Source organism: Pontibacter toksunensis (assembly GCF_042686245.1).
GTDB lineage: Bacteria > Bacteroidota > Bacteroidia > Cytophagales > Hymenobacteraceae > Pontibacter > Pontibacter toksunensis.
In genome coordinates this window covers 297958-355628 of the sequence record NZ_JBHUOX010000003.1, presented here as the reverse complement: position 1 = coordinate 355628, position 57671 = coordinate 297958, and the positions used below count along the sequence as shown (strand labels likewise).

The window sequence follows — 57671 nt, the reverse complement described above, 5'->3', positions numbered from 1 at the left end:
TTCACATGGAAGCCGTAGTCACTTTCCCTCCGAGCTGGCAGTAAATTTCACAGAGCAGTTTGAACTGATGTATCTGTACTTAGCCCTTCTTTGAAGCATCAGCAGGAGCAGCAAAACAATCAGCAATCAATGCGTCAGGGCTGATTTTATCATGATGAACTCGTTGATGTTGTCTGTGTTGATGACACCGGCGAGGCGGCCGTCTTCCAGCACAGGATAGAGCGGAACGCGGGTCTTCTGAAGTTCTGTGTAAGCCTCCGAAAGCTTGTCGTGTACATCAAATGTTTTTACGTCCGCAGACATTATCTCAAGCACCGGGGTTTGCATCTGTTCTTCCTTTACGGCTTGTATTAACTGAGAGCGGGTGAGGGTGCCCACTACGGCTCCTTCTTTTTCAACAACAAACTCATGTTCAGAGCCCATCAGCAGCTTGTTTAATGCTTCCCGCACCGTTTCTGTTGGGGCCAGGGTTACAAAGTTCGTCATCATGCCTTCGCGCACGCTGTGGCCGCGCAGGTAATCGAGGTGCTGCACAAGTATGTTCTCTGAATAAGCTCCAAAGAACACGAAAGCACCTATCAGGATCAGGAAAGGGTTGGACATGAAACCAATAAAGACAAAAACGATGGCCAGCAACTGCCCTAAGTTAGCGGCAATCTGAGTGGCCCGCACCCGGCCCAGTTTAAAGGCCAGCAGCGCCCGGAGCACCCGGCCGCCATCCATCGGAAAGGCAGGAATGGCATTGAACACCACCAGCACCACGTTCACAAAAAGCAGCAGGTAAAAGAAGTTTGCTGGGGTGATGCGCAGAAAGAACTCCTCTGAAAAAGAACTGCCCAGCGAAGGCAGCACCAGCCAGAGAATGAAGGCTATCACCACATTTACGGCGGGTCCGGCTACTGCAATAAGCAATTCCTTTTTCGGGTCCTGGGGCATACTCTCTAGGCTGGCCACACCTCCTATAGGCAGTAGCGTAATCATCTTCGTTTTAATGCCGTAACGCTTTGCTGTGAGCGCATGCCCCAGCTCGTGCAGCACCACGCAGAAAAACACCGCAATGATAAACCCTATCGCCAGCAAGGTAGTTGGAAGGTCGCTGCCACGTTGTGATTCGGTAAAAGCAACCCAGCCCAGCAGCAACGCGAAAGTCCAGTGCACCAGTATTTTTATTCCGGCAATACGACCAAGGTTAAGCGACCATTTCATACTTTGATTTTTATTTACCTGCTGCCCGGGTTTTGGCTAACGCGCCAGTTGGGGCAGCACCTTCTCTCCAAAAACATCTATAAAGCGCTCCTGTTCCAGGTTTACGTTGTGCAGAATAAGCTGTGTAAAGCCGAGGTCAATGTATTGCTGGAACCACTCCTGGTACTGCCCCAAGTCTGTTGAAATCAGCACATGCTCTTTCATGACTTCTTTTTTGACCACCTGCGCTGCTTCCTGAAGTTGTTTGGCCGTGCGTAGTTCTGTTAACACACTGCTGCTAAAAATATTGGATCGCCATTGATCATAAGCGCCCTGAAGCGCCTTTTCCTCTGAGTCAGCAAACGATATCTCTACTTTCAGGTTCATTGGTTTTCCTTCTCCTCCACCCTTGTGGAAAGCATCTACCATCTTTTTCAGTTCCTCTGGAGGGCGCGCAGTAGTCAGAAGGGAGTCTGCCCAGCCTCCAACCCATTCGGCGGTCACTGGTGTGATAGCTGCCCCTAATATACTTGGTGGCGTGGCAGGCCGTGTAAAAAGGGTTGCATCCTCGACTGTAACAAGCCCATGGTGGGTCACGGTTTCACCAGCCCAAAGCGCCCGTATAATGTCAACACATTCTTTCAGGCGTGCATTCCGGTCTTGCTTTACAGGCCACACCGTGCCTGTAATGTGCTCGTTCAGGTACTGTCCTGTACCCAGCGCAATGTCAAACCGGTTGGGGAACATCTCGGCCAGTGTGGCTGCCGCCTGCGCGATAATGGCAGGGTGGTAGCGCTGGCCCGGGGCATTTACAACGCTGAAGGGAAGGTTTGTAGCCTGCAGCGCAGCGCCAAGCCACGACCATGCAAAGCCACTCTCGCCTTGTTCGTGGCTCCACGGGTGGAAATGGTCGGAGGAGTTGCAGCTCTGAAAGCCCGCTTCTTCAGCCCGTTGTACATATTTCAGCAAAGCGCTGGGTTTAAACTGCTCGTGCGATGCCTGGTATCCTATCTTTATCATAAAGTCTGTATTTCTTAGTTTGAGGTTGCAAAAGTGCGTATACAAAATATTTTTCAATGCTTACCTCCTACTACGGCCATCTCCAGCAAGATGATATAAAAACAAAGCCTGCCAGTCTTTTAGCAGCCGGTCCTTTATAGCATGGACTTTGATATGCTAGGCTGACTGTGCTGTACAACCTGTTCCGTGTGCCATGAGTAGAGGCAAGGGCCGACGTGTACGTATTGGCAGGGGGCTTTGGAAACTTGCCAGTCACTATCTTTACAAAATGTATCCGAATGAGGTAATTTCAGGTATCCATATATACTATGACAAATTTACAGGACAGGGATTTTGAAAGAGAGCTGCAGTTTCAGGCATCCAGAAGCGGGGGCGCCGGCGGACAGAACGTGAACAAGGTAGCCACTAAGGTAGAGCTGCGGTTTGATGTGCAGAACTCAGAAGTACTGACAGAGGAGGAGAAGGCACTCATTCAGGACAAGCTGGCCAACCGCATTAACAGTGAGGGTTACCTGCAGGTAGTCTCCCAGACAGAGCGCACTCAGCTCAGGAACAAGGAAACCAGCATCAGCCGGTTTTACGAGCTGCTGCGGCAGGCCCTCACGAAGCAGAAGAAGCGCAAGGCAACAAGGCCATCCCGGGCCAGTGTCAGAAAAAGGCTGGAGGGCAAGAAACGGCAGGCAGAGAAAAAATCGGCCCGCGGCTTCCGGAGCGACTACTAATATTCAAAGTACTTGGCTGGTATAAGCCTGTCCTGTTGCTGATCGTTCCAGACCATGGAGCAGACATACCACTTGTCTTTCACCTTCATAAACTGAATGCTGTTGATACCTACAGAAAAAGGCGCTGCCCCAAGGTCGTTCAGATAGGCCTCATAGGTGCTGAAGCGATGCGCAATTTTACCAAATACCTCTGTTCGCGAGGAAATCTCCTGCTCCCTGAATGCAACTAAACTCCCGGATTCAATTTGCTCCTCCACCACCTGGATAAACTGCTGCACCGTATACTCCTGTGGCTGGTCTTTATTGTTATTGATCAACCTGCCTCCTTCATAAAATAAGCTTCCAAGGCCAGGCAGGTCTGGTTGTTCCCCCTTCTCAAAGCTGATGCTTTGGTACAGTGCCTGCGTGAGTTCGTCCAGTTCTTGCATAAATCAACATTAAGTAAAGTTTATACAGCTATAGAAGAAGGGCAGCCTCTTATAGACAGGCCGCCCCGATCCAATTATTTTTTACTGCTGGCACTACCGCCTGCAGCCTTGGTGGTTCCTTTCAGGCACTTATCCAGGAAGGTCAGAATAGCGCTGTAGCCTTCTATCTGGTTCTCCTTTTTTACAAAGCCATGGCCCTCATCATCGAACACCACATACTCCACGGGCACGTTGTTGGCTTTCACCAAGGCTACGATCTCATCTGACTCTACTTTCAGTACCCGTGGGTCGTTGGCGCCCTGCAGCACTATCAGTGGCTTTTCAATCTGGTTTGCAAAGAACAGCGGCGACTTGTTGTAGAGCGCGGCAGAGTCGGTGGCTGGGTTCCCTAATTCCTTGTATAGCGACTCCCGCATAGCCTCCCAGTACGGCGGAATGCTTTGCAGCGTGCGCAGCCAGTTGGCTACGCCAAAAAGATCTACGCCTACAGCAAACTCATCCGGTGTAAAGGCCAGGGCTGCCAGCACCATATAGCCACCATAGCTGCCGCCCATTATTCCAATTTTATCTTCGGCCACATAGCCTGTACCGGCCAGGTACTTCTTTGCCTCAATACAGTCTTTAAGGTCTACATCGCCATGTTTCAGGTCGTCGGCGGCGTAAAAGGTTTTGCCGTAGCCGGAGCTGCCACGGTTGTTGACGGCCAGTATAGCATAGCCATGATTCACGAGGTACTGCATCAGGGCACTGTAGTTGAGGCGCGACTGGCCACCGGGACCGCCATGTATCCAAAGCAGCGCAGGCACCTTGTTGTCAGCACTGGCACTTTTCGGCTTCATCAGCAGGGCTGGTATCTCCATCCCGTCAAACGATTTGTAACGGATCACCTCCGCGTTCACCAGGTCGGCCTGATCAATCTCCGGGTTCATCGTGTCGGTCAGGCGGGTGGTTTTATCATTGCTGAAATCGTACACGTAGAGGTTGCTGGGCGACGTTGGGCTGTTCACATAAAACGTCATCAGCTCACTGTTATCCGACATGTTGACACCTGTTATATCCCCTGCCGGCACCTGCGGCAGTTGCACCGGTTGGTTGGTGGCTGTATCATATATTTTCACCTCAGTGCTGGCATCGTTGTTGATGCCGGTCACGCGATACCTGCCATCGCGGGAAAAATAAGAATACATAATATCCCAGTCGGCTTTCTCCACATTTTCTGTTCTTCCGCTGGCAAGGTCATAGCTTTTAAGCGCCATAAACTCTCCTTCCTCATCCGTCAGGAAGTACAGCTTGCTGTTATCAGGCGTAAAGGTTTGGGGGCTGTATTTTATATCTTTGGCATGATCCGTTAGCTTCTTCAGCTGCTTTGTCTCTGTGTTGTACAGGTACATGTCGCTGCTGTTGGTGTTGATGCCCTTTGTGAGCGCCACATGTTTTTTATCCCTGGAAATGGCGGCAACATCAAATCCCTGCTCATTCTGCATCACCAGCTTTGGCGTCAGGCTTTGCAGGTCCATCTCATACAAGTCGAAGTACTTTGGGTCACGCTTGTTGGAGCGGAAGAAAAAGCTGTTCTGGTCGTGGCTCCAGCCTGCAAACGATGCCTTTGCCTTCGCCTCCGGTGTCAGGTCCCTGGAGGTTCCATCCGGGTTGCGCACATACAGGTGCGTGATTTCGTCGCCGCCTTTGTCGCTGGAGTATAAAATGCGCTCGTCTTTGGGGAAGTATGATATCACAAACACCGAATTGTCCGTTGAGTTGGTGAGCTGGCGCGACTCACCTCCTGCTACAGGCACCTCAAAAGCGTTGTAAACGCCCGTTTGGTTGCTGGAGTAAAGTATTTTTGAGTTGTCAGGTGAAAAGTCGCTGCCACCGATGGAGGTGGTGTTCATGAACTGCTCAATGGTGTAGGTCCTGGCTACCGGCTCCGTTGTCTGGTTTTCGCTGGTGGTGCTTTTCTGGCAGCCGGCAAAAAGGGCAACAACTGCAAACGCGGCAGGCCCCCAACATATTTTTTTTCTCATGGTTTTGGTTTCTTAAGGCGCTGTATCGGAAAAGTAAACTACTGAATTTCAGAGACAAAACAAATAGCAAGATTTTACACTGCAGGAGCAGCTGCAAAACCCTCCTGAAATAAACCTGGTACTGGTTTTTCAGGTAAGGTATTTGCTGCCACTGCAAAGGAGAAGTTCACCCCTGGTGTATGTTTAGAAGATTATTTTTGATAGGATGCCTGCTCTGCGGGATAAGTTTTGCAAGTGAGGCACAGAAGTACAGAACGGCCGCCGGCGCACGCATAGAGAGCGACCGCTTTGGCCTGACCCTGCAACAGAAGCTACATGACCGGGGCACCATAGAAGCAATTGCAACCGTTGGTTCCCGTGACTACAGCCTGACAGGTTTGTACGAGCGGCACTTTCCGCTATTGGGCGAGCGCTTTAACTACTACCTGGGCGCGGGTGCGCATGTTGGCAACCTCAAAGACAGGGGCGTGTTTACAGGAGGCGACGTGATTCTGGGTGTTGAGTACAAGGTGAACGGCCTGCCTTTCCTGCTCTCCGCCGACGTAAAGCCTGCCTTCCACATCAACCACGACGACTGGATTCAGCTTTCTTCCGGCATCTCTATACGCTACGTCCTGATAAAAGAGAAGAAGGAGAAGAAGGGCCTGTGGCCTTTCGGCAAGCAGGACGACAAGAAAAAGAAGAAGCAGAACGGCAAGCCCGGCATTTTCGACATCTTCAAAGACAAAGGCGACAACTAGCCCTGCCTGCAACATAAAACACCAGTAGGAAGCCGTTGAAAAAAGAAAAAGCCCGGTGGGGTCCGGGCTTTTATTCAGAAGTTGAGCTTTGTCTGGCAGCAAGCCTTTTATGGCTCTTGATGCTGTTTAAGTATGTTTTCATAGAGCGCTGCAGCAGGGGAAGCCACAACCACTTCTAGCTTAACCAGGTATTAACCTGCCACCAAACATTGTTGAATTGGTTTTCAAATAAAGGAATATAGCTCTTTCCCTTCTGTTTATTTTCTAAAGCGGGTCCGCTCCTGCCTGTATCTTATTAACCAGCATACCTGCTGATTTGAATTAAGCTGAAAGAATCGTGTGTGTGTCAGCACTGCCCGTACGTCCGGTGTTTGCAACATCCAGGAGGCCTGCCGAAATTTTAGAACCGGCCTTAAGCTTTGCTCTGCATCAGCCTCCTATCATGCCTTTCAACTTTAAAAAGCTGGCACTGAAACAGTATCCGCGCGCACTCTCCGCTAAATCAATACAAAGTTAGAGAAGGCACTATTGAAAAAAAAGGTAATACAAGCATGCAATGCAACATAGGCTTACAAGGCGCAATAGCGCATGCAGAAACTCTCATTTATAAAGAAGCGCTTAAAGCACCTGATAATTATGCTGAAAAGCACAGCTTTTGTAACATAGCTTTTTTATTACTGTTTCTGGAGGGGAAGTGAGACGGCAGTGCTTTTGCAACCCCAGGCTAAATAACAGCAGTAGCCTGGGGATGTGTTGGAACTTCCTGCGTAGCAGCACTGGCCAGCAGTTGCTGGCGCTCTGCCAGGAGTTCTCGCTTGTCAAGGGTGTCTTTACAGGCAAAACAGAAAGCAACAAGCAAAGCGAATAAAAGAACAATGAATTTCATAGTTGTATTTTGACTAGTGGCGGTAACGGCAATCGTTTCAGGTAATTCCAATTTTAAAAATCAGGCTCGTGGAGCAGTAACTTCTACAACCGGCAGCATGTTGCCGTTATGCTTGTACTCGTTCAGCACTTTTCTGGTGCTGATTTCTTCCTTGTCTGAAGCTGATTTCACAAGGGTTGCTCCGAAGGCAAGTACAATGGCGAAAAGAAGAACGATAATTTTCATAGTTTTATTTTTTACAGCGTGTTTTAATATCTTAAATGGTCTGGCAATAAAGCAGAGGCTACTAGCTTTGAGCAATAACTTCTACTTCTGGCAGCAGGTTAGGGAGTTGCTGGTATCTTTTTAGCTCATTCTGGTTTAGTTTCATCTCATATCTTGAAGAGATGCTTTTCAAGTCATCTGCTGACTTTTTAACATTGGCACCGAAACCGAATGAGAAAGCGGAAAGAAGGATTATAATTTTCATGGCCGTACGTTTTAAAGGTTTTTATTTTATTTATCTTCTGCTCTAATAGATAGCGCCTTAGGTCAAAAGGTTGCTTCAGCGCTTTATAATTTTTTTTATTTATAATTGTTTGATTACATTTAACGTGCCAATTCAAATAACGTTCTGACTTTCAATTAATTATGAAATAAGGCATGGTTTATTTAATGGTCTGAACTGTCCGGTGCCGAACAGTTGATTGTTCGCTACCGAACATATTTCTTCTTTTTGTTTTCAGCTGCTCATGCTGCTCCTCTTAATTTATCTGCAGTTTTTGCCCGCAGCAGCAGGCAGAGCCGTAACATAGCCTTGGTTTTAGCGGTAGCTAAAGGAGATGAGAATCCTGTTCCCGAAGTTTGATAAAATAGGCATGCCGCTGCTAGGAGTGGCAGCGGCAGCGTTTTTTTTACTGGAGACAAAGCGGCAGTTGCGCAGCCGCACACGCCCCAGGCCTGAGCGACTCCTGGAGAATGGCAGTGTTGCTGCCACCGCTCTGCCTGCGCTGCGGTTGCTGCTGGTACCAGCTATGTTTGCCGCGGCACGCTTGGCTAACAAACATAGGTTTGGTCTATTGAAGCGGCTCGGGCTACCGCAATGGGTTCGCTATACCGCTGGTTTTCTGCTGCTAGATTATACCAATTACCTGTGGCACGTGCTGCTGCACAAGTCCGACATACTCTGGCGCTTCCATAACGTGCACCACATCGACCTAGACCTGGACCTTTCTACTGCCTGGCGCTTCCATGTTGGAGAGAACATTGCCTCTGTGCCTTACCGAAGTGTAGCTATAGCGCTGCTTGGCGTGCCTGCGCCGCTGGTGCTTTTTTATGAAGTCATTTTTGAGGGCTGCACTGCCTTTCACCATTCTAATTTGAGGCTACCCTACCAGGTAGAGCGGCAACTGTGCAAGGTAATGGTTACGCCACGCATGCACGGCATCCATCACTCCATTGTAGCCCGGGAAACCAACAGCAACTTCTCCGTCATCTTCTCGTGGTGGGACCGCCTGCACCAATCGCTGCGCCTGAATGTGCCGCAGGACGAAATTACTATCGGCGTGCCGGCCTACCGCGATCCGAAGGAACAATCTGTGAAGCACCTCTTCCTGATGCCTTTTGAGCGGCAGCGGCCTTGGCACTTACCTGACGGCACCGTACCGGAACGGGTAGCACATTCTCCACAGGAGGAGCTGCTGCCTTAACATACAAGTATAAAAGCGCATAAAATTCAGCAGAGCCTATTATTGCACCAACCTGACAGCACGATACATAGTATAAGATAAATCTTTGAGTATAGATGAACTATGGAACAAGTGAAAGGTAAGCTGATTGCGTTGGGGGGAGGAGATGACGAGGGGCTGATAAAGCTGATCCGATCTAATATATGTGAGCTGACTTCGCACATAGAAGTGATAGCCACAGCCACTCCACAAGCTTTGGATGCGATCGACTCTGGAAATGCCTATAAGGAGGCGTTCGAAGAACTAGGCTGCAGCAACGTCCGCTTTATGCATATAGATGAAGACCATCCTGCCGATACAGCCGACAATATACAGCGCATCAGCAAAGCGAACGTTATCTTTTTTACAGGCGGGGATCAGGTGCGGCTTGCCAACTTCTTGAATGGCACGGAACTACTCAACATCATGCGCTACCGCTACCGCACCGAAGACATCATCATATCGGGCACAAGCGCTGGTGCAGCTGTCATGTCTGACCGTATGATTTACAACGGCTATGGCCATTATTCCCTTATCAAGGGCGAGATGAAGACCACGAAGGGGTGCTCCTTTATTAAACATGTATACATTGACTCGCATTTTGCAGAGCGCGGCCGCTTTGGACGTTTGGCCCATGCCGTAGCCCACGATCCCGAATACGTAGGCATTGGGCTAAGTGAAGAAACAGGCATCATCATTAAGGAAGGAGACCAGGTAGAAGTGTTTGGTTCAGGTGTGGTGACTATTATAGATGCCAGCGAAATTCGTTTTTCCAATACCCGGGACGTTGAGGAGAACGAGCCCATAGCTGTGGAAAACCTGAAAATGCACCTGCTGGTGCACGGCTATCGCTATTGCCTGCGGGATCACTTGTTTCAGTCGGTACCGCAAAACGAAAGCGCTACTCCCCAGGCTTTACCAGAGAAGTAGCGCTTTCTGCTTAGCCTATACTGGCTTACCCCACTTTCTTCCTGTCTTCCTGCTGTAGTTCCATGTTGATGGCAATACCCGCTTTGGCACCCTCTGCGGCTGCCACAATAACCATCTGCACATCGCGGGCGGCATCTCCGGCCACGTAAAGACCTGGTATGTTAGACTTCTGCAGTCGGCGGGTCTTTATAACACCATCGCTGGTAAACTCGCAACCCAGCATCTCTCCCAGGTCTGATTGCTGCTCTGTACCTTCCGAAAAGAACATTGCCTGCTGCGCACGCTTCTCACCACCCTGCAATACAATATGCCGCAGGTTCCCATCCTCACCTTCCAGGCGTAGAATCTTCTCTTTCACAACCTGCACTTCATTCACCTTCAGCAGTTCCAGGTCATCGCGCTGCAGTTCGTCAGTGCCGTCAGTGAATAGCGTCACGTCATCGCTCCAGTTCTTCATGGCCAGTGCCTGCCCAATACCACTGCGGTCTTTGCCGTACACGGCAATAGCTTTGTCCCGGCTTTCCCAGCCGTCGCAGTAGGGGCAATGGTGTACACTTTTGCCGTAGAATGCCTCAAAGTTTTCCACCTCCGGCCATACATCTTTTAAGCCGGTAGCCAGCAACAGTTTACGGGAATGGTATACGGTGCCTTCTCTGTCATTCACTACAAACTGCCCTTTGCTATGCGTGGCAGAGGCTATTTCCACCTGCTTCAGTTCAACACCATATTTTACAAGTTCTGATCTGCCCTTTTGTATAAACTCTCCCGGCTTTGCACCGTCACTGCTCAGGAAGCCATTCATGTTCCTGGCCCAGCGGTTCCGGGGCTGACCACCGTCAAAAACAACCACTTTTCGCCTGGAGCGTCCCAGTAACATCGCCGCATTCAGTCCGGCCGGGCCGCCTCCTATTATAATAACATCGTACATAATCTTCTTCTCTTATTCCGAAGATTTCTAAACGTAGCGCAGCAGAATAAGATAGACGAAATGGCAGGATTAAATTATACTTTATCCTTAGCATTTAAGGCAACAGAATCTGACACTAGTTTTTACAGAGGCCTCATTCACAGCGTCATTGTCAGCCAAAAAGCCATTTAGGCAAGAAAATAACTCTAAAAAAGCCTATTCCTGGGTGCTAAAAATCAGTATTTTTTTGCACTGTTTCGGCCTACTCTCCTATTTTTCGACTCAAAATGAAAAATATTTGAAAAAGCTATTGCCAGTAGCAGCATTAGCGATATATTTGTTTAGACTAACCATCACAATACAACACATTTCGCGTTTATGAAAAGTAAAATTTTAGCCTTGTTAAGCGGTACATTACTCTCGGCATCAGCCATGGCCGGAGGATATCAGGTAAACCTGGCCAGCCAGCGCCAAATTGGCATGGGCCACACAGGTACTGGTATTCAAACAGGAACATCCAGCATCTTCTTTAACCCAGGCGCCATGAGTTACCTGCGGGAGAACGGAGTGACTATTGGTGCTTCTGGCATTATTTCCAAAATCGCGTATAGAGCTCCTGAGCCTAGCGGCGTGGAGGCCATGACAGACAACCCATTTGGAAATCCTTTCCAGGTGTATGGTGTATTTGGTATCAACGATAAACTGAAGGCAGGCCTGGGTGTTTACACGCCTTTTGGTTCTTCTGTAGTTTGGGGTGACCAGTGGAGTGGCCGTTTTGGCTTGAATGAACTTTCTTTAACGGCTGTATTCATTCAGCCTACACTAAGCTACCAGATCACAGACCAGATTGGTGTAGGTGTTGGTTTTGTATACGCAGTTGGCGGTGTAAACCTGCAGCGCAGCATTCCGGTGCAGAATCAGCAGGGCGAGTATGGCAGAGCTGAGTTGGACGGTAATGCAAGCGGAATGGGCTTTAATGCAGGTATCTTCTTCAAACCATCAGAGAAATTCTCTATAGGACTAAACTACCGCTCAAAGGTTGACATGGAAGTGGAAGGCGGCGATGCAACTTTCACTGTTGCCGAGTCTATTAGCTCGCGTTTTCCGGCAGGCACTGAGTTCGATGCGCAGCTTCCGTTGCCTTCTACACTTACGTTGGGTGTAGGCTTCAATCCGACCGAGGCATTAACAGTTGCCGTTGATGTGAGCCGCGTAGGCTGGAGCGCTTATGAGAGCCTTCGCTTCGATTACTCAGCAGAGGTGAACGGTGCTAACTTCTCTGAGAGCGCCCGTAATTACGAGGATGCCTACATCTACCGTATAGGCGCTGAATACAAACTCTCTGATGCAGTTGCTCTGCGTGGCGGCGCCTACTATGACAGCTCTCCTGTTCAGGAAGGCTACCTTACTCCGGAAACACCAGATGCTGACGCCTTAGGTCTTTCTGCCGGTGTTGGTTTCGCTGTCTCTGACAATCTCAGCATCGATGCCTCTTTCCTTTACATCAATAAGAAACAAAGAACTGACACGGGTGCAATGTCCGGTGGTATCTCCGGTACTTACAAAGCTGTAGCCTATATCCCGGGTGTTGGTCTGAATTTCAAATTTTAATTTCCCATAAGAATGAAAACATTTATATATAAATCCAGCTTACTTGCCCTTTCTGCTGGTTTGTTACTTACCAGCTGCGATCCAGAAATAGACGTCCCAGCCGCAAGTTCAGGTCAGGCTGACTTTTCAAAGTACCTGGCCGTTGGTAACTCGCTTACAGCCGGCTTTCAGGATAACGGACTATACCGTGAAGGTCAGCTTAACTCATACCCTGCTATACTTGCAGATCAGTTTGAAGAAGTAGGTGGAGGAGAGTTTGTTCAGCCTCTTTTCACAGAAGAGCAGCGAAACGGCTCCGGGTATCTTCGGCTTATAAGCCTTGCATCTGGTACTCCTGAAACAGAGATGGTTACCGAAAACCGTGCTATCAGAAGTGCAAGCCCAGTACTCTTCACAAAGTTTACTGACCCGGTTCAGAATTTAGGCGTGCCAGGTTTGAAAGTGGCAGACATTAAAAGACAAGGATACGGCAGCGCACAGGGCAACCCTTACTTCGAGCGCATCACACCGGAAAGCCAGGCGTTCCAGACGTACCTACAGCGTGTGCAGCAGTCTACAGACCACACGTTCTTTAGCTTATGGCTCGGAAACAACGATGTTCTTAGTTATGCTACATCAGGAGGCGCTTCTACCGCGACATCTAACACCATTACGCCGGTTAACACCTTCGATGAAAACTACTCTGAACTGGTGGGTGCTCTTACTGCCAACGGGCAGGAGGGTATACTGGTGACAATTCCTAATGTATCGGGTATACCATTCTTCACAACAGTTGGACCATCCATCAAAAACACCCTTACCACGAACAACATATCGAGAATGGTGGCGATTACTGGCGCTGGCAGGGAAAGAGTTGTGTTCAAGCCAGCTGAAATAAACGCACCTGAGGATGGGGTACTTTTTACCTTGACAGGTGCACCATATGCTCGTTTGCTGGGCCAGCCAACAGGTAAATACTGGAGAGATTTAGCAAGACAGGTGAGCCCTAGCCAGGACAATCCGGTTGTGAGAGGTACTTTAGCCCAGTTGCTCCTAACCTATGCCATTGATACAACTCAGATGTTTGGTTTTTCAGCAGGAAACCCATGGCCAAGCGCTCTGCTGCTGGATGCCAATGAGCAAAATGCGGTGAAGGCTGCTACCAACTCTTATAACGAAATTATAAGAGCAGTAGCTTCAAACAGAGGCCTTGCTTTATGGGATGCTAACAGCTACTTTAATACTGTTCAGGCTGGTTTTGGAAACAACAATGTTGTCTACTCGCCTGCATTCATTTCCGGTAATCTTTTCTCTCTGGATGGTGTGCACTTAACTCCGAGAGGCTATGCCATTGTTGCAAATGAAATGTTGAAGGCTATAAATGGGAAATACAAGGCCAATGTGCCAACAGTAGATGAGACACAGTATCGTGCGGTTCTTTTCCCGTAAAGATTTAAGTTTAAAGTAAATACTAAAAAGCACCCCAGGTTGGGGTGCTTTTTTTGTGGCTGAACTGCACAAATCAATCCAAACAAAAAGGAGCTACTGAAGAGGTAGCTCCTTTTTGTTTGGGTATAATATGCTGTGTCAGGAATTAATGTGCCTCCAGCCAATTCTCGCCTACGCCCAGGCCAACTTCCATTGGCACGCTCAGCGGCAAGGCGTTTGTCATCAGTTCTACAATCTTCGGCGTTACAACCTCTACTTCTTCTTTTGGGGCATCAAAAAGAAGTTCATCATGCACCTGCAGAATCATGCGCGTATGCAGCTTCTCCTGCTTCAGGTAATCCTGGATATTGATCATCGCTATTTTAATGATGTCGGCGGCAGTTCCCTGAATGGGAGCGTTAATAGCGTTACGCTCGGCAAAAGCCCGCACCGTCTGGTTGCGCGAGTTAATGTCGCGGAGGTAGCGGCGGCGGCCCAGCAGTGTCTCTGCATACTCCAGTTCGCGTGCTTTCTCGATGGTACTGTCCATATACTCCTTTATAGCAGGGAACTCCTGGAAATAAGCCTCGATAATGTCTGCTGCTTCCCGCCGCGGAATAATCAGGCGCTCGGCCAGGCCAAAAGCGGAGATGCCATAAATGATACCAAAATTCACCATTTTGGCCTTGCGGCGCATTTCGCTGTCTACCTGCCCCAGTGGCACGTGGAACACCTTGCTGGCAGTAGAGGCATGTACATCAATACCGTTCTTAAAGGCTTCTTTCATGGTAGGGTCACCACTGAAGTCAGCCATGATGCGCAGCTCAATCTGCGAATAGTCGGCAGAGATAATCAGGTGCTTGTTGTTGCGGGGCACAAAAGCCTTGCGTATCTCGCGGCCACGCTCCGTCCGGATAGGAATGTTCTGCAGGTTCGGATTGGTAGAGCTAAGGCGGCCGGTGGCGGTTACTGCCTGGTTAAAGGAAGTATGCACCCTTCCGTCTAACGAACACACCAGTTGCGGCAGCGCATCCACATAAGTAGATTTCAGCTTCGACAACTCGCGGTGCTCCAGTATAAGGCGCACAATTTTATGTTCACTGGCTATTTTAGAGAGTATCTCCTCACCGGTGGCATACTGGCCTGTCTTGGTTTTCTTGATCTTGCTTTTGCCGTGCAGCTCCAGCTTATCGAACAGTATCTCGCCCAGTTGCTTCGGAGAACCAATGTTAAACTGCTCCCCGGCAATCTCAAAAATCCGCTTTTCTATGCCTGCAATTTCAGACTCCAGCTGCAGCGATATATCAGCCAGTGCGTCAGAATCAATGCTGATGCCTTCTTTTTCAATATCAGCAATTACCTGCACCAGCGGCGTCTCAACATCCCGGAAAAGCTTCATCAGGCCCTGCTCCTGCAGCAGCGGCTCAAAGTAATACTTCAGCTGTAGCGTAACGTCAGCATCCTCACAGGCATAATCCTTCACTTCCTCCGGCTCCAGGTCGGCCATCGTTTTCTGGTTCTTTCCTTTTGGTCCAATTAGATCCGTGATAGGTACAGGCGTATAGTTCAGATAAGTTTCTGCCAGCACGTCCATGTTGTGGCGCATCTCGGGCTCCAGCAGGTAGTGCGCCAGCATGGTGTCAAAGATCGGCCCCTGAACCTCCACCTCATAATTCTTCATCACCAGGATGTCATACTTGATGTTCTGGCCTATCATGGCAATGTTTGGGTTCTCAAGCACCGGCTTAAACTCTGCCACGATGCGCTTCGCCTCCTCCTGGTCGTTGGCTGGCACAGGCACATAATAGGCCTCTCCAGCGCGGTAGCAAAATGACATACCTACAAGACGGGCTGTGATGGCGTCTACGCTGGTAGTCTCGGTGTCAAAGGAGACTTCGTCCTGCTTCAGCAGGTACTTTACAAGGCTCTGGCGCAGTTCAGGGGTATGGATGAGGTGATAATCGTGCCGCGTGGTGTTGATGCTTTGCAGTGCTGCCGGTGCCTGCTCTTCCACTGCCACAGCTGTGTCTTCTGTTGCAGTTGCCGCTCCGAACAGGGAAGTCTGGCTCTGATCTGAAGACTTACCTCTACGCGCTGGTTTGCTGGCGGGTGCCGTGATGGCCGAAGCCAGGCTTTGGCCCAATACGCGTTGCGCCAGCTGCCGGAACTCCAGCTCCGCAAACAGCTCTGTCACCTGCTCCTCGTTCGGGCCATTGTACAGGAGCGCCTCAGCGCTGAACTCCAGCGGCACATCACAATGTATGGTGGCAAGCTCCTTCGACATCATTCCCTGGTCCGCAAAATTAATCACGTTCTCCTTTTGCTTCCCTTTTAGTTGGTCGGCATTGGCAATCAGGTTTTCCACAGAGCCAAAGCGCTGAATCAGCGACTTGGCTGTTTTCTCACCGATGCCCGGTATACCCGGTATATTGTCTACGGCATCACCCTGCAGGCCCAGTATGTCGATTACCTGCTCTACACGCTCAATCTCCCATTTCTCCAGCACCTTCTTCACATCCAGTATATCGACGGCGTTACCCAGAAAAGCCGGCTTGTACAGGAAAACGTGCTCGGTCACGAGCTGGCAGTAATCCTTGTCAGGCGTCATCATGTACACATCAAAGCCCTCCTTTTCAGCCTTGCAAGCCATGGTGCCAATAATATCATCGGCCTCGTAGCCATCCAGTATCAGCACCGGAATATTAAAGGCTTCTATTATCTTCTTGCAATAAGGTATAGCAATGGAGATATCCTCCGGCATCGCCTGCCGGTTGGCTTTGTATTCTGCAAAATTGTCGTGACGGAAAGTCTTGGCGGCGGAGTCGAAGGCAACACCAATATGAGTCGGCTGCTCTTTCTGCAGCACCTCTACCAGTGTGTTTGTAAAGCCAAGGGCAGCGCCGGTGTTCATGCCTTTGGAGTTGATGCGCGGGTTCTTGCTGAAGGCAAAGTGCGCCCGGTATATCAGAGCCAGGGCATCTAACAGAAACAGTTTCTTACGTGGTTCGCTCATGCTATAAAGGTAAATAATTTTCAGCAACAGAAGTTAAACGGTGGCTACTGCAACTGCTTCCTTACTATAAGTGAAGAGGAGGTAAATTGTTTCTGTTTCTGCACTTACACCGTCATCCTGCCGCTCACTTTGTGGTGTTGTTGGATAATGTGTAGAAAGTTTCTACAACTTTAGCTGCTTCTCATAATACCAGAAATAGTTACTAAAATAATAGTACATTAAAGCACAGGATGTTACAACTTAGAATTTTATTCTGGCACAGTTATCCCATACAGGAATGCAGGAAGGGCATACTGCCCGTGGAAAAAACAAATCAAGATGAAAAAAGCAACCGTATTGGCAATTGCTATCGCAACATGCGGCATGTTCTCAATAGAAGCCCGGGCTCAGTCTGCTGAGGCTCCGTCTACACAGCTTCCTCAGGCAACAGAACAAGTGCAGCTGGAAACAGGGAAGCTGCAGATTACTGCCGAAGAACTGCCTGATGGTGTAAAAAAAGCCCTTAAAAGCAATGTGCTGAAAGAATGGCAGGTGAGTGAGATCTATAAAGTAACTCCGGTTGCAGCAGCGAGGCCAACCTATGAAGTACTGTTCACCAACGCTGAGCAGAAGCGCGCAATTGCCCGTTTTAACGAAGAAGGAATGTCAGTGGAAGGCGCCGGTCAGGAATAAGCAGGATTACCAAAAAACAGAAATAACAACTGTTGCCCGGCCTTCTGCCTGGAAGAATATTAAAGGTTTGTAAACAGCATAGCTGCTTCCTTCGCTTAGGAGTACTATAGTTAAGAACAACGTATAAGAAAGCTCAGTTTCCTTGGCTGAGAGCCTCTGCAAGTGCAGGGGCTTTTCTTTTTTAAATCCGTAATAACATTCAATAAATTACCATAATTCAATCGCATAATCCCCGACAACTTATTCACTTCCATTCCGGCGCCAGGCAATATCAAACAAGTGCAAGCAAGTATAGAACAATCAGTGTAACTTTGACGTTACTTATATGCTATATTGCTTTGCTACATAGATAGCTGCAATATTTTGTACATGTCTATGCCGAAAATATTAATAATTGATGATGATCCGGCGTTTTGCCTCATGCTAAAGTCTTTTCTGAAAAGGCAGCAGTACGATGTAGAAACTGCTTTTACTGCCAATGACGGACTGCGCCAACTCAGGGCAACGTCTTTCAACTTAGTGCTGACCGACTTCAGGCTTCCTGACAAGGATGGTTTAGAGCTGCTGCCCCAGATAAAGGTGCTTGCTGAAAATGTTCCCGTTATTCTGATGACGCACTATGCTGACATCCGTACGGCTGTCAGAGCCATTAAGATGGGAGCTTTTGAATATATCACAAAGCCTATAAACCCGGACGAAACACTTCTGGTTATACAGAATGCCTTGCATAAAAAAGCAGAGGCAAAAGATACAGCAGCGCCTGCTTCCGTGGCCGCCGGCACGCAGTTTGTGAAGGGTAAAAGTCCTGAAGCAGCCCAAATCGAAGAATTCATTACCCTGGTTGCCCCTACCTTCCTGTCTGTGATCATAGAAGGCGAGAGTGGTACTGGCAAGGAGTATGTAGCCCGCATGATTCATGAGCGCAGCAAACGCCGGCATATGCCCTTTATCGCCATCGACTGTGGTGCCCTGTCGAAAGAGTTAGCGGGAAGTGAGCTGTTCGGGTATGTGAAAGGAGCCTTTACAGGAGCCATGAAAGACACCCAGGGCCAGTTTGAGGCGGCCGAGGGCGGCACCATATTCCTTGATGAGATCGGAAACCTGCCTTACGAGATTCAGGTTAAGCTGCTGCGGGCCCTGCAGGAGCGGAAAGTACGTAAGATTGGCAGCACAACAGACCTGGATGTGGATGTGCGGGTGCTGGCAGCCACCAACGAAGACCTGCAACAATCTGTGGCAAACGGGCAGTTTCGGGAGGACCTGTACCATCGCCTGAATGAATTCAAAATCAATGTGCCGCCACTGCGCGACCGGGATGGGGATGTGCTCTTGTTTGCCAACTATTTTATGCAACAGGCAAACCAGGAGATGGAGAAAAACGTGGCTGGCCTTGATACAGCAACAGCAGATGCTTTCGAAGCCTACAACTGGCCTGGCAATCTGCGGGAGCTGAAAAACGTGGTGAAGCGGGGTGTGCTGCTGGCAAAAGGCAACATGATAACCCTGCAGGAGCTGCCTGCTGAAATCAGGAGCTACTCTCCTGCAGCAGCGACAGAAGTACAGAGAGATGAGGAACTTCCTGCAGCTGCCCCTGTAACCACTTCTGAAACCGACCTGAAGAGTATAAATGAGCGCAACGAAAAGGAGATGATCCTGCAGATGCTGGAGCGGGTGAAGTATAACAAGTCCAAAGCAGCCCGTTTACTGAACATCGACCGGAAGACTCTTTACAACAAGCTGAAACTTTATAATATTGATGCCTGATTAATAATTCTGTGGCAGAGGCTGCAGGGTCTCCACTGCAAGGCTTTCTACCTCCTGCTGCAGTGCTGCCAGTACCAGAGGCGTGTTATGCTTTATCCTGGCCACTGTTTCCTGTAAGCTATCGCTGCCTTTTCTGCCAGTATGTAAAACCTGCTCCAGTTTCAGCAGGTCCGGGGTTACAGTATGTGCTTTCAGATGCTTAAAGGCTGTCAGCATTTTATGCGCTACATTGGCTGCCTTCTCCCACTGCTTCTCTGCAGCGGCCGCGCTTAGGTCCTCCAGGCTCTGTTGCTGGTCGGCCAGCAATACCTCCAGTACAGCAACCAGCGTCTCGTTGTCAGTTCCGGTGAAAAGGCGCATCTCGCTCAGGTCATACAACTGCCCGGATGGCTGCAGCGGCACAACGGCTTCCGGCAACGCTGCTGGCTCCGGAGCTGCTGGCATTGGCGGCAGCACCTTTGTCAGCTTCTGATGCAGTTCCTGCTCCGTGAATGGCTTGAGAAGATGCCCGGTTATAGCTGTGTTATCATAGAAGCCTTCCTCGTTACTCAGGATGTTCGCTGTAAGTGCTAAAATGGGCACTTCCTTGTCATGCCTGCGGATATTACGTGCCACTGTTTTACCGCTGACGCCCGGCAACTGTATATCTGTCAGGACCACGTCAAACTGGTGCTGCTGCACCTGATCCATGGCCTCTTTCCCATCATTTGCCAGGTATACCTGCATGCCCCACCTGCTTAGTATAAGTTCGCACAACTTACGGCTATAGGCATCATCATCAATAACCAGGGCCTTAAGCCCCTGGAACGTGGTAGACTGGGCTGGCGCAATGTCAGGGGCCACAGGCAAGGCCTCTTTGCTTACCTGTAGCGGCAGCACAAACGTAAAGGTGGTGCCTTTGCCAACTACGCTGTGCAAAGAGAGGGTACCGCCCAGCATCTCCACCAATTTCCTGCTGATAGAAAGGCCAAGCCCGGTGCCGCCATACTTGCGCAGGATAGAACTGTCAGCCTGGTTAAACTCCCCAAACACATCCTGTATCCTATCTTCTGGTATACCTATTCCCGTGTCTGACACAGCGATGCTCAGCACCACACGGGTGCGGCGTATACTCTTGAGCCTGAGGCCCACAAGTACCTGCCCCTGGTGGGTAAATTTAATGGCGTTATCCACGAGGTTAAACAGCACCTGCTTCAGGCGCAGGGCATCACCCTGCAGCGTGTCCGGAATTGTCTCGTCGGCCCGGAAAAGGAAGTGCACTCTTTTGCTGGAGGCTTTCAAAGCAAATGCCTGCTCCACCTCCTTCAGCATTTGCTTCAGGCTGAAGGTTGTATGGTTAATGTGCAGCTTTCCGGCTTCTATTTTTGAGAGATCCAGTACATCATTCACAATGTGCAGCAGGTGCTCGCCGGCTCCGTTCACCGCCTGCAGGTGCTCCTCCTGCTGCGGCAGCAGTGGCGTGTGGCGCAGCTGCTGCGAAAAGCCCAGGATCACGTTGAGGGGCGTGCGCATCTCGTGGCTCATGTTCGCCACAAAAGCCTCTTTTGCCCGGGCCAGTTGTACTGCCTCTTTCTGCGCTTTTATCAGCTTTGTTTTGTAGTTGTTGCTGCGCGTGATGTCGCGGAGAATAAGTATGATAAAGGCAACACCGGCAACCAGCCCGAAAATGCCTATCAGCAACAGCACCATAGACGTCTCTTTGGCCACTGCTCTGGCGTTCCAGGAATTCTGCAGCATGCGCTCCTGCTCGTTATGCTCCATCTTGTACATCATATGACGCACCTGATCCATGATTTGCTTGTCCTGTTGCAGCAGCGCCAGTTCCTTTGCCTGCAGTTGCTCCTTTTTCCGGTCCGACTCCCGCTGTACGTTGTGCAGGATACGGCGCACCTTGGCAAGGGGAGCTGCCGGTGGGGCAGTAGCATTGGTGTCTATCTTTATCTCCTGGGTAACATTAAGCTGCGGCACAATCACCCTCGGTGGCGGCGCTGGCCTGGGCTCTTCTTTCTCTTTCTTTGAGAATATCTTGTTCAGGAATCCGCGTTTTTCCTCTTTGGGCGCTTCCTGCTCCGGCGCGACCGTGGGCGTATCCTGCGGCAAATTGGTCAGCCTGTCGGAGATGGTAGTGGTGGTGTGCTGCTTGATGGTGGTGGCCAGCGGCTGCTCCTCTACCGTGGAGGCTATCTGGCGCATTGCTTTGGCCGAGTAGTCTAGGCTTTGCTGTTCTTTCTTTAGCGCTACATATCTTTCCAGGCTTTCCTGCTTTGCCTTAAGCAAAGCGGCAATGGAGTCTACCTGCGCTACTTCCTGCGGATTGTACTGCACGAGTAAGTGCAGGGAGTCAATCTGGCTTTTAATCGTGTCGAGGTGGCTAAGGTAGGCCTTGAAGTGCTCTTCTTTGGTGGTGAGGGTATAGGCTCTGATGGAGCTCTCTGCAGTGGAGATAGTGGCCAGGGTAAACTGCATTTCCGCTAACTTCGTGTTAGGCCTGGAAAGCACGTCCACGGAGTTTAGCAGTTTTGTAAAGCTGGTGTAGGTAAGGTAGATGGCTGCAAGCACAATGCTCAGCGCCAGCCCGAAACCTACTATCACTTTCGTTTTGGTGCTATCCCTGAATAATCTCATAGATCTTTTCTTCTGCTTCTAAAGAAGCCTAAAGGCTACTAAGTTCCTATAACGGTAAAAAAGAAAAAAATTATTTTAAAACCCTACCATTGCCGGGATTAAATATGACAAAACCACCATGCATTCAAATCATTGAATATTGCGTTTAAACAGTAGTCAAGAATATTTATATCAAAATATTGTGGCAGCCGTAAGCAATGCAAAACAGCCAGAAGCCTGGCTGCCTAAAATTTTACCTGTGCTTCCCCATGCCATTATTATTAAAATCCATACTCCTGCTGCCCTTATACCTCCTTTCTACAGCGGTATGCGCCCAGGATATTATTCTGACGAAAAGCGGAAACGAAATTGTTGGCAAAGTAATGCGCATAGGAGCTGACTCGGTTACTTACCGTTACCTGAGCGATGTAGGTGGCCCTGCCTACACCTTGCCCCGCCAGGAGGTAGCGCATGTAAAGCGGATGTATGCCACCCAACCAGCAACTCCCCCTGAAATCAGCTATGAGCAGGAAGCGCTTGAACTACAGGAAAGGCAGGAACTCATTTTACAGGCAAAGCTGGATGCAAAGGCATACTATAAGGGGAAGGGTGTTTTCTGGACCACAATGAGTTCTACTATCCTTAGCCCCCTGGCTGGCTTTGCCACTGGCACCGTTGTCTCTGCCGTTAAACCCAACGTGGAGACCGATGATAACCCAAACCACCATCTACAGAAAGACCCTGTTTACCAGAAGGCATATAGAGAACAGGCCCACCGTCGCAAAATAGGCAAAGCGGCTGCAGGCTTTGGTGCAGGTGTTGCCATGGTAAGTATCTTGTCTATACTTGCAGCGAATATGGGCGGTATATAGCAGAAGAGGTGATAGCAGGAGACTTTGCTTCTCCTGCTATCACCTCTTCTGCTGTTTTTAGCGTTACTTCCTGCTTCCGGTTACCAACTGCTGCTGGCACCGCCGCCGCCAAACGAACCGCCGCCGAAGCCTCCAAAGCCACCACCGCCGCCGCCGAACATGCCGCCGCCCGTGCGGAAGGTACCGAAGCCCCCTGGTACAATTATAGGACCGCCAAAGGTGCGGGAGTATCCCCTGCGACCACGTCCTCCGCCCCCGCCGCCTCTCCGCGAGATGATAAACACGATCAGGATGACAATAATGATGATGAACATGATGGAAGGGCCTCCTTCTTCACCGCCGCTGTTAGTTGTAGGATCTCCCTGGTAAGCGCCGCTTGCAAGGCCAATGATGAGGCCGGTAGCTTCGTCCAGGCCTTTGTAGTAGGCGCCATTCTGAAAATTAGGCTTCAAGGTGCGTTCCGTAATGCGCTTGGCAATAGCGTCCGGCACATACTCCTCCATGCCGTAGCCCGTTTGTATGGCCACCTTGCGCTCATCTTTCGCCACCAGTATAACCAGGCCGTTGTCGTTATTGCCGGTGCCAACTCCCCAACGCTCGCCTAGCTCGGCCGCATACTGGTTTGCATCATAGCCCCCGATAGAGTTGAGGGTGACCACAGCAATTTGTGTGGAGGTGGTATCGTTGTAATTTACCAGCTTCTGCTCCAGCGCCTGCTCTTCTTCAGCGCTCAGCATATCTGCCATGTCGTTTACCAGGCGGGGCGGGTTAGGCCTTGGCGGGAAATCACTGTTCTGGGCAAGAGCAGTGAAGCTCAGGAGAGAGAAGTATAGGAATAAAATGTGCTTCATATGTATGGTTAGTCTCCGAACGAGACATCGTCGCTCAGTTCGTTGATGTCGCCCTTGGTGTCGTAAGGGAAGTGCGCTTTTAGTTGCTGCCCCGCCATGAGTATGCCTTTTGCCAGCCCCTCCGCGTATTTTTTCTGCTTAAAGTCTTTGATGACCTCCGCTGTGATGTCCTCCCAGAAATGGTCCGGCACAATAGCATTAATACCGGCATCTCCCAGCACCGCAAACTGGTGGTCTTCGAGAGCCACATAAAACAACACTCCGTTTCGCTGCTCGGTCTGGTGCATGTGCAGCTCAGCAAATACCTCTGTGGCGCGGTCTAGCACATCGCCCTCGCAATTGCTCTCCACATGCACCCGTATCTCACCCGAAGTATTACTTTCGGCTTCCTGTATGGCAGCGATTATTTTTTTCTCGTCGGCTGCGGTTATCGTGTCTCTTGGCATAGTTTGGTTGTTGATAGCTGGTTGCTACGCATCGTTCTCATACAAAAGTCAACAGGTAGCAACCAGCAACTTAGAACTGTACGGTTGGAGCTGTCTGAGCACCGGCCTCTGCCTCGAAATGGCCTTTTCTCTCAAAGCCAAACACGCCGGCCATCAGGTTATTCGGAAACGAGCGGACTGTTGTGTTGTAATCCTGCACAGCTTCGTTAAACTTTCGCCGTTCTACCGATATGCGGTTTTCGGTGCCCTCCAGCTGCGCCTGCAACTCCTGGAAGTTTGCGTTTGCCTTTAGCTCCGGATAAGCCTCCACGGTAGCCAGCAACCTCGATAAAGCTCCGGACAGTTGCCCCTGCGCCGCCTGGAACTGCTGAATGTTCTCTGGTGTCAGGTTATCCGCACTGATGTTCACGCTGGTAGCCTTGGCACGGGCTTCTATCACCTGTGTCAGGGTCTCCTGCTCAAAGTTGGCGGCTCCTTTCACCGTGTTTACCAAGTTGGGTATAAGGTCAGCGCGGCGCTGGTAAGAGTTCTGCACGTTTGCCCATTGGGCCTCTACCGTCTCATCTTTCTGCACCATGGTGTTGTAGCCGCAGGAGGACTGAGAGGCCAGTATTACAAATCCGATCAGGTAAAAAAACAGTTTCTTCATAATTGGGTGTTAGTAAGCTTTTATATACGTTACGTTTAGCCGTTGCAGGCGATATCAGTACGAATTTACGAAAGCTGCGTTAAGCAGGACAGTAAAACATGAAGAAAATAACATGTACTGCCTTATTTGATGAGAGCCTGTGAGCTTTAACAAAAATGGAAATTACAGGTTTGATGGAAGGCGATTCAGGCGGTTAAATTGTGGGGCTGGGCTTTTACTGTTCCATAGGGATCATTCGCCTGCTGCTTCCTTTGTTCTCCGGTTATGTGTGAACCTGATGTAGCAGCTTCCGTTGAATTGATAGGTATATTTTAATATATTGCAGGAAACGTATCATATATGAAAGCAATTATTCCGGTAGCAGGCGTAGGCTCAAGATTAAGACCACACACGCATACACAGCCAAAATCGCTGGTGCCTGTGGCGGATAATACTATTCTGGGTCATATCATTGAGAAACTGCTGGAGGCAGGTATACAGGATTTTGTTTTCGTGATTGGCTATTTAGGAGAGAAAGTAGAGCATTATGTGCGCCGCAAGTACCCGCAGATTAGTGTTGAGTTTGTGGTACAGGAGCCGCGGGAAGGGCTGGGCCATGCGCTGTGGGTTGCCCGCCATACCTATGCGCAGGAAGACAGCGTGCTGATTATGCTGGGCGATGCTATTGTGGACGTAGACCTGGCTGCCATCATTAAAGCACCCTATTCTGTTCTGGGTGTGAAGAAAGTGGCCAAGCCATCTTTGTTTGGTGTGACGGAAGTGGGTACAGATGAGTTTATCACCAAACTGGTAGAGAAACCGAAAATCCCGAAGTCCAACTTCGCTCTGGTTGGTCTTTATAAGATTGTACAGCCGCAAAAACTGGTGGAATCGCTGGAGTATATTATGGCCGAGGACATCCGGACACAGGGCGAATACCAGCTGACCGATGCGCTGATGCACATGGTGAAGAAAGGTGAGAAGATGGTGACGTGGAGTGTGGACCACTGGTTTGACTGTGGCCGCAAAGAAACGCTGCTGGAAGCAAATGCCACCCTGCTGAACCGGCAGAAGCACCGGAACCAGAACCTGGGCGAGCATTTCCCGGGCTGCATTATCATTCCGCCTGTCAGCATTGGAAGCGACTGCGCCATCTACAATTCTATTATCGGCCCTAACGTAGCGATTGGAGATAATGCCACCATCGAGAACTGCATCCTGAGCAACTCTATTATCGGCTCTTTTTCTGAGCTGCGTTTTGCCGTGATGCAAGACTCCATCATCGGCAGCGATGCCTCCTTCAAAGGCTTCAGCCACAGCCTCAACATCGGCGACAGCACAGAGATTAACTTTGGGCAGTAGCTTTAAGACCTCGCAGCGTGCGCAGCTCCTGCGAGGTCGTTTTCCTTTTCTACAAAAACGTCAGTTCCTTCAACTGGTCGAGCATCCAGCCGGTGAGGCTGTAGCGGTGGCGTGTGGCGGCTAATACCTCGTGCGGAATCAGGTCGGCGCGGAAACAGGCCAGGCGGCCGGCAATCGGCAGGATATCCACTTCTTCCTCTTCCCCGTTTTCCTTTGGCAGGTACAGGCGCAGGTTGCCTCCGTGCTCGGGCAGCCAGCCCTCGTTCAGGTAAAAGATAAAAGACAGCTTGCGGTGGTCGTTTGTCTTAAACTGATCGATATGGCGCTGGTACACGGAGCCCGGAGGATATACCGTAAAGTGAAATTCATAGTCTTTCAGGCCGAGGTAGCAGGTGCGGTTAATGTAGCGCATCACTTCATTCATGCGGTCCAGAAACACCTGTGTCGGGGATAGCGCGTTCTGCGGCTCAATCCAGCGGATGTAGTCTCCACGCACCTCCTTGTCTACCTGCAGTTGGTTTGAAGCCCCGATGCCCGCTTTCTTGAAGGTTCCCTGCTCCTGATGGTGCGTGAGCACATCCAGAAGGTTCCGCACTTCCTGCGCCTCCAGGAAATTGTCTACAATGGCATAGCCCTTCTCTGACAGCCGGTCAGCTATCTGTTCGAATTTGTGAAGCAGTTTTTCGTCTTCCAGCTCTTCAGTCATATACTTTTCGCTTCTTGTTTGCCCCTGTTATACTTGCCATTAGCAATTTTGGCTACTGTATAAACAAACAAAGCTGGTAAATGTAAAGCTAAAAGCAATGTCTGCACATGTATGGTGGCAGAAATTTTAGTCCTTAATCTCTTGTGTTTCAGCGGCAAGACGTCCTTCACAACAACAGCTGCACAGGCATCACCAAAGCTGTTTTGAGTAAAAATGCGTATATTGTTCGATTCTATTTCACTATACCTTAAACAAATTAACAGGCGTAGCCCTTATGAAGAAAACAACAGTATTGTTGCTGGCCGGCGGCTTAACGGCCGTCTCGGCATGTAAGTCAACACAAACCGATACAACCGCTACTGGCATGACCACAGAAAACACTACCACGGCCGCGGCCCCCATTGCTCCGGCTGAGACTGATTTAGATTACCCTGACACCAAAAAGATTGACCATACCGACGACTATTTCGGCACCTCAGTTGCAGACCCCTACCGCTGGCTGGAGACGCACAACGAGGAGGTAGAAGAGTGGATTGAGGAGCAGAATGAGGTAACGCAGGAGTACCTGAGCGACATAGATTTTCGTGACAAAATTAAGTCCCGCCTGACCGAGATATGGAATTACCCGAAGTATGGCGCCCCTTTCAAGGAAAACGGCAAGTACTACTTCTATAAGAATGATGGACTGCAGAACCAGAGCGTGCTCTATGTGCAGGAAACACTGGAGGCAGAGCCAAAAGTATTTTTCGACCCGAACAAGCTTTCTGAAGACGGAACAGTAGCGCTTACAGGACTGGCATTTTCTGAGGATGGCCGCTATGTGGCCTATGGCACCTCCAGCGGCGGCTCTGACTGGAACACCTACCATGTGATGGAGGCGGCTACCGGCAAAAAGCTGGACGACCAGCTGGAGTGGGTAAAGTTCTCTGGTCCGAGCTGGTACAAAGACGGCTTCTTCTATAGCCGCTACGATGCCCCTACAGAAGGCAACAAACTGGCGAATAAGAACGAATTCCACAAAGTGTACTACCACAAAGTGGGCACGCCACAGAGCCAGGACAAACTGGTGTATGAAGACAAGCAGCATGCGCTCCGCAACTTCTACGGCCAGACTACTGATGATGAGCGCTTCCTGATCCTGAATGTATCAGAGGGAGCCAGCGGTGCCAATGCCCTATACTACAAAGACCTGAAAGACCCGAAGTCAACCATAAAACCTATTGTGGAGAACTTTGAGTCTGAGTATGATGTGGTGGATAACATGGGCGATAAGCTGCTGGTGAAGACCAATAAGAACGCACCGCGCTACCGCCTTGTCCTCATCGACCCAAAGAAGCCGCAGGAGCAGAACTGGAAGACAATAGTGCCTGAAAACGAGAACGTGATTACGGGCGTGTCTACGGCAGGAGGCCGCATCATTGCAACTTACATGAAAGACGCCACCAGCCAGGTAGTAGTTTATGATAACAGCGGCAAAAAGCTAACTGACGTAGAACTGCCGGGCATTGGCTCTGTAGGCGGCTTTAACGGCGAGAAAGAGGATACCGAAGTGTTCTTCACGTTCACTTCCTTCACTTCTCCTCCAACCATCTACCGCTACGATGTACTGGCCAACAAGGTAGCGCTCTTCCGCAAAACAGAGGTAAACGTGAGTACCGATGCCTATGAGACAAAGCAGGTGTTCTACACTTCAAAAGACGGCACCAAAGTGCCTATGTTTATTGTGCACAAGAAAGGCTTGGAGCTGAACGGCCAGAACCCAACTTACCTGTATGCCTATGGCGGCTTTAACATCTCACTTACACCAAGCTTTAGCATTGCCAACATGCTGTGGCTGGAGAACGGCGGGGTGTATGCCATGCCAAACCTGCGCGGTGGCGGCGAGTACGGCGAGGACTGGCACAAAGCCGGCATGACGCCAAACAAACAGAATGTGTTCGATGACTTCATTGCTGCTGCAGAATACCTGATTGAGCAGGGCTATACTTCCTCCGAAAGACTGGCTGTGGCCGGTGGTTCTAATGGCGGTTTGCTGGTGGGTGCCTTTATGACACAGCGCCCTGAGCTGGCCAAAGTGGCGATACCGGCTGTGGGTGTAATGGACATGCTGCGCTTCCATAAGTTTACGATTGGATGGGCGTGGGTACCGGAGTATGGCTCCTCAGACGATGCTGCCCAGTTCAGGAACCTGTATGGCTTCTCTCCGCTGCACAACATCAAAGAAGGTGTGGTATACCCGGCAACGCTGGTAAAAACAGCTGACCACGATGACCGTGTGGTGCCGGCACACTCCTTTAAGTTTATCTCAGAGCTTCAGGCAAAAGGTGCTCCAGGCAACCCATACCTGATTCGGGTGGATGTGCGTGCCGGACACGGTGCCGGAAAGCCCACTTCCCTTGTTATTCAGGAGTATGCTGATACGTATGCCTTTATCTACAAAAATATGGGCCTGAACCCGTATCAGAATCAATAAGGGATTTTAATATATCCTTATAGTATAGCCGCGCTACCCGATAAGGTAGCGCGGTTTTTTTGTTTTCCTGAGGGGGGAAGAACCTCAGAAAGGAGCGGCATACCCGGCAACAGGCGTGCCGCTCCTTTTTAGATTCAGCAGAAGTGGCCGCGGCGGCTAATCTTGCGTAACTTAGCGGGCCACTAACCTTAAACTATGAAAGCAACAGGAAGCACCAGCAGCTTTGCCGTTCGCTCCAATGAGATAGATTACCGGGGGCAGGCCACCTTACCGTCCCTGGTCAGCTACATGCACGAAGCTGCCTGGGACAATACCTTTACCCTCGGCATATCTATGTATGACCTGCTGAAGCACGACATGACCTGGGTGCTGCAGCGCATGCGCGTGGAAATGTTCCGCTACCCGGAGCATAGCCAGAAAATAACCGTGGCGACATGGGCCTCCGGGCGGGAGCGTATCTTTATGCACCGAGACTTCCGGATTTACAGTACCAACCAGGAACTACTGGGGCAGGCGACAAGCGTGTGGCTGGTCATGGATATGGTGAAACGCCAGTTAGTATCCTTGCCTGATTTTATTACAGCGTTGGAAGTAGCACCGACGGAGGAACCTTTGCCCTTTGCGAAAGGTAAGCTGCCGCAACTGCAGGAGGCTGCGTATGAAGAGCAGATACCGGTTCGCTGGCACGATATTGACCTGAACCGACACGTCACAAACACCAGGTACATACAGTGGGCACTGGACACGTTCCCCACTGAGTTATTGGAGCAGAAGCAGCTCCGGGAAATAGACATAGTTTACCGGGCCGAGGCCGTTTTAGGAGATACTGTTGTTTCCGCTGTAGCGCCAGCCGATGAAGAAAACGTATACCTGCACAAACTCAGCAGCCAGGAAACAGGCAAAGAACTGGTGCAGGCCAAATCTGTGTGGAGGGAGTTAGAAATATAGAAAGTTAAGGAGTTGGGAAGTAAACCAACAAAGAGCATAAAGCAATTACAATGGAAGTAGTAATAAGAAAAGGCAATATCGACGATTTGCCACAAGTGCATGCCCTGATTGTGGAGTTGGCCGAGTTTGAGCGCGCACCACTGGAGGTGACCAACACGCTGGAAGACATGGAGCGGGACGGGTTTGGCGAAAACCCCATCTATAAGATTTTTGTAGCCGAATCGGCAGAAGGCATCATAGGAATCGCCTTGTACTACATCGCTTATTCTACCTGGAAAGGGAGAACGATCTATTTAGAAGACCTTGTAGTGACGGAGAGAATGCGCCGCACCGGCATAGGCAGGAAACTGTTTAAGGCGGTGGCGCATGATGCAAAGGAGTTGGGAGCAAAACGTTTCCGGTGGCAGGTGCTGGAGTGGAACAAACCCGCTATTGCTTTTTACAAAAGCATAGGTGCCGAACTCGATGCCGAGTGGATTAACTGCACCCTCACTGAACAACAGATTCAGGACTTTACGAGCTAAATAGATTACCTGAAGATAAGAAAGGCCGTAGCACAGCTTATATACGCTGGATATGGCCTTTCTTATAGGTTTAAAGCTGTTTACTGTTTTTGTACACGTTCCACGTCTGTGCCAACTACTTCGAGCATAGAACTAAAGATGACATACTTGCCTTCATAGCGTTCCATGTGCTTGCTATCCAGTGCCGGGGCATGGTCGCGCTGGTACTCTTCTAAGTCAGCCATGCTGCGGCAGTAGTACTGCACGGCATAGGTGGTACCGCCATTGTCTATCTCATTTATCAGCCGGGCAACCTGGTTGTTCAGGAAATAGCCTTTGCTCATCACCTCGGGTATGTGCACCTCCTTCATCCACTGCAGCCAGTTCGAAGCCACATCGTTTTCTATGTTTACTGTTATGTTGTATAAAATCATATACAAAATTACGCAGTTTACCTTTATGCAGGTGGTCATTGTGAGGTAATATCTTGGCCGCGTCTAAACTATGCTAAACAGTATGGTGCTGCAGATTGACCTGTAGCAGACCGGAAAGCATGCGGAAGCTGTATAAAAAGGGCTTTGTAAGGGTGATGAAGGATATACAGATGCTGGCAAGAAGCTGCCGGCGCTTCATTTAGAGGTAGCTAAAATGAGTACCTAGCTTACGTTAGCGCAGGTTTTAGCTAGACGTTGGCTTTACTGTGGGCAACTCCAGGTGCCTGCTATTTTCTTAGACATGATAATGGGTTCGTAGGCTAGCACAACAGGATCGGTGTTGGATGGGGAAAGCAACTCTAATTCCCCCTCTGTAAGCTGAAGATGAATGACACCGTTTCCCCTGCTCACGCCTTTCATAATTTGCTCCTCATCCTGCACAGCATAGTTGTTGTTGGTGCTCAATCCTACAGCTGTCAGCTCTGTTACCTGGTACTCCTTCACCGGGAAAATAGCTCCTGAGTTCGACAGCATTACCTTTCTTTTGCTTTCCAGTTTACCGCCCAGCCACACATCTTCCCCTAAGCAACCGGATGTTTTGGCAATAAAGTCGAAGTAAACCTCGTCAGAAGTATTGTTGAAAGCTGCTACCGTTACAGCAGCAGCCTCTTCTGCCGCTACAGCCTCTGTTGTTTTCTGATGCCCCTGTACTTCTTTCTCCACCCGTGCGGTGCAGGAAGAAAACAGTAGCAACAGGAAAAACAAAACAGCTAATAAAGTTAAATCTGATTTGTCGGAAGTAGAAATCTTATACATAGCTCATATAATTAAAATATTGGTTAAATCATATTTAATTATACCCTGCTCATACTAAATTGTTACTGGCAAGCTGAATTATTCTGTTTCAGCTTGCCAAAAGATGCTTTTGCCGATAAAATTTAAGGTAATGTTAATCAGCGTATTATAGCAACTGATGCGTAGCTACGTCACGGGCTCCAGGTAATCCAGGTCTTTAGAGTAGGTTTCTTCCAGTGTCAAGATAGAAGCCACTGCAATAGCAATGGTGATCGCGCCCAGTACCATTGCTGTGGGAATGAGGCCCCATCCGTCTTTCAGCGCTTCAAAGGACAAGGAAAGCGGTACCACGGCACCACGCACAAAGTTAGGCACAGTGGTGGTAACAGTAGCTCTTATGTTGGTGCCGAATTGCTCTGCGGCAATGGTGACAAACACAGCCCAGTAGCCGCTGGCAAGGCCAAGAGCGGCGCATAATAAGTAAAAGTAATTCAAAGACAGACTGTTGCTGAGTAAGTAGAGGGCTACAAGCCCAGCCGTTAGCAGCAAGAAGACTAGCACAATGGAACGCCTGCTCTTAAAGCGCTGGCTCAGATAGCCACTCAAAAAGTCGCCGACCACAAGACCGAGGTAGCAGGAGGAGACGGCCCTCGCTGCAGAAACGGTTTGTTCCATGCCCATCGCTATTCCGAACTCAGGCGAGAAGGTGATAAGGATACCTACCACATACCAGATAGGTACACCAATCAGGATGCACTTCAGATACTTCCAGAAGCGTTTGGCATTTGTAAACAGGCTGAGGAAATTTCCACGTGTAACATGGGCAGCGCTTTTTACATTCTTAAACATCCCGGACTCATACACCCCAATTCGAAGGAAAAGAAGCAGCAGGCCTAAGCCGCCGCCGATAAAGTAAGCGGTGCGCCAGCCAAAGTACTCCCCCACAAAACCAGCCAGTATGGCTCCTGAAATACCAATGGTAGCCACAATCATGGTGCCGTAGCCCCGCTTTTCTTTTGGCAGCACCTCGCTCACAAGTGTTATACCGGCCCCAAGTTCTCCTGCCAACCCTATTCCTGCCACAAACCGAAGCACCGCATACATTGGAATAGAAGTTACAAAGCCATTGAGGATGTTGGCGACGGAGTAAAGGAAGATAGAGCCAAACAGCACCGACAGCCTTCCGCGCTTATCACCTAAAGCACCCCAGGCCACACCGCCAATAAGCATGCCCACCATCTGCATGTTCAGCAGCATCACGCCATCCTCCAGCAGTGCCTCCTGGCTCGTAACACCCAAATCCCTTAAACTGGGAATCCGGACAATGCTGAACAGCACCAGGTCGTAGATGTCTACAAAGTATCCGAGTGCCGCCACAATGACAGAGGCATTAAACAGGATGTTGCTATTAGAGGATGTTTTTACGGCAGCCATGTATATAGTCGCTTTTCTATCTTGTAAGATAGCTTTTGTAGTGAAATTTGCAAAGAAGTGATAGCTAACAGGTATCAGAACTGAACAATTATACCATCCTAATTAAATATAGTATATTCGACAGTCCGGTTTCGTTTTTACAACACCCGTTGGTCGGCTAAACAGAATAACTACGGATGTAAGTCAGCACAGACACTGATTAAAAACGGAATAAAGAGAACAGCTAAGTAGGATCTTATCAATCAAAAACAATGAAAAAAAACTTATTTGTAATGCTGGTTTTGTGCTTCATAACGATTGGCAGTTTTGCACAAATAAATAAAGCTAAGATAATCGACAATGGTGGCAGCGGGTTTTATAAAGCTGTAGCAGTATCTGAAAAATCACTACCCGATTTTGTTGTATACCGCCCTGAGAACATTAGAAAAGCGGTAAAAAAAGAAGGTAAACTGCCTGTTATAGTTTTTGCCAATGGCGGATGTGCCAATTCCTCTATAAACCATGAAAGGGTATTGTCTGAGATTGCTTCGCAAGGATATGTTGTAATAGCTATTGGCGCTTTGCAAATGACCTTAGACGAACGGAAACATGAAAGTACAGATGCTAAAATGCTTCTAAAAGCTATCGATTGGATTACTGCACAGGCTGATAATAAAAAAGGGGACTATTATAAAAATGTGAACCTGGATAAAATAGCAGCAGGGGGACAGTCGTGTGGAGGAGCCCAAATTTTAGCTGTTGCGGGTGATAGCCGAATAAAAAACTTTATGATGTTCAACTCCGGTATGGGCGATATGACCATGGCAGGAGCCAGTTCAAAATCATTGGAAATGCTCGATGCTAAAATCATTTATATTGTTGGTGGACAATCAGACATTGCCACTAACAATGCTCTTCTGGATTACGAGAGAATTAACCATGTACCAGTTGCTTTTGCCAACCTGGTGGAGGGTGGCCATATGGGAACTTTTGGAGAGGAGTATGGCGGCTCTTTTGCAAAAATGGCTACTGACTGGCTTAACTGGTTGTTTAAAGGAAAGGACAGTTCTTCCGTATTTCTAAAAAGCGAGCTGTCAAAATATCCAGGTTGGACAATGAAATCGAAAAACTTCGAACTTTAAATTAATCATGAAGAAGCTCAATTTAGTATTTGTTTTGCTTGCAACCACTGCTTTTGGTTGCAGTGTTGTTTCGGTGCAAAAAGACGCTCTCCCCCAAAGTTTTAACCAGAATGCCCCATCAAAAGAGCTTGGTGTAAATACGGAAAAAATAGCAGCCGTCGACTCTTTGCTACAGTCCTTCGTGGAGGAAAAGAAATTGAACAGTGTTGCCGCTTTTGTTGCGAAAGGTGGGAATGTAGTTTATAAAAAGGCTTTTGGCCTAAAAGATGTCGAAAATCAAATTCCTGCTACTATTGATGACTACTATGTCCTGTTTTCGCAAACCAAAGCTGTAACTACGGTTGCATTTATGACGCTTGTAGAAAAGGGTTTGGTAGCGGTTGACGACCCTGTATCAAAATACTTTCCTGAAATTCCTGACCAGGTTGTAGCAAAAGTGAACGAAGATGGCACATACGAGACACGTCCGGTTGAAACGCCCATGACCTTTGCTCACCTGATGTCACACTCATCGGGGCTCAACGCCGGACTTGTAGGTGAAATTCGACGTGCCGAGGGTAAAAAAGATGGTGCCCCAGCGGGTTTTGGCGGCCAGGTACCCGATAAAAAGCCAAACGGCCAACGCAGTTTCGGGGGCAATGCCGATTCAAAACACTTGGAAGAAGAAATGTTAGCTTTGGTTAAATACCCGCTTGGTTTTGACCCGGGTTCAGAATGGAACTACCATATAAGCACCAATATGTTAGCCTATATGATTGAACGTATCTCTGGCAAACCCTTACGTGAATACGTGAAAGAGACCATTCTGGAACCGCTGGGAATGGACAATACAGATTGGTATTATCAGCCAGAAGCATTAAATCGTTTTGTAAAGCCTTATAGTGCTGTTGATGGCAAATTAGAGCCCGGTTCAACCATGTACGCCGAGGGTACAGTCAGCAGCGAACAAACATATAGTGAAGGAGCAATCGGCCTGAATGGTCCTATTGAAGATTACGCCAGATTTTGTCAGATGCTGTTGAACAAGGGTGAATTCAATGGATATCGTATCTTAAAGCCTGAAACAGTTGAGATGATGACCACGGTGAACCGTTTACCAGAACAAAACTCAGGAGGGAAAGGCTTTCAATTTGGTTTGGGTTTTGAGTTATATAACGAAGTAAAGAAACCCGCTCCCGCAGTTTCAAACACCGCCTATGCCTGGGGAGGGCTGTTAGGTACCGAGTATATCATTGATCCGCAAAACGATTTGATTGTCCTCTTTTACATGAATATGTTCAAACGCGATCCATTGTATCCGAAGTTTCTGGGTAAGGTATATGATATATTTAATTATCAACCAAAGACAGAGTAGTTTGAAATTTCAAGTATAATTGTCTCACATAAGTACTGGCTCTCAAAAAGTGGTATAGCTAATAAAAGCCCAGTAGTATGAGAAGGTTTGTAGCCCGCTTCAAATTCCTTGTACCTTTAGAGAATCGTCTGCAATCCCCTTACTGGCCAAGCCCTTTAGTGGAGAAGCATGGTAACAGCAAAAGCATTTTTTTACACATGTCTGAATTAGCCAAGAAACTACAGTTAAAGCCCAGCCACAATCTGTTGCTCCTGAACGCCCCGGAAGCCTTTGCCCAGGCTTTGTCGGCGGCAGGATATACCTTTACAAGAGCAGATGAGGCCCCTGCAGTGGACACCTATGATGCAGTACAACTGTTTGTGCAAAGCAAAGAAGAGCTGGAAAAACTCGGCCCGCAGGCTGTTGCCATGCTGAAGCCGGAAGGCATGCTGTGGATAGCTTACCCGAAGAAAGCCTCCGGAATAAAAGCAAACCTAAACCGCGACAAGGGCTGGGAGGCATTGTTCTCTCTGGGCTATAGCGGTGTAAGACAGGTGGCAATAAATGATACATGGTCAGCACTCCGGTTCAAACACAAGACGGAGCGGAAGGAAGCTTCTACGTTTGGAGTGGACATGCCCGGCATCGACAGGAAAACCAAGACAGTAACCGTCCCCGAAGACATGCAGCAGGCGCTGGAGGAGGCGGGGTTGCTGGATCAGTTCAGCCAACTGGCATTTACGCACCGTAAGGAGTATGTGGTGGCAGTGCTGGAGGCAAAAAGACCTGAGACCAGGGCCAAGCGCATCGGGAAGACTATAGAGCAATTGACACAGAGTCTTTGAACAAAAAACGGAGGGGCAGTATAACTGCCCCTCCGTTTTTTGCTTCTGTGAATTCTTTACTGTATCACCACCGGGAAAGTAACTTCTACATCCGTTTCACCTGTCTCGATACCACTGCTGGCGTTCTTCTCGCCGGGTTGGTGCTTTAGTGTAACGCGCAGGCCTCCGCTGCTGGTAGCCGCTGTTGTAAACTTAGCCTGTAAGCCCAAGGGCAAACCATTCACATCGTTGTTTCTTTCTGTTACAGAAAGATTATCCTGCAGGTTCTGACCAGTCACAGTATTCAGTACTTCGTAAAATACCTGGTGCTCCTCTCCCTCCTCCTCTATCTCTGGTGTTATGTCTTCTGATGTGGCATTGCTGTCGTCGTAAAATGAAACAGTGCCTGTATAAGTGGTATTTGGTGCCAGGTTCAATGCCTCTACAGTAGCATTCACGCCGCCTGGTCCGTCTGCGTCCCTGAAGGTTGCCGTTACGTTCTGCCCTTTTCCTTCAGGTACAAGATTTAAGGTAACGGTGGTAATCTGCTCTTTTTCCTCAACTACTGGTTTCGGTTCATCACCGTCGCAAGAGCTGGCAGCAAATACGATTGTTCCCATCATGAAAGCAGTAAGGTAAGGTCTCAATAGATTTTTCATAAGTAAAATATTATTGTGAAGGTTAGTTTAACGTGATACATCAGCACCATGCTGATGTAAAAAAAATAAATTTTTTAGGATTTGCTAAAATTCAACGGCACTCTGATACGGAACATTAGCAGGCGACCTGCCTCATCGGCAAAATAGCGGAAACGGTTCAGGTAATCGCGGTAAGAAGTGTCGAGCAGGTTGTTGCCCGTTATACCTATCTCTACCGGTTGTTTCCCGAACCTTACAGTAGTGCCTGCCTCTGCGTGCAGCAAGAAATAAGCATCTGGCGCCGGGGCAAAGTCTTCATCCGTCTTCTCCGGTGTACGCGTCTGCTCTGCCACATAAGTACCTCCCACGGAAACATAAGAATCTGAAAAGCGACTGCTACTGCCAGAGGGCTGATTAAACTCATAGCGCAGGCTGTTGTTATACCTGTCAGCCGGAATATTAATAAGATAGTCGTCTGCCATGATATTCGTAGCACGTACTATGGCTGTTTTAGAGTCAACAATCAGATTTGGCAGCAGGTTGTACTGCAGGCTCAGGTCTATTCCCTTGAAGGTAGCATCTGTCTGCCTGTACTGGAAAGCAGGAAAAGCCCCACGTACCGTCAGCACAGGGTTTGGCAGCGGCGACAGGTAGATGTACTCATTAATAAAATTGTAGTACAGGCTTAGCTGCCCGTTCAGCCTGACATTGCCAAAGTAGTTGACAGAAGCCTCAAAGTTGTACGCCTGCTCTGAATTCAGGCTTGGGTCACCTGTCTCGTAAGTAGCGGCACTGTGGTGCACGCCGTTGCTGAAAAGCTCATTCACACTCGGAGCCCTCCAGGCGGAGGTAGCACTCAGGCCGAAGGTAAAGTGATAGCCCACATCATACAGAGCCCCCAGCGTACCCGATACGTTGTTGAAATCATACTCAGGCTTTAACAACTCCCTGTCTGCCGTGAAACGCTTTACCTGCAGATACTTGTAGTCGTAGCGAAGACCTGCTTCCAATTGCAGCCTGTCCTTCCGCCACTTCTCAATCACAAAAGCACCGGCTGTAACGCCAGTATAATGAGGAAGAAAGTCGCTATACTTCCGGGTATTCTGCTGATAGATGGTACTCACTCCTACCGAACCGGTAAAGTTGCCCACAGGCTTATGCTCCCAAATAGCTTCAGTAGTATGCGTATCCAGGTTGAGGTAAAGCGCCGGTCTGTCGGCAGCAGAACCATGCACGTCATACTCCTCGCGCCTGTTTCGCTGCCATCCATACACAAACTCCAGCCTGCCCGCCTCTCCTGTTTGCAGGTATGCCTTTGCCTTTAGCAGGTCATGCTGCACGTTCTGGTATGGTCGGCCGATGTCGTAGGTGAAGTCTACTTCTTCGGCTCCGGCTGGCCTGCCACGTTCAATGGCATACTTCAGGTCTGTCAGGTTACCAATGTGGGAGGCTCTCAGGATGCCCAGCTTTGTGTTGAACTGGCTATAGAAAAGCTCTCCGCCAAACTTCTCCTTCCGGTAACCGAGCGCCGCAGAGAAGTTCTGCTCCTCAAAAGCTGTGTTTTCCAGGTAATAGTCAGGCGTACGGGTATTCCCTGCCTTTTTATAGGTACCCTGCAGGCGCCAGCTCAGCGGTGGAATACCGGCAAAGTTACCTTCTGCAGTAGCCGATGCCGCCAGCTGGCGGTTGTTCGTGCTGCCAAGCAGGTGCACTTCGCCGCCCACACCCGGTGTAGTTGGCAAAGCCTGTGGCTCCACAATCACAACACCTCCAATGGCATCGGCACCATAGCGTACACCAGCGGCTCCTTTTATCACCTTCATCTCTGTGGCCACAAAGGGGTCTATCTCCGGGGCATGTTCTGAGCCCCATTGCTGCCCCTCCTGCCGCACACCGTTGTTCAGCAGCAGCACACGGTTGCTGTGCATGCCATGTATTACGGGTTTGGAAATAGTAGGACCTGTCTGGATGGTGGTTACACCGGCAATGCCTCGCAGCGACTCTGCCAAAGATAGCCCCCGCGTCTCCGCCAGTTCCCGCCCCGACAGTGTCTGCGACGACTGTGCCTGCTCCTGCAGGTGGCGGCCAGTTACCTCTACTGTACCCAGTGTTCTGGCTGCCGTATGCAGCTGCAGGTCCCGGACAGAAGAATTTGCCAGCCTGACAGTAAAGGTCTCCGGCTCATACCCTACATAAGTAACCTGTAAAGTGTAAGTACCCTGGCACAGGTGGTGAAAATGATAATTGCCGTACTCGTCCGCAACAGAGCCTTTGTGCAAGCCTGGTATAGACACAGTGGCACCCACCAGCGTAGCGCGGGAGTCATGGTCCAGCACTTTGCCGGATAGGGTAAGGCCACAATCCTGCTCCGGACCAGTTTCCAGTTCAGGAGGAGGTAACAACTGCGCCAGCGCCGGCTGCACCTGAACAGCCAAGAAAAAGAGTATCAGCAGTATGCTATGCTGAACACATTTATGGATTAACACGGCTTAGATTTTAGCAATAGATAGCAAAAGCCACAAAAGCTTTTGCTAAACCCGGTTAGGCTATCTGTACAAAATAGTACAGGCAAGCCAGTGCGGGCTGTTTAATAAGACTTTATTGTACCCCTACCGGGCTGATGTGCATTGAATACAAACAGCATAGCCAGACACACGTGGGTGGGCAATGAGCTAAAACTAAGCCAAAGGTGGGCCGCGGAGAAAAGTAGCAGAATAGGTTTCACTGCGCCATGTGCTGGTATAAGAAGCAGTGTAGGCAGTGTAATGTACAAGTGGTTTGAATTCAAGAGAAGAAAAGCTGCCCTGGTAAGGCTTCCCAAATACATCCTCTACAGGGCAGTGCTTGTGCTTCAGGCCGACCTGTGCTTTATGGGTATCGGTATGGTCGGTATGTACGGTATGGGTATGCGGGTGCAACTCCAGCAAAAAGGCATCGGGTACCATGGCCCTGCAGAACAGCAGGAGCAAAAACAGGGCGATATATTTCAGGAAGAATTGCACCTCTTATATAGAAACCTGGGCAAAGGTACGATTAATTCCACAATGTTGCATTTGCAAGGCTATCGACTTACGCTTCAGACGCTTCTTCTACTGCATATACCGCCGGAATGTTCTTCAATATCTCCTTTTGAGGCATAATCTTGCCAATTCTACACCGATATTCTGACAACCTGTCACAAAAGTGCCGCTGCAGCCGCTCTGGAACAGGATTTGAAAGCCCTCTCGCAAAAGTATCTTGTCGGTATAAAAGAATTTTCAAAATATATACAGTATAAACATGGAAGAAAGAGGTAATATTTCGATTCACACCGAGAATATCTTCCCCATCATCAAAAAGTTTTTATACTCTGACCACGAGATTTTCCTTCGTGAGTTAGTAAGTAACGCCGTAGATGCCACGCAGAAAGTAAAGCGACTGGCAGCTGTTGGTGAGTATAAAGGCGACCTGGGCGAGTTGAAGGTAAAAGTAGCGGTTAACAAAGACGAGCGTACCATCACCATATCGGATAACGGTATCGGTATGACGGCGGAGGAGATCAAGAAGTACATCAACCAGATTGCCTTTTCAGGTGCCTCTGAGTTTGTGGAGCGCTTTAAAGATGCCTCCGGCGACAAAGATCAGATCATCGGTCAGTTTGGTTTGGGCTTTTACTCTGCCTTTATGGTGGCCGACCGTGTGGATATTGTGACTAAATCGTACCAGGAAGGCGCAGAGCCTGCCCGCTGGACCTGCGATGGTAGCACAGAGTTTTCTATTACGGATGCTCAGAAAGAGGAGCGCGGCACGGATGTGATTCTGCACATTGCCCCGGATTCTGATGAGTTCCTGGAGACAGCGCGTGTTCGTAACATCCTGGACAAATACTGTAAGTTCCTGCCTGTGCCGGTAGAGTTCGAAGGCGAAGTTATCAACAACCCGAACCCTATCTGGACAAAGCAGCCAGCTGACCTGACAGATGAGGACTACAAGAACTTCTACAAGGAGCTATACCCGTTCTCCGAGCCGCCGCTGTTCTGGATTCACCTGAACGTGGACTACCCGTTCAACCTGACAGGTATCCTGTACTTCCCTAAAATCAAGAATGATTTTGAGATACAGCGCAATAAGATTCAGCTGTACTCCCGCCAGGTGTTCATCACCGACGAGGTGAAAGACGTGGTGCCGGAGTTCCTGATGCTGCTGCACGGTATCATCGACTCGCCGGACATCCCGCTGAACGTAAGCCGCTCTTTCCTGCAGGCTGATTCCAGCGTGAAGAAAATCAATACCTACATCACCAAGAAGGTAGCTGATAAGCTGAACGATATCTTCAAGAAAGACCGCGAAACATTCGAGAAGAACTGGAACGACATCAACGTGTTTGTGAAGTATGGCATGCTCTCAGATGACAAGTTCTATGAGAAAGCAAAAGATTTCCTGCTGCTGCAGAACACAGAAGGCAAGTACTATACTATAGAAGAGTACAAGGCGCTGGTACAGGCCAACCAGACAAACAAGAGCGAGCAACTGGTATTGCTTTACACCACCGATGCCGACAAGCAGCACGCCTTTATTGAGGCAGCGCAAAGCCGCAGCTACGATGTGCTGAAACTGGACTCTGTGATTGACAGCCACTTTATTGGCATGCTGGAGCAGAAGCTGGAGAAAACTACCCTGAAACGTGTGGATTCCGAAACCATCGACAAGCTGGTGGAGCGCGACGAGGCGAAGGAGAGTGTGCTGAATGACAAGGAGAAAGAAGACCTGAAAACTGCATATGAGCAGGCCATCAACAACCAGAACATGCATGTAGAGGTGGCTCCTCTGTCTCCGGACGATGCGCCTGTGGTGATTACACTACCTGAGTTTATGCGCCGCATGAAGGACATGAGCAGAACAGGTGGTGGCGGCATGATGTTTATGGGTGATATGCCGGATACTTACAACGTGACCGTTAACGCAAACCATCCGCTGAACCAGCGCGTGCTGAACACAAACGGCGACGACCAGTCTGCTGTTGCCCGTCAGGCATTTGACCTGGCGCTACTGTCGCAGAACATGCTTTCCGGTGCCGCCCTTACCACTTTCGTAAAACGCAGCTTTGAGCTGATGACGAAGGAGTAGAAGAGAACAGTACAAATCAAAATTATACCAAACAGTTTAAGGCAGTGCCCATAGGGTGCTGCCTTTTTTGCTTTTACCTCTCCCTCTAATGAAACTAACCCGCCACAGGTAAAGTTATAGGGCAAATCAACGTATTGGTGCTTATATGATTTATGCTCATCTTTACGTTTAGTATCTGATAGTTAATTGCTGATTGTCGGTTGTTTGAATAATGGTTAAATGGTTGCATTGTTATAGTGTTGGATGGAACACCAATTAATAATATATAAACCAGCCATTTAGCAATGCAACCATTTAACAATTTGCTTATTCAAAATTAACAATGCGTCATTCTCTTCTTCTGGTTTTTTCTTTAGTGGCAGGTGCAGGTATGCTGTTATTGGGTGGTTGCGGCCAGCCCAAGTGGAACAGCGATTACCTCCTGGACCAGGCGCGGCTGAAAGGAGGCGCTAAAGCCGATGTCCTTGCTTCCGGAAACACCATTAACCCTGATGTAGAAGTGAGAAAGGCGCTGGAAAGAGCGGAAGTAGAAGGAGAGAAAAAGCGAAAGAAGAAGAAAGAGAGCAAGCGCTATTTCCTGGGCCACAAAGTGAAACGTGGCTTCATCAAGTCAGGCCGCGGCTCCCGCGAGACCCTCGAGACTTTCAGCTACCTTCCGGAGCAACAGCAGCTCGACACTTATGCCCCTCTGAAATACTTATATGACTCCAAGAAGCGAAAGCTGTACCGCACCAGTAGCAACGAGGTAGACCAGGCACGCTACAAGGTACTGCATGGCCCCTATGTAAAGAAAATAGACGGGCAGACAGTAGAGGAAGGCTACTTCTATATAGGCACAAAGCACCTGCGCTGGGAGAAGTACAGACCAGACGAGGAAGGCACCCTGGTAGGAAAAGACCATTACGAAAAAGGTTTTGTGCGCGATGCGGTAGTAAAATACTATGACGGCGACCAGAAGAAAATAAAAGAGGTAATACCGTATGTATATGGTGAGGTACAGGGCACGTATTACCGCTTCTATGAAAACGGGCAGGTGCAGTGGACAGGGCAGTATGAGAAAGGCCGCAAAGTAGGCACCTGGATTCATTACTATGATTTCCGCGGCAGGCGCCACCACGAGTTCCAATACCCCAAGACCGTGTATGACCAGCGCTTCGAGCCATACCTGGTAAAAGAATACGACCGGCACGGCACCCTCATATACGAAAAGGACAAGCTGGACAAGCGTTCCCAGGCGAAGCGCTAATAAAATGCATCCTCTATATGATGTATGCTGACAGGCGTGTTCAGAGTGATGGAGATAATATCGAACCGAATCTCGTGCTGCCAGTCTGTCTCATAAATAAATGCCTCCGCCGCACTTAACAGCAGCGCCTCCTTCTTTGCGTTAACTGCCTCCTCCGGATATCCGTACCTATCAGTACCCCTGGTTTTAACTTCAACAAAAATCAGCAGGTTCTCTTTCTGTGCAATAATATCCACTTCAGCGCGCCTGTGCCTGTAGTTTTTCCGCACAATGGTATAGCCCTGTTGCAGTAAATAAGCTGCCGCTCGGTTTTCACCGGCCTGCCCGGTGTGGAGATGGGTGTTCTTTTGAGAAGCCATTAATTATCTCGTAATTTGCACCAGTCTGAGATTAAGTGATTGTTCATCAGAATTAAAGACGAATTATGAAGCAACTCGTTGAGGGTTTTGCACAACAACTGCGCGACGCGATGGATATCGGCGAAAAGGCTACGGTCACTTTCTCCGGTTTTAAATATAACAATGTAGTGATTGCAGGCATGGGTGGCTCCGGCATTGGTGGCAATCTCATCCAGTCTTACGTGGCCGATAAACTCTCTGTGCCTGTGGTAGTGAACAAAGGCTATACGGTGCCGGCGTTTGTAGGGCGGCATACCTTGTTTATCGCTTCCTCCTTCTCCGGTAACACCGAGGAAACCATTGCAGCGGTAAGGGCCGCTATGCGCAGTGATGCCTCTGTCTGCTTTGTTACCTCGGGTGGGGAGCTGCTGCGCATTGCAAAGGAAAACAGCATGCCGTTCATCACTATACCTGGGGAGTCGCAACAGCCCAGGGTCTGCCTCGGCTACACCGTTGTGCTGATGCTGTACCTGCTGCACCACGCCGAGCTGCTGGACAATACTTTTAAAACAGAGCTACGGCAGAGCATTGATCTATTGGAAGAGTTATCGGGAAGTATAAGGGTGCAGGCCAGTGCTCTGGCGAACGCTTTTCATAATAAGCTGCCCATGCTTTACGTTAGCGACGCAATGGAACCGGTAGCATTGCGCTTTCAGCAGCAAATTAACGAGAATGCAAAGCAACTGAGCCATGTAAATGTTTTCCCGGAGATGAACTACAACGAGGTGGAGGGATGGCAGCAACCGGAGAACCTGTTCGGGCAGCTGGCAGTGCTGCTCATTAAAACCCGTTACGACCACCCGCGCGTGCACCTTCGTATGGACCTGACAAAGAAAATCCTGGAAGGCAAGGTACAGAACGTGCTGGAGATGGAAGCCCGTGGAGCGACTTTCCTGGAGCAAACATTCCACCTCATCCACATGTTTGACTGGGTGTCTGTTTACCTGGCGGAACTCAACAACGTGGACCCGAACACCATCGATAACATTAATTACCTGAGAGGCGAACTTTCAAAAGAATAGCGTGCAGAAAAACACCGAGATAAAATTCGAACACCTGGGGCTGATCGACTACAAGGAGGCGTGGGAGTACCAGGAGAAAGTCTTTAATAGCATTCTGGACCTGAAGGTGCAGAACCGTAAAGCAGAGGCGGGCGCACAGCAGCCTACGCCAAACTACCTGCTGTTCTGCTCGCACCCGCACGTATACACGCTGGGCAAAAGCGGCCACGAAGAGCACCTGCTCCTGAACGAGGAAGAGCTCCGCCAGAAAGGTGCAACATACTATAAGATAAACCGCGGCGGCGACATCACCTACCATGGCCCCGGCCAGCTGGTAGGCTATCCCATCCTGGACCTGGAGAACTTCTTTACCGATATACATCAATACCTCCGCTACCTGGAAGAGGCTATTATTCTAACACTAGAGGAGTATGGTATCACCTCCGGGCGTATTCCGGGGCTTACCGGCGTGTGGCTAGACCATGAGGCACAGCAAAATCCGCGCAAGATATGCGCGATGGGCGTAAAGTGCAGCCGCTGGGTTACCATGCATGGCTTTGCCTTTAACATCAATAGCAACTTAGACTATTTTAATAACATAGTACCCTGCGGCATCTCCGATAAGCAGGTAACATCGCTGGCGAAAGAGCTGGGGCATGAGGTGCCTTTGGCGGAAGTAGAGGAAAAATTACAAATGCATCTGGCAGCCTTGTTTGGTGCCACTATTACCACAGCAGTACATGAAGAAAGACATTGAGTTTGGAGCAGTAGAGGGCATATCAGTAGCAATTGCTACTTCCCTCAGCGAATCCGGAGAAGCCATCTGGAATGTTTATCTACTTAATAATAATGCGTTTGCAGTAGAGAACGTGCTTGTTGCCTCCAAGGGCTACGGCGTTATGGACGGCAATGAGGTAAAGACCTCGGTGCTGCGGCATATGTTCGAACGCTTGGAGGCGAAGAGCTTTGTGCAGATAGAGCCCATCGACCCGGCAATTTTCCACATCAACAACGAATACTGGGTAAGCTACTATATTGAAAAGCAGATATTTGACAAAAAATTCGTTTTTGTACCGGATTCAATTCAGGAAGACAACCTGATAGAAATAGGCTTGCTGCAGATGCAGGGCGTGCTGCATTCATAAAGGTGTCATTTTTTTTTGATGCTTACCTCAAGACAAAAGCATAAACTATTTATTATACAAAAATGCTTGTATATTTACCTCAATATTAGTCTATGGCTAAAGAGAGAACGTGCTGTTGTTGAATTAAAGAAGTAGGCCATACCCTCCGCTATACTTCCATTTTGCGCTTATGGATCAGAGAATTCTACCCCTCATACTTGCCTCCAGTTGGGCTTTTCTTATTGCCATGTTCGCTGTTCCGTCTATCATCAGGGTAGCGCATCTCAAAAACATCCTCGACACGCCGAATCTTCGCACTGTACATGCAGAACTCACCCCACGTTTAGGAGGCCTAGCTATGTTTGCAGGCTTCATGTCGGCACTCACTATTTTCACAAACCTAGACAATGGTGTGCAGCAATTGCTGGCTGGCTGCATTATCCTGTTCTTCATAGGTCTAAAAGATGACCTTATCACTATTTCTGCGCTAAAGAAGTTTTCTGTGCAGCTGCTAGCCACAGGCATTGTCATGTTCATGGCAGACATTCGCATCACGAGCTTTCAGGGCATATTTGGAATTGGAGAGTTGCCAATTGGCTTTTCGTATGGTTTTACCTTTCTAGTGATCATCGGTGTAACTAACTCCATCAACCTGATTGATGGCCTAGACGGTCTGGCAGGAACTCTTGTTCTTATTGCGGCCTGCACCTTCGGTCTGTACTTTTATTTATATGGCGGCTTGGCGTACAGTAATTATGCTGCCGTTGCTTTCTGCCTGATTGGCGGCGTGCTTGGCTTCTTACGGTACAACTTTCACAAAGCCACTATTTTTATGGGCGATACTGGCTCGCTTCTTTGTGGCTTCATCGTGTCTATTCTGGCGATACAGTTTATTGAGATGCGGGCCGAGATAGCATCCCCATCAGTGGCTTTGGGTATTCTCTTCGTGCCCCTTTTCGATACCCTACGTGTTTCCTTTATACGAATTATGAAGGGAACATCACCTTTTATTCCTGACAAAAACCATGTCCACCACCGCCTGCTGGCGATGGGCTTCAACCAGATAGCCACCGTACTTATACTTGGAGCAATCAATGTTGTGGTCATCCTTTTTGTGGTGAGCTTTGGTAGCTGGGGCAATCTGAACATCCTGCTAACGTTGTTGGCTTTCTCTGTGGTGTTAAGCGTGTTTCTGGGAGTTTATAAATCTAATAGTGCGAAAAGTATTTCTAAGGCAAAAGTTAGGGCTTAGCCTCTTCCTCTTATTATATAGCATCACATGGTTTGGGAGTGCTCAGGCACAAGTCCTGCCTCTGGAGCAGAAAAACGCTATCACAGCCGACTGGATGGTACAGCGGGAGGACGGAACGCAACTGATGCCGTACGTTGCCGGGAGGCACTCCGGGTATAACGCCCTGCACCAGTGGCTGACTATTACGCAGGCCCAGCCATTCAACATCCTTTTTACTGCTCCTCAGAACCTTTGCCTTTTTCTGAACAACCAACTCATTTTTAAGGCAGATTTTTCTGCTAACTACACTATTGACTTAGCCAGGCACAGCAAAGGAGTAGAACCCGTAGAAGGCAAATACCTGCTGACGGTGTGGCACCCGGAGCAGCAGCCAACTATCAGCTCCTTTCAGAACCAGCCACGATCCACTGAACAGGTAAGCAAGTTAAATGAACGGCCTCTTTCTGTAAGAATGCGGGAGTACGTAAACCAAAACGCCTTTATTCTCTTTCTGCTGATCATCGGGCTGGTATATGGCGGTCTCAGGAAAAGCTTCCCTAATGACTTCAGTGGCCTGTTCCGCTTTGATTCCTTTACAAACACGAACGCACTGGAAGAAGGCGTGCTGGTAAAGCCAATCAGTTCCCTCTCCAGCCTGCTCTTTGTGCTGGCGTTTTCGCTCACGCTAGCGCTGCTTATTGCGGCAATTCATACGAACGTGCAGCAGATTCAGCTATTTAACCGCCTGTTTCCTGTTTCCGAGTCTGACATAACAACAAAGGTGTTATTTTACACTTTGCTGATATTTTTTATAATCCTCCTCAAGTACCTGTTCCTGAAAATAATGGGTTTTATTTTTGGGTTGGAGCAGTTAGTGCAATTGCAGTACTGGGAGTTTATAAGAACGATGCTATTTCTGGGCATATTTTTGCCCCTCGTCATGCTCCTGTACCTGGCACTGTATACTTCTATCCCGGATACAATTCTCCTAATTTCGAACCTAGCTGTATCTCTGGTACTGATAATCACGATTATGCGGGTATTTGTAACCGTAAATAAAAAAGCGCCTGTACTAAATTTGCATTTATTTTCATACCTTTGCGCCACAGAAGTAATTCCGCTGGCTATTATGCTAAAGTTGATCATTTTCAACTTTTAAAAACACAAACCGGCGTAAGCCGCGGGTATTGCAGCAGGTGAAATTTTAAAAACCGTTCCAACTGACTATGGCTGAAAGCAAAGCAAAGGGTACTGCAAACCCTGAAAGGTACAAAATTCCCATCAAGACAATCCTGGTTACACAACCGCAGCCGACAACCGATAACTCACCATACCTATCAATTGCTGAGAAGTATGATATTAAAGTCGACTTCAGGGCCTTTATTGAGGTGGAGCCAGTACCTTTCAAAGAGTTCAGGAAAGACAAGGTAGACATCCTGTCGCACACGGCTGTTATTTTCACCAGCCGGAATGCGGTAGACCACTTCTTCAGGATCTGCCAGGAAAGTAAGATAGAGATGCCTGCGGACATGAAGTACTTCTGTATTTCAGACCAGACAGCCTATTACCTGCAGAAGTACATCACGCTTCGCAAGCGCAAGTTGTTTGTGGGCGAGAAAACAGCCAAGGACCTGTTTGAAGTAATAAAAAAGCACAAGAACGAGAAGTACCTGTTCCCTTGCTCTAACATTCGCAAAGAGGACATACCGGAGTTCCTAGAGGCAAACAAGATAAAGCACACGGAGGCTATCATCTACAAGACAGTAGCCGCCGACCTGTCTGATCTGGACGATGTAACATACGACTGCATTGCTTTCTTCAGCCCGTCAGGTATCAGCTCGCTGTTCATCAACTTCCCTGACTTTAAGCAGAACAACACCCGTATTGCCGCTTTCGGGCCAACAACTGCCAAGGCAGTGCGCGATGCAGGACTTGAACTGGATATTGAAGCACCAATGCCGAATGCGCCTTCCATGACGGGGGCCATTGAGGTGTATATACAGAACCAGAAGCAGCATTTAAAAAAATAAGTATTTAATGTAACTTTTATCCTTGTATTGCATAGGTACTAGAACGCAAACGCATACTATTACAAATTAGTCTGCGTTTGCGTTTTAGTGTTTAATAACTATATTTGAACGGCGAAGCGTTTTCCCCGCTCCGCCCTGTGCTACGGCCTATGAAAAAGCTTCTATCTGTTTTGATGTTGCTACTGTTCTATTACACACCTGCAGCAGTGGCGCAGCAGCAACCTCAGTTTACCCATTATGGGTTTAACGGGATGCGACTTAGCCCTGCCTATGCCGGCATCACAAACAGACCAGAATTCACTTCCATATACCGCTACCAATGGTTAGGCTATGACGCTACTTTTGATGATGGCGGAGCCCCCAGAACGATTCTGTTCACAGCCCACACGCCGGTGCGCCTGTTGCACGGTGGCTTGGGTCTGGTGTTGATGCGCGACAGGATTGGCAACACGACCCAGCTTTCAGCTGCCGTGTCTTATTCTTACCATATTAACATAGGAGAAACTGGCAAATTAGGTATAGGCATACAAGGGAATGTAAACAACTTCAAGAAAGGGAACTACAGGGCAATCGATGGCGGGGACCCAAGCGTGCCCTTTAACTCCTCCGACACAAAATTTGACCTTGGTGCAGGCTTGTGGTATGAATCTGAGACATTTTATGCAGGCGGTGGCGTGACAAATTTATTGCGTGCAGAATATGAGTTTGCCGATTCCACAAGAACAGGCACCGGTACACTTTTAGGAGAAAACCATATATATGTAACTGCTGGCTATAACCTGCCGTTAACAACCGACTTAACAGTAACCCCAACTATACTCCTAAAGCATGATACAGAAGTTTTCTCGTTCGATGTGGGCGGCCGTGTAACTTTTCAGGAAAAATATTGGGCAGGATTGAATTATAGATATCAAGAAGCTGTTAGTGCGCTTGTGGGAGTGTCTCTGTTACAGGATAATGCCCTACGAGTTGGTTATGCAATAGATCTTACTACCTTTAATCAGGACGCAAAAGCACCTACCTCGCATGAGGTAATGCTTAACTACCGCTTGCCTGAGCCAGTTATCAGATTTAAGCCTCCCGTAAGAACCCCACGTTACTATTTCACTAAATAGATAAAGCAGAGCACACCTCATAATTGTACTGTTTACGGAGAATTAATCCCAACAAGGCAGAAAAAATTTGTTATTCATAAGGATAATAATCAACTCCTTACCGCGTTTAAAAATAATAAATTCGGGTTGTAGGGAATTGTTTTTTTTATTGTATCTATTTCTTATATATTTGCTACACCTGAAAAGTGTATTATACTAATAATCGTAACTTTTACTTCTTTTAAATAGTCATCATGAACAAACTAATTAAGCTGTCTACATTCGCATTGGCGGTGATACTGCTTGCAGGCTGTGGAATGGGACGCGGGCCCGAGGGAGATCTAGTGGGAGCGGAGGACCGTCCAGAGTACAATCCACAGGCTGTGCCGTACGGCATGGTCATATGTCCGGGTGGTACTTTTCACATGGGCCAGGCAGATCAGGATATAGCAGCGTCAATGGCCAACCTGAATAAGCAAGTGACAATTGGTGGCTTCTATATGGATGAAACTGAGATCACTAACAACGAGTACCGCCAGTTCATCAACGTGATGATGCAGGATTCGTTGGATGTTCTTGGCGAAGAATATGTGATGTCGCAATTGTACCCTGACACGACTGTTTGGGTAAAAGACTACACGTACCATATGGGTGATCCCCTGATGGAATACTACTTCTCTCACCCTGCGTTCGATGACTATCCGGTAGTAGGAGTTGATTGGTTTGCTGCCAAGTATTTCAGCGAGTGGCGCACCAAGCACAAGAACCAGGCGAACACAGAATCTGGAATGGCACCTATGCCAGCGTTCCGTCTGCCGACAGAGGCAGAATGGGAATATGCTGCGAGAGGCGGTCGCGACATGTCTGTTTACCCTTGGGGTGGCCCATACCTGCGCAATGCCAAAGGCTGTCTGCTGGCGAACTTCAAGCCAGGCCGTGGCGACTACTACAGCGACGGATTTACCTATACCGCTCCTGTTGCACAGTTCTTCCCGAACGACTTTGGCCTTTATGACATGGCCGGTAACGTAGCCGAGTGGTGTGCAGATGCCTATGCTGAAGCAAGTGTGCCGATTACTTGGGATTTGAACCCTGTTTATGATGTAGCCAGCGAGCCACGCAAAGTGGTAAGAGGTGGTTCATGGAAGGACATCGCCTACTTCCTGGAGACAGGTACACGTAACTTTGAGTACCAGGACTCAGCCCGTTCTTACATTGGTTTCAGAAACACCATGATATACCTGGGAAGATCTTCAGGTAATGAGTTCAGATAAAAAACAGTATTAACAATTATTAAAAAAAACCTTTTCAACCTTATTTTTTAACGTTCACAATTAATCAGAAAACAAAATGAGCAAAGCTAGAGGTCGTAATTTCTTATTCGACGTGTTGATGCCAAAAATCTATGGTATTGGTGCTGCTGTCGTAATCGTGGGTGCATTGTTCAAGATCCAGCACTGGGACTTTGCAAACGAAATGCTTATCGTAGGTCTATTAACGGAGGCAGTTATCTTCTTCCTTAGTGCCTTCCAGCCACAGCCACATGATCCGGATTGGGCTAGAGTGTATCCACAATTAGCAGATGACTATGCAGGTGAAGGACTTGTACCGGTTGCAGCCAACCAAGGACCATCTGTTACCGGCAAACTGGATGAAATGATGCGCAACGCTGATATTACACCGGAAACAATAAACAACCTTGGCCTTGGCCTGAACAGACTGAGCGACACTACAGCTCAATTGGCTGACCTTAGCCAGGCAACTGCCGCAACAGAAGATTACAATACAAAAGTAAGAGCTGCTGCGAACCAGTTAGGTGAAATCAACAAAGCATATGCGACTACTGCTGATGCCCTTGCACAAATGGCTGGCTCTACAGTAGATGCACAGGAATACCATGGTCAGGTACAGAATATGACCAGGAACTTAGGCGCATTGAACGCTGTTTACGAAATGGAACTTCAGGATGCTAACAACCACCTGAAGGCTATGAACAAGTTCTATGGTAACCTGAGCATGGCAATGGAAAACCTGACGGATGCCAGCAAGGATACTGCGCAATTCAAAGAAGAAGTATCTCGCTTAACGCATAACCTGCACAACCTGAACACGGTGTATGGTAACATGCTGACAGCTATGAGAGGCTAGTACCGGTTCAGTGCTTAAATCAACAAGAAAACAACAGTTTACAATAATATAAAATGGCTGGAGGAAAAGAGACACCAAGGCAAAAGATGATCGGTATGATGTACCTCGTACTGACTGCAATGCTTGCCTTAAATGTGAGCTCGGCAATCCTGTTAAAGTTCCAGTTCCTGGATGAGAGTTTGCAGGAAGTGAACGTTAGAACTAAGACAGACAATGCCGGGGTCGTATCCAATATTCAAGCTGCCATTGCAGAAAACAAGAACCCTTCTGCGAATGACAAGCGTGTGCTAACGCGTGCACAGGAAGTACGGGAGCAAACAGCGCAAATGGTAACCTATATTCAAGGTATCCGCCAGACGCTGATTGAGAAAACAGGGGGAGAAACGCCAGAAGGTGGTTATGCAAACCCGGAAGCAAATGACATTGTAGCCAACACCATGATTGGTGCTGCAAACAAGAACAACGGTGCAGCTTATGAGCTGAAAGACAAGTTGAACGAGTATGCCAAGTTCCTGAAGCAGTATAACCCAGGCATGCCAGACAAGCTTGCCAGAGATGGTTCAGAAGACCCCATCGCCAGCAACGATCCGGCACAGAAGAACAAAGACTTCGCTGAGCTTAACTTCGAGGAAACACCAATGGTAGCTGCTTTAGCTGTGCTTTCTCAGAAAGAAAGTGAAATTCTGAAGTACGAAGCCGATGCACTGCAGAAGCTTGCGGCAGAAGTTGGTGCTGACATCATTAAGTTTGAGAAGATTTTTGCCATGGCCCGTGCTGAGTCTAAGACAGTAGCGGCTGGTACAAAGTACAAAGCAGATATGTTTATTGCTGCTTCTTCTGACAACATCGTTCCTAAGATGAGCTTCCAGGGCAAACCAGTAAAGGTTGCAAATGGCATGGGTACAGTTGAGTTTGTAGCTTCTGCTTCTAACTATGATGCAGACGGTAACTCTAAGCAGACATGGAAAGGCCAGGTAACTATCAACCAGAACGGCAAGGATACTACCTTTACAGTAACCGAAGATTATGTAGTAGCAAAGCCTGTTATTCAGGTTCAATCTGCTTCTGTTCAGGCGCTGTATTTCCAGGCTGCTAATGACCTGAACATCCAGGTGCCGGCTTTGGGTGCAGTATATGACCCAAGCTTTAGCGCCAGCGGTGGTTCTGCCATAAAAGGAGCTAAAAAAGGGGAAGTTACTATCATTCCTACTGCTACAGAAGTAACCATCAACGTAAGCAGCGGAGGCAATGCCATCGGTAAAGAAACTTTTAAAGTTCGCCCAATACCAAAGCCCGAGTTAGTAGCGTTAGTAAATGGAAAACCACTTGACTTCAAGCGTGGCGTTCCTGCTGCCTCATTCAGAGCGGTAGAGATTCAGGCGATAGCCGATGAAGGTTTCAAGCAGTTGCTACCAAACGAAGCCCGTTACAGAGTTACAAAGTGGAGAGCTTACCTGATTCGAAACAATCAGCCGATAGCACAGGAAGAAATCAACGGCCCTTCTGCTAACCTGACCAGCTTTGCTGCCAAGGCAAATAAAGGAGACAGAGTGGTAATGGAAGTGTTAGACGTAAAGCGCCTGAACTATAAAGGCAATGCGGTAGACGTTAACATTGAAGACAACTTCACAGTGCCATTGAACTAACAAAGAAGTTTACTAGGAGTATGAAACTAATAAAAGCAATAGGTGTAGCCGCTGGTATGATGTTGTCTGTAGGTGCTATGGCACAGCAGGTATCCAATACAACGGCAAGCAACCCTTCCGTAAGACCAATTCCGGAGTCAGATATTCTGTTCAAGAAAACGGTTTGGCGTAAAATTGATTTGCGCGAAAAGCAGAACAAGCCAATGTTCTCTGAGAACAGGGAGATCACCAAGATCATCATCAATGCGGTGAAAAGTGGTGAGCTGACAGCTTATAAAACTGACTCTATCAACACGCCATTAACCCGTGAGGAATTCATTGCGAATATGACTCCGAAGGAAACTGGTGGTGGTTTAAGTGAGGAAGAAATTGCAGCAGGTTTTGGCCAGGAAAACAAGGAAGAGGAGTTGGATGCGTGGGGTGAAGCCTTGGGTAATGACGCCGTTGCAGAAACAGCTACTCCTGTAAGCAACGAATATTTTCCAAAGCAACTGTACCTTCTGGAGCTGAAAGAGAATGTGGTATTCGATAAGAAGCGTTCGCGCATGTACCACGATATCCAGACGATAACCGTCAAAGTACCGGCAACTTTAAACGCATTGGGCTTTGAGCAGACAGTAGGCTCTTTCAGAATGGATGACCTGGTGCGTGTATTCCGGGCTCAGCCAGAAATGGCGATATGGTATAACGCACAAAACGATGCGCAGCACAAGAACTTAGCTGATGCTTTCGATTTGTGGTTGTTCAGCTCTTACATTACTAAGATCTCTAACCCAGGCGACAGAGGCCTGGCAGATATTTACGGTGGTGGAAAGAAAGGACTGCTAGCGGCACAGGATGCTCTTGAAGCACTGATAGAATACGAATACAGCCTTTGGAGCTACTAACAGCACCACAAGCTAATGCATAAAAAGAAAGGGAGACTCAGCTGAGTCTCCCTTTCTTTTTATGCATTAGCTTGTGGTGCTGAGCCGAAAGGCGCTGCTAATCTACTTCCTTGGCCTCATGAAAATAGGAGTAAAGAATAGCTGCTTTAGATTTGCCTACTTCTTCAGCCAACTCCTCCTGTGAGAGTTCCTTCAGCTTTTTAACAGATTTATACTTCGATAGAAGGGCTGCAGCCGTTTTAGGGCCTAATCCTTTCACGTCCGTAAGCTCTGTTTTCAAAGTACCGGCATCCCGCTTGCTGCGGTGGAAGGTAATTGCAAAACGGTGTGCCTCGTTCCGAAGCCGCTGTATCAGTTTCAGAGACTCTGACTTCTTATCTATATAAAGCGGCAAGGAATCACCCGGATAGAAAATCTCCTCTAAGCGCTTGGCAATACCTACAACCGCTATTTTACCATACAGGTCAAGGTCTTTCAAAGCCTTCACCGCCATGCTGAGCTGACCTTTACCGCCATCTATAATAATCAGCTGCGGCAGAGGCTGATTCTCCTCCAGAAGTCGCTTGTAACGGCGCGTCACGATCTCGTACATCGACTCAAAGTCGTTTGCCCCTACAACCGTTTTGATATTGAAGTGGCGGTAGTCTTTCTTGCTGGGCTTCCCGTTTTTGAAGCAAACCATAGAGGCCACGGGATAATCTCCCTGGAAGTTGGAGTTATCAAAGCATTCAATCTGCCGTGGCAGCTCTGTCAGGCGCAAATCCTTCTTCATTGTCTCCAGCACCCGCAGTTCACGCTTCTCGCTTAGATCCTTGTTTTTCTCCTGCCGGCTCTCCCGCTCTTTGCGCAGGTACAAAGCATTTTTGAGCGAAAGGCTCAACAGCTTCTTCTTGTCGCCTATCTGTGGATAAGAGATAGTGATAGAATCAAGAGGCAATGACAATTCAATATTGGTGATGACCTCCCGGGATGTGCTTTCAAACTCCTGCCGCAGCTGTATCACCACTGAGGCAAGAATATCAGCATCCTCCTCATCCAGCTTCTTCTGTATCTCCAGCGACTGGGTAAGGATGATGGAGCCGTTCATGACCTTCAGGTAGTTGATGAAAGCACAGTCTTCGTTGCTCGTAATAGTAAAAACATCGATGTTGGTAAGCGTGTTGGAAACTACTGTGGATTTTGTCTGGAAGTCATCCAGCATATCCAGCTTCTGCTTAAACTGGTGCGCCACCTCAAACTGGTAATCGGCTGCGGCTGCCGCCATGCGTTCTTTGAAATAGTTCTTGGCTACAGACAGGTTCCCTGAAAGGATATTTCTGATCTGAGAGATAGCTGCATTATATTCCGTCTCATCCACCAGCGCCTCACAAGGGCCTTTACAGTTCCCAATGTGGTATTCCAGGCAAACCTTGAACTTACCGGCAGCTACATTCTCAGGCGATAGATTATAGGTACAGGTACGGAGCGGGTAAAGCGTCCGGATGAGGTCCAGCACCACATACATTGTCGTGATACTGGGGTAAGGGCCGAAGTAACGGGAGCCATCGTTCTGCTTGTTGCGGGTGGTTATAACACGCGGGAAGCGCTCATTTACAATGCAGATATAAGGATAGGTCTTCCCGTCCTTCAGCAGGATGTTGTACTTGGGCTGATACTGCTTGATGAGGTTGTTCTCCAGGAGGAAAGCATCTGCCTCGGTATCCACAATAGTAAACTCAATGTCTTTAATTTGTGACACAAGTTTAAGCGTTTTTTTATTATGCTGGGCAGAGCGGTTGAAATAGGAGCTGACGCGCTTCCTGATGTCTATTGCTTTGCCTACATAGATAATCTCATTTTCGTCGAAAAACTTATAAATGCCGGGCTTGTGTGGCAGGTGCGATATTTTCTCCTTCAGCTTCTCGTTCGCTGGCATATAGCATCAATATTAGATATCGGCGTCCAGGTCAATCTCAGTAGGCAGGTTCAGAAACTCATCCTGATCAGTTGAGTCTAATGGAACACCCTGGTTGTACCTGGCACAATCTAATTCTACAGATAAAGGCGCTAAAGGTTTAGGGAATGGGTCTTTAGACACATCTAAAGAATTATCCTTGTATACTTTCTGCATGAAGGCACCATAAATAGGCATGGCCAGTTTACCACCCTGCCCTTCGCTCATTGTTCTGAAGTGTATCGCACGATCTTCGCCTCCTACCCAGGTTCCTGTAACCAGGTTTGGCGTTACACCCATAAACCAGGCATCAGAGTAATTCTGTGTAGTACCTGTTTTGGCGCCTATCTCGTTCTTCAGCCCGTTGCGGTAACGCAGGCCATAATAGGCCGTACCACCTGGCTCAGCGGCAGCTTTCAGCATATGCACCATCATATAAGCTGTTTCCTCACTAATCACATCTACTGTTTTAGGAGTATGCTCATAAATCAGGTTACCGTGCTTATCTTCAATCCTGGTGATAAAGTTTGGCTCTACCCAGGTACCGCCGTTCACAAACGTACCGTAGGCTCCAACCATATCAAAAAGGGATACATCGCTCGCACCCAAGGCTAAAGAAGGAGTCGGGTCAAGTGGCGTAGAGATTCCCATACGCTCGGCAGTTTTAGCCAGCATTTCAGGTCCGATTTTATTTACTAGAAAAGCGGATATAGAGTTAACAGACTCGGCAAGCGCTTTTCGAAGGGTATACTTCTCACCGCTATACTTGTTATCTGCATTGTCCGGGCACCACTGGGTCCCATCCGGCAGTGGCACACAAACCTTTGTATCTATCACTTC

At 48.6% G+C, this 57671-nt stretch carries 52 protein-coding genes (1 of these 52 running past the window's edge); 29 read left to right on the top strand and 23 right to left on the bottom strand.

Going from position 1 to position 57671, the window contains the following annotated elements; translation table 11 throughout:
- Positions 1–126: 126 nt before the first annotated feature.
- Positions 127–1206: a site-2 protease family protein gene (locus tag ACFS7Z_RS06475; protein WP_377482520.1), complete on the bottom strand. Its 1080-nt coding sequence runs from the start codon at positions 1204–1206 to the stop codon at positions 127–129.
- Between the two features lie 36 nt (positions 1207–1242).
- The gene (locus tag ACFS7Z_RS06470; RefSeq protein ID WP_377482518.1) at positions 1243–2205 is read right to left on the bottom strand and encodes a TIGR03885 family FMN-dependent LLM class oxidoreductase; all 963 of its coding nucleotides are present in this window, start codon (positions 2203–2205) and stop codon (positions 1243–1245) included.
- Between the two features lie 308 nt (positions 2206–2513).
- On the opposite strand from ACFS7Z_RS06470, the gene arfB reads away from it, so the two are divergent.
- Complete coding sequence (arfB, locus tag ACFS7Z_RS06465) at positions 2514–2927, top strand: alternative ribosome rescue aminoacyl-tRNA hydrolase ArfB (RefSeq protein WP_377482516.1); 414 nt, start codon at positions 2514–2516, stop codon at positions 2925–2927.
- Here the strand turns inward: arfB and ACFS7Z_RS06460 are convergent.
- Together ACFS7Z_RS06460 and ACFS7Z_RS06455 are read right to left on the bottom strand one after the other, a co-directional pair.
- Positions 2924–3355, bottom strand: coding sequence for a hypothetical protein (locus ACFS7Z_RS06460; protein ID WP_377482514.1), 432 nt, complete (start codon positions 3353–3355; stop codon positions 2924–2926). The genes arfB and ACFS7Z_RS06460 overlap by 4 nt on opposite strands.
- A gap of 74 nt (positions 3356–3429) precedes the next feature.
- A complete protein-coding gene (locus tag ACFS7Z_RS06455; protein WP_377482512.1) occupies positions 3430–5379 on the bottom strand; it encodes a S9 family peptidase in 1950 nt (649 codons plus the stop codon).
- A 179-nt stretch (positions 5380–5558) separates the two neighbouring features.
- On the opposite strand from ACFS7Z_RS06455, the gene ACFS7Z_RS06450 reads away from it, so the two are divergent.
- A complete protein-coding gene (locus tag ACFS7Z_RS06450; protein ID WP_377482511.1) occupies positions 5559–6119 on the top strand; it encodes a hypothetical protein in 561 nt (186 codons plus the stop codon).
- Positions 6120–6843: 724 nt separating this feature from the next.
- Here ACFS7Z_RS06450 and ACFS7Z_RS06445 read toward each other — a convergent pair.
- The 3 genes from ACFS7Z_RS06445 to ACFS7Z_RS06435 all read right to left on the bottom strand — a co-directional run bounded on the left by ACFS7Z_RS06445 (position 6844) and on the right by ACFS7Z_RS06435 (position 7474).
- The gene (locus ACFS7Z_RS06445) at positions 6844–7005 is read right to left on the bottom strand and encodes a hypothetical protein (protein ID WP_377482509.1); all 162 of its coding nucleotides are present in this window, start codon (positions 7003–7005) and stop codon (positions 6844–6846) included.
- Positions 7006–7065: 60 nt separating this feature from the next.
- Positions 7066–7230 carry a hypothetical protein gene (locus ACFS7Z_RS06440; RefSeq protein ID WP_377482507.1) on the bottom strand — a complete coding sequence of 55 codons (165 nt, stop codon included), beginning with the start codon at positions 7228–7230 and terminating at the stop codon, positions 7066–7068.
- A gap of 61 nt (positions 7231–7291) precedes the next feature.
- Entirely contained in the window at positions 7292–7474 is a 183-nt protein-coding gene (locus tag ACFS7Z_RS06435; RefSeq protein ID WP_377482506.1) for a hypothetical protein, read from the bottom strand.
- A 352-nt stretch (positions 7475–7826) separates the two neighbouring features.
- Between ACFS7Z_RS06435 and ACFS7Z_RS06430 the strand changes: the two genes are divergently transcribed.
- On the top strand, positions 7827–8693 hold the full coding sequence (locus ACFS7Z_RS06430) for a sterol desaturase family protein (protein ID WP_377482504.1): 867 nt from the start codon (positions 7827–7829) through the stop codon (positions 8691–8693).
- A gap of 102 nt (positions 8694–8795) precedes the next feature.
- Positions 8796–9641 carry a cyanophycinase gene (locus ACFS7Z_RS06425; RefSeq protein WP_377482503.1) on the top strand — a complete coding sequence of 282 codons (846 nt, stop codon included), beginning with the start codon at positions 8796–8798 and terminating at the stop codon, positions 9639–9641.
- A 25-nt stretch (positions 9642–9666) separates the two neighbouring features.
- Here ACFS7Z_RS06425 and ACFS7Z_RS06420 read toward each other — a convergent pair whose 3' ends face one another.
- On the bottom strand, positions 9667–10569 hold the full coding sequence (locus ACFS7Z_RS06420) for an NAD(P)/FAD-dependent oxidoreductase (protein WP_377482501.1): 903 nt from the start codon (positions 10567–10569) through the stop codon (positions 9667–9669).
- A 357-nt stretch (positions 10570–10926) separates the two neighbouring features.
- Here ACFS7Z_RS06420 and ACFS7Z_RS06415 point away from each other — a divergent pair, with 357 nt between their 5' ends.
- Together ACFS7Z_RS06415 and ACFS7Z_RS06410 are read left to right on the top strand one after the other, a co-directional pair.
- Positions 10927–12159, top strand: a complete 1233-nt coding sequence (locus ACFS7Z_RS06415; protein ID WP_377482499.1) for an OmpP1/FadL family transporter — start codon at positions 10927–10929, stop codon at positions 12157–12159.
- Positions 12160–12171: 12 nt separating this feature from the next.
- On the top strand, positions 12172–13587 hold the full coding sequence (locus tag ACFS7Z_RS06410) for an SGNH/GDSL hydrolase family protein (protein WP_377482497.1): 1416 nt from the start codon (positions 12172–12174) through the stop codon (positions 13585–13587).
- Positions 13588–13732: 145 nt separating this feature from the next.
- Here ACFS7Z_RS06410 and polA read toward each other — a convergent pair whose 3' ends face one another.
- Complete coding sequence (polA, locus tag ACFS7Z_RS06405) at positions 13733–16579, bottom strand: DNA polymerase I (RefSeq protein ID WP_377482495.1); 2847 nt, start codon at positions 16577–16579, stop codon at positions 13733–13735.
- A 318-nt stretch (positions 16580–16897) separates the two neighbouring features.
- On the opposite strand from polA, the gene ACFS7Z_RS06400 reads away from it, so the two are divergent.
- On the top strand, positions 16898–17251 hold the full coding sequence (locus ACFS7Z_RS06400) for a hypothetical protein (protein WP_377482493.1): 354 nt from the start codon (positions 16898–16900) through the stop codon (positions 17249–17251).
- Positions 17252–17626: 375 nt separating this feature from the next.
- A complete protein-coding gene (locus ACFS7Z_RS06395) occupies positions 17627–19015 on the top strand; it encodes a sigma-54-dependent transcriptional regulator (RefSeq protein WP_377482491.1) in 1389 nt (462 codons plus the stop codon).
- Here the strand turns inward: ACFS7Z_RS06395 and ACFS7Z_RS06390 are convergent, their stop codons facing one another.
- Positions 19016–21640, bottom strand: coding sequence for an ATP-binding protein (locus tag ACFS7Z_RS06390; RefSeq protein ID WP_377482489.1), 2625 nt, complete (start codon positions 21638–21640; stop codon positions 19016–19018).
- A 248-nt stretch (positions 21641–21888) separates the two neighbouring features.
- Here ACFS7Z_RS06390 and ACFS7Z_RS06385 point away from each other — a divergent pair, with 248 nt between their 5' ends.
- Positions 21889–22491 carry a hypothetical protein gene (locus ACFS7Z_RS06385; RefSeq protein ID WP_377482487.1) on the top strand — a complete coding sequence of 201 codons (603 nt, stop codon included), beginning with the start codon at positions 21889–21891 and terminating at the stop codon, positions 22489–22491.
- Between the two features lie 80 nt (positions 22492–22571).
- Here ACFS7Z_RS06385 and ACFS7Z_RS06380 read toward each other — a convergent pair whose 3' ends face one another.
- The 3 genes from ACFS7Z_RS06380 to ACFS7Z_RS06370 all read right to left on the bottom strand — a co-directional run bounded on the left by ACFS7Z_RS06380 (position 22572) and on the right by ACFS7Z_RS06370 (position 24437).
- Positions 22572–23342 (bottom strand): TPM domain-containing protein, encoded by a 771-nt coding sequence (locus ACFS7Z_RS06380; protein ID WP_377482485.1) that lies wholly within the window; start codon positions 23340–23342, stop codon positions 22572–22574.
- 8 nt (positions 23343–23350) lie between these two features.
- Positions 23351–23788 (bottom strand): TPM domain-containing protein, encoded by a 438-nt coding sequence (locus ACFS7Z_RS06375; RefSeq protein WP_377482483.1) that lies wholly within the window; start codon positions 23786–23788, stop codon positions 23351–23353.
- A 70-nt stretch (positions 23789–23858) separates the two neighbouring features.
- The gene (locus ACFS7Z_RS06370; protein WP_377482481.1) at positions 23859–24437 is read right to left on the bottom strand and encodes a LemA family protein; all 579 of its coding nucleotides are present in this window, start codon (positions 24435–24437) and stop codon (positions 23859–23861) included.
- Between the two features lie 339 nt (positions 24438–24776).
- On the opposite strand from ACFS7Z_RS06370, the gene ACFS7Z_RS06365 reads away from it, so the two are divergent.
- On the top strand, positions 24777–25778 hold the full coding sequence (locus ACFS7Z_RS06365) for a sugar phosphate nucleotidyltransferase (RefSeq protein ID WP_377482479.1): 1002 nt from the start codon (positions 24777–24779) through the stop codon (positions 25776–25778).
- 49 nt (positions 25779–25827) lie between these two features.
- Here the strand turns inward: ACFS7Z_RS06365 and ACFS7Z_RS06360 are convergent, their stop codons facing one another.
- Positions 25828–26484: a 2OG-Fe(II) oxygenase gene (locus ACFS7Z_RS06360; RefSeq protein WP_377482477.1), complete on the bottom strand. Its 657-nt coding sequence runs from the start codon at positions 26482–26484 to the stop codon at positions 25828–25830.
- A gap of 274 nt (positions 26485–26758) precedes the next feature.
- Here ACFS7Z_RS06360 and ACFS7Z_RS06355 point away from each other — a divergent pair, with 274 nt between their 5' ends.
- The 3 genes from ACFS7Z_RS06355 to ACFS7Z_RS06345 all read left to right on the top strand — a co-directional run bounded on the left by ACFS7Z_RS06355 (position 26759) and on the right by ACFS7Z_RS06345 (position 30429).
- Positions 26759–28957, top strand: coding sequence for a prolyl oligopeptidase family serine peptidase (locus tag ACFS7Z_RS06355; RefSeq protein ID WP_377482475.1), 2199 nt, complete (start codon positions 26759–26761; stop codon positions 28955–28957).
- A gap of 195 nt (positions 28958–29152) precedes the next feature.
- On the top strand, positions 29153–29905 hold the full coding sequence (locus ACFS7Z_RS06350) for an acyl-[acyl-carrier-protein] thioesterase (RefSeq protein ID WP_377482473.1): 753 nt from the start codon (positions 29153–29155) through the stop codon (positions 29903–29905).
- 50 nt (positions 29906–29955) lie between these two features.
- On the top strand, positions 29956–30429 hold the full coding sequence (locus ACFS7Z_RS06345; protein WP_377482471.1) for a GNAT family N-acetyltransferase: 474 nt from the start codon (positions 29956–29958) through the stop codon (positions 30427–30429).
- Between the two features lie 80 nt (positions 30430–30509).
- Here the strand turns inward: ACFS7Z_RS06345 and ACFS7Z_RS06340 are convergent, their stop codons facing one another.
- The 3 genes from ACFS7Z_RS06340 to ACFS7Z_RS06330 form a co-directional block, all read right to left on the bottom strand.
- Positions 30510–30842 carry a DUF4286 family protein gene (locus ACFS7Z_RS06340; protein ID WP_377482469.1) on the bottom strand — a complete coding sequence of 111 codons (333 nt, stop codon included), beginning with the start codon at positions 30840–30842 and terminating at the stop codon, positions 30510–30512.
- Between the two features lie 261 nt (positions 30843–31103).
- The gene (locus ACFS7Z_RS06335) at positions 31104–31658 is read right to left on the bottom strand and encodes a hypothetical protein (protein WP_377482467.1); all 555 of its coding nucleotides are present in this window, start codon (positions 31656–31658) and stop codon (positions 31104–31106) included.
- A gap of 165 nt (positions 31659–31823) precedes the next feature.
- Positions 31824–33071 (bottom strand): MFS transporter, encoded by a 1248-nt coding sequence (locus tag ACFS7Z_RS06330; protein ID WP_377482465.1) that lies wholly within the window; start codon positions 33069–33071, stop codon positions 31824–31826.
- Between the two features lie 251 nt (positions 33072–33322).
- Between ACFS7Z_RS06330 and ACFS7Z_RS06325 the strand changes: the two genes are divergently transcribed.
- The 3 genes from ACFS7Z_RS06325 to ACFS7Z_RS06315 all read left to right on the top strand — a co-directional run bounded on the left by ACFS7Z_RS06325 (position 33323) and on the right by ACFS7Z_RS06315 (position 36370).
- Positions 33323–34192 (top strand): poly(ethylene terephthalate) hydrolase family protein, encoded by an 870-nt coding sequence (locus tag ACFS7Z_RS06325; protein ID WP_377482463.1) that lies wholly within the window; start codon positions 33323–33325, stop codon positions 34190–34192.
- Between the two features lie 7 nt (positions 34193–34199).
- Positions 34200–35546 (top strand): serine hydrolase domain-containing protein, encoded by a 1347-nt coding sequence (locus ACFS7Z_RS06320; RefSeq protein ID WP_377482461.1) that lies wholly within the window; start codon positions 34200–34202, stop codon positions 35544–35546.
- A gap of 197 nt (positions 35547–35743) precedes the next feature.
- On the top strand, positions 35744–36370 hold the full coding sequence (locus tag ACFS7Z_RS06315; protein WP_377482459.1) for a YdeI/OmpD-associated family protein: 627 nt from the start codon (positions 35744–35746) through the stop codon (positions 36368–36370).
- 56 nt (positions 36371–36426) lie between these two features.
- On the opposite strand, the gene ACFS7Z_RS06310 is transcribed toward ACFS7Z_RS06315, so the two are convergent.
- The 3 genes from ACFS7Z_RS06310 to ACFS7Z_RS06300 form a co-directional block, all read right to left on the bottom strand.
- On the bottom strand, positions 36427–37008 hold the full coding sequence (locus ACFS7Z_RS06310) for a hypothetical protein (protein ID WP_377482457.1): 582 nt from the start codon (positions 37006–37008) through the stop codon (positions 36427–36429).
- A 74-nt stretch (positions 37009–37082) separates the two neighbouring features.
- Positions 37083–39473 (bottom strand): TonB-dependent receptor, encoded by a 2391-nt coding sequence (locus tag ACFS7Z_RS06305; protein WP_377482455.1) that lies wholly within the window; start codon positions 39471–39473, stop codon positions 37083–37085.
- Between the two features lie 192 nt (positions 39474–39665).
- Positions 39666–39989 (bottom strand): hypothetical protein, encoded by a 324-nt coding sequence (locus ACFS7Z_RS06300; RefSeq protein ID WP_377482453.1) that lies wholly within the window; start codon positions 39987–39989, stop codon positions 39666–39668.
- 277 nt (positions 39990–40266) lie between these two features.
- Here ACFS7Z_RS06300 and htpG point away from each other — a divergent pair, with 277 nt between their 5' ends.
- Both htpG and ACFS7Z_RS06290 read left to right on the top strand, forming a co-directional pair.
- Positions 40267–42093, top strand: coding sequence for a molecular chaperone HtpG (htpG, locus tag ACFS7Z_RS06295; protein WP_377482451.1), 1827 nt, complete (start codon positions 40267–40269; stop codon positions 42091–42093).
- Between the two features lie 322 nt (positions 42094–42415).
- The gene (locus ACFS7Z_RS06290) at positions 42416–43339 is read left to right on the top strand and encodes a toxin-antitoxin system YwqK family antitoxin (RefSeq protein ID WP_377482449.1); all 924 of its coding nucleotides are present in this window, start codon (positions 42416–42418) and stop codon (positions 43337–43339) included.
- Here the strand turns inward: ACFS7Z_RS06290 and ACFS7Z_RS06285 are convergent.
- Positions 43336–43698, bottom strand: coding sequence for a YraN family protein (locus ACFS7Z_RS06285; protein WP_377482447.1), 363 nt, complete (start codon positions 43696–43698; stop codon positions 43336–43338). The genes ACFS7Z_RS06290 and ACFS7Z_RS06285 overlap by 4 nt on opposite strands.
- A gap of 65 nt (positions 43699–43763) precedes the next feature.
- On the opposite strand from ACFS7Z_RS06285, the gene ACFS7Z_RS06280 reads away from it, so the two are divergent.
- From ACFS7Z_RS06280 to porN, 11 genes are all read left to right on the top strand, one after another.
- A complete protein-coding gene (locus ACFS7Z_RS06280) occupies positions 43764–44759 on the top strand; it encodes a bifunctional phosphoglucose/phosphomannose isomerase (protein WP_377482445.1) in 996 nt (331 codons plus the stop codon).
- 1 nt (position 44760) lies between these two features.
- Entirely contained in the window at positions 44761–45495 is a 735-nt protein-coding gene (lipB, locus tag ACFS7Z_RS06275; RefSeq protein WP_377482443.1) for a lipoyl(octanoyl) transferase LipB, read from the top strand.
- On the top strand, positions 45479–45883 hold the full coding sequence (locus ACFS7Z_RS06270; RefSeq protein WP_377482441.1) for a hypothetical protein: 405 nt from the start codon (positions 45479–45481) through the stop codon (positions 45881–45883). The genes lipB and ACFS7Z_RS06270 overlap by 17 nt, the downstream gene beginning before the upstream one ends.
- A 169-nt stretch (positions 45884–46052) precedes the next feature.
- Positions 46053–47114 carry an MraY family glycosyltransferase gene (locus tag ACFS7Z_RS06265; protein WP_377482439.1) on the top strand — a complete coding sequence of 354 codons (1062 nt, stop codon included), beginning with the start codon at positions 46053–46055 and terminating at the stop codon, positions 47112–47114.
- A complete protein-coding gene (locus tag ACFS7Z_RS06260) occupies positions 47077–48252 on the top strand; it encodes a DUF4271 domain-containing protein (RefSeq protein WP_377482437.1) in 1176 nt (391 codons plus the stop codon). The genes ACFS7Z_RS06265 and ACFS7Z_RS06260 overlap by 38 nt, the downstream gene beginning before the upstream one ends.
- A gap of 67 nt (positions 48253–48319) precedes the next feature.
- Entirely contained in the window at positions 48320–49123 is an 804-nt protein-coding gene (locus tag ACFS7Z_RS06255; RefSeq protein ID WP_377482435.1) for a uroporphyrinogen-III synthase, read from the top strand.
- A 149-nt stretch (positions 49124–49272) separates the two neighbouring features.
- On the top strand, positions 49273–50238 hold the full coding sequence (locus ACFS7Z_RS06250) for a PorP/SprF family type IX secretion system membrane protein (RefSeq protein ID WP_377482433.1): 966 nt from the start codon (positions 49273–49275) through the stop codon (positions 50236–50238).
- Between the two features lie 233 nt (positions 50239–50471).
- The gene (porK, locus tag ACFS7Z_RS06245) at positions 50472–51491 is read left to right on the top strand and encodes a T9SS ring complex lipoprotein PorK/GldK (RefSeq protein ID WP_377482431.1); all 1020 of its coding nucleotides are present in this window, start codon (positions 50472–50474) and stop codon (positions 51489–51491) included.
- A gap of 76 nt (positions 51492–51567) precedes the next feature.
- Positions 51568–52365 (top strand): type IX secretion system motor protein PorL/GldL, encoded by a 798-nt coding sequence (gene porL / locus ACFS7Z_RS06240; RefSeq protein ID WP_377482430.1) that lies wholly within the window; start codon positions 51568–51570, stop codon positions 52363–52365.
- Positions 52366–52418: 53 nt separating this feature from the next.
- Positions 52419–54011: a type IX secretion system motor protein PorM/GldM gene (gene porM, locus ACFS7Z_RS06235; protein ID WP_377482428.1), complete on the top strand. Its 1593-nt coding sequence runs from the start codon at positions 52419–52421 to the stop codon at positions 54009–54011.
- Between the two features lie 20 nt (positions 54012–54031).
- Positions 54032–54898, top strand: a complete 867-nt coding sequence (gene porN, locus ACFS7Z_RS06230; RefSeq protein WP_377482426.1) for a type IX secretion system ring subunit PorN/GldN — start codon at positions 54032–54034, stop codon at positions 54896–54898.
- A 97-nt stretch (positions 54899–54995) separates the two neighbouring features.
- Here porN and uvrC read toward each other — a convergent pair whose 3' ends face one another.
- Positions 54996–56813: an excinuclease ABC subunit UvrC gene (gene uvrC, locus ACFS7Z_RS06225; RefSeq protein ID WP_377482425.1), complete on the bottom strand. Its 1818-nt coding sequence runs from the start codon at positions 56811–56813 to the stop codon at positions 54996–54998.
- Between the two features lie 12 nt (positions 56814–56825).
- Positions 56826–57671, bottom strand: partial view of a penicillin-binding protein 1A gene (locus ACFS7Z_RS06220; RefSeq protein ID WP_377482423.1) — the end only. It continues 1476 nt past the right edge of the window; only the last 846 of its 2322 coding nucleotides appear in the window; its start codon lies off the right edge, out of view; its stop codon occupies positions 56826–56828.

Excerpts from the sequence above, each read along its gene's own strand:
- ACFS7Z_RS06475 (WP_377482520.1), bottom strand. The coding sequence starts at position 1,206 with ATGAAATGGTCGCTTAACCTTGGTCGTATTGCCGGAATAAAAATACTG.
- ACFS7Z_RS06470 (WP_377482518.1), bottom strand. The coding sequence starts at position 2,205 with ATGATAAAGATAGGATACCAGGCATCGCACGAGCAGTTTAAACCCAGC.
- arfB (WP_377482516.1), top strand. The coding sequence starts at position 2,514 with ATGACAAATTTACAGGACAGGGATTTTGAAAGAGAGCTGCAGTTTCAG.
- ACFS7Z_RS06460 (WP_377482514.1), bottom strand. The coding sequence starts at position 3,355 with ATGCAAGAACTGGACGAACTCACGCAGGCACTGTACCAAAGCATCAGC.
- ACFS7Z_RS06455 (WP_377482512.1), bottom strand. The coding sequence starts at position 5,379 with ATGAGAAAAAAAATATGTTGGGGGCCTGCCGCGTTTGCAGTTGTTGCC.
- ACFS7Z_RS06450 (WP_377482511.1), top strand. The coding sequence starts at position 5,559 with ATGTTTAGAAGATTATTTTTGATAGGATGCCTGCTCTGCGGGATAAGT.
- ACFS7Z_RS06445 (WP_377482509.1), bottom strand. The coding sequence starts at position 7,005 with ATGAAATTCATTGTTCTTTTATTCGCTTTGCTTGTTGCTTTCTGTTTT.
- ACFS7Z_RS06440 (WP_377482507.1), bottom strand. The coding sequence starts at position 7,230 with ATGAAAATTATCGTTCTTCTTTTCGCCATTGTACTTGCCTTCGGAGCA.
- ACFS7Z_RS06435 (WP_377482506.1), bottom strand. The coding sequence starts at position 7,474 with ATGAAAATTATAATCCTTCTTTCCGCTTTCTCATTCGGTTTCGGTGCC.
- ACFS7Z_RS06430 (WP_377482504.1), top strand. The coding sequence starts at position 7,827 with ATGAGAATCCTGTTCCCGAAGTTTGATAAAATAGGCATGCCGCTGCTA.
- ACFS7Z_RS06425 (WP_377482503.1), top strand. The coding sequence starts at position 8,796 with ATGGAACAAGTGAAAGGTAAGCTGATTGCGTTGGGGGGAGGAGATGAC.
- ACFS7Z_RS06420 (WP_377482501.1), bottom strand. The coding sequence starts at position 10,569 with ATGTACGATGTTATTATAATAGGAGGCGGCCCGGCCGGACTGAATGCG.
- ACFS7Z_RS06415 (WP_377482499.1), top strand. The coding sequence starts at position 10,927 with ATGAAAAGTAAAATTTTAGCCTTGTTAAGCGGTACATTACTCTCGGCA.
- ACFS7Z_RS06410 (WP_377482497.1), top strand. The coding sequence starts at position 12,172 with ATGAAAACATTTATATATAAATCCAGCTTACTTGCCCTTTCTGCTGGT.
- polA (WP_377482495.1), bottom strand. The coding sequence starts at position 16,579 with ATGAGCGAACCACGTAAGAAACTGTTTCTGTTAGATGCCCTGGCTCTG.
- ACFS7Z_RS06400 (WP_377482493.1), top strand. The coding sequence starts at position 16,898 with ATGAAAAAAGCAACCGTATTGGCAATTGCTATCGCAACATGCGGCATG.
- ACFS7Z_RS06395 (WP_377482491.1), top strand. The coding sequence starts at position 17,627 with ATGCCGAAAATATTAATAATTGATGATGATCCGGCGTTTTGCCTCATG.
- ACFS7Z_RS06390 (WP_377482489.1), bottom strand. The coding sequence starts at position 21,640 with ATGAGATTATTCAGGGATAGCACCAAAACGAAAGTGATAGTAGGTTTC.
- ACFS7Z_RS06385 (WP_377482487.1), top strand. The coding sequence starts at position 21,889 with ATGCCATTATTATTAAAATCCATACTCCTGCTGCCCTTATACCTCCTT.
- ACFS7Z_RS06380 (WP_377482485.1), bottom strand. The coding sequence starts at position 23,342 with ATGAAGCACATTTTATTCCTATACTTCTCTCTCCTGAGCTTCACTGCT.
- ACFS7Z_RS06375 (WP_377482483.1), bottom strand. The coding sequence starts at position 23,788 with ATGCCAAGAGACACGATAACCGCAGCCGACGAGAAAAAAATAATCGCT.
- ACFS7Z_RS06370 (WP_377482481.1), bottom strand. The coding sequence starts at position 24,437 with ATGAAGAAACTGTTTTTTTACCTGATCGGATTTGTAATACTGGCCTCT.
- ACFS7Z_RS06365 (WP_377482479.1), top strand. The coding sequence starts at position 24,777 with ATGAAAGCAATTATTCCGGTAGCAGGCGTAGGCTCAAGATTAAGACCA.
- ACFS7Z_RS06360 (WP_377482477.1), bottom strand. The coding sequence starts at position 26,484 with ATGACTGAAGAGCTGGAAGACGAAAAACTGCTTCACAAATTCGAACAG.
- ACFS7Z_RS06355 (WP_377482475.1), top strand. The coding sequence starts at position 26,759 with ATGAAGAAAACAACAGTATTGTTGCTGGCCGGCGGCTTAACGGCCGTC.
- ACFS7Z_RS06350 (WP_377482473.1), top strand. The coding sequence starts at position 29,153 with ATGAAAGCAACAGGAAGCACCAGCAGCTTTGCCGTTCGCTCCAATGAG.
- ACFS7Z_RS06345 (WP_377482471.1), top strand. The coding sequence starts at position 29,956 with ATGGAAGTAGTAATAAGAAAAGGCAATATCGACGATTTGCCACAAGTG.
- ACFS7Z_RS06340 (WP_377482469.1), bottom strand. The coding sequence starts at position 30,842 with ATGATTTTATACAACATAACAGTAAACATAGAAAACGATGTGGCTTCG.
- ACFS7Z_RS06335 (WP_377482467.1), bottom strand. The coding sequence starts at position 31,658 with ATGTATAAGATTTCTACTTCCGACAAATCAGATTTAACTTTATTAGCT.
- ACFS7Z_RS06330 (WP_377482465.1), bottom strand. The coding sequence starts at position 33,071 with ATGGCTGCCGTAAAAACATCCTCTAATAGCAACATCCTGTTTAATGCC.
- ACFS7Z_RS06325 (WP_377482463.1), top strand. The coding sequence starts at position 33,323 with ATGAAAAAAAACTTATTTGTAATGCTGGTTTTGTGCTTCATAACGATT.
- ACFS7Z_RS06320 (WP_377482461.1), top strand. The coding sequence starts at position 34,200 with ATGAAGAAGCTCAATTTAGTATTTGTTTTGCTTGCAACCACTGCTTTT.
- ACFS7Z_RS06315 (WP_377482459.1), top strand. The coding sequence starts at position 35,744 with ATGTCTGAATTAGCCAAGAAACTACAGTTAAAGCCCAGCCACAATCTG.
- ACFS7Z_RS06310 (WP_377482457.1), bottom strand. The coding sequence starts at position 37,008 with ATGAAAAATCTATTGAGACCTTACCTTACTGCTTTCATGATGGGAACA.
- htpG (WP_377482451.1), top strand. The coding sequence starts at position 40,267 with ATGGAAGAAAGAGGTAATATTTCGATTCACACCGAGAATATCTTCCCC.
- ACFS7Z_RS06290 (WP_377482449.1), top strand. The coding sequence starts at position 42,416 with ATGCGTCATTCTCTTCTTCTGGTTTTTTCTTTAGTGGCAGGTGCAGGT.
- ACFS7Z_RS06285 (WP_377482447.1), bottom strand. The coding sequence starts at position 43,698 with ATGGCTTCTCAAAAGAACACCCATCTCCACACCGGGCAGGCCGGTGAA.
- ACFS7Z_RS06280 (WP_377482445.1), top strand. The coding sequence starts at position 43,764 with ATGAAGCAACTCGTTGAGGGTTTTGCACAACAACTGCGCGACGCGATG.
- ACFS7Z_RS06270 (WP_377482441.1), top strand. The coding sequence starts at position 45,479 with ATGAAGAAAGACATTGAGTTTGGAGCAGTAGAGGGCATATCAGTAGCA.
- ACFS7Z_RS06265 (WP_377482439.1), top strand. The coding sequence starts at position 46,053 with ATGGATCAGAGAATTCTACCCCTCATACTTGCCTCCAGTTGGGCTTTT.
- ACFS7Z_RS06255 (WP_377482435.1), top strand. The coding sequence starts at position 48,320 with ATGGCTGAAAGCAAAGCAAAGGGTACTGCAAACCCTGAAAGGTACAAA.
- ACFS7Z_RS06250 (WP_377482433.1), top strand. The coding sequence starts at position 49,273 with ATGAAAAAGCTTCTATCTGTTTTGATGTTGCTACTGTTCTATTACACA.
- porK (WP_377482431.1), top strand. The coding sequence starts at position 50,472 with ATGAACAAACTAATTAAGCTGTCTACATTCGCATTGGCGGTGATACTG.
- porL (WP_377482430.1), top strand. The coding sequence starts at position 51,568 with ATGAGCAAAGCTAGAGGTCGTAATTTCTTATTCGACGTGTTGATGCCA.
- porM (WP_377482428.1), top strand. The coding sequence starts at position 52,419 with ATGGCTGGAGGAAAAGAGACACCAAGGCAAAAGATGATCGGTATGATG.
- porN (WP_377482426.1), top strand. The coding sequence starts at position 54,032 with ATGAAACTAATAAAAGCAATAGGTGTAGCCGCTGGTATGATGTTGTCT.
- uvrC (WP_377482425.1), bottom strand. The coding sequence starts at position 56,813 with ATGCCAGCGAACGAGAAGCTGAAGGAGAAAATATCGCACCTGCCACAC.